This window comes from Streptomyces sp. NPDC030809, assembly GCF_055572195.1.
The window spans coordinates 1-55840 of record NZ_JBVIDV010000038.1 but is presented as its reverse complement, the minus strand read 5'-3'; the positions used below and the strand labels follow the sequence as shown (position 1 = coordinate 55840).

The window sequence follows — 55840 nt, the reverse complement described above, 5'->3', positions numbered from 1 at the left end:
CCGGAGGTTGAGTCCGGCGCGGGGGTTGAGTCCGGCGCACCACGGCCGAGTCCAGCGCCCGGAGGTTGAGTCCGGCGCGGGGGTTGAGTCCGGCGCACCACGGCCGAGTCCAGCGCCCGGAGGTTGAGTCCGGCGCGGGGGTTGAGTCCGGCGGGCGGGCCGGTGGACCTGGCCGACCGCCGCACTCGGCCGACCGCCCGGCTCGGCGGCTCGGTCGTGCCCGGCGGTGGCCGAGAGGGCGGCCGGGTGGGTGGGCGGGGGTCGTAGCCGTACTGGAGGAGGGGGCCCCGGACCGGTGCAGGGGTCTCCCGCTGCGGCCGGCGGTGGGCGGGGACGGGGTTCAGGCGCCCAGGGTTTTGGAGAGCGTGTAGATCAAGAGGCCGGCCAGGGCGCCGACGACCGTGCCGTTGATGCGGATGAACTGGAGGTCGCGGCCGATGTGGGCCTCGATCTTGCGGGAGGTGTGTTCCGCGTCCCAGCCGGCGACCGTGTCCGTGATCAGGGACGTGATCTCGGCCCGGTAGGTCGTCACCACGTAGACGACCGCACCCTCCGTCCAGCCCTCCACCTTCGCCTGGAGCCGCCCGTCCGTGGCCAGCCGGGCGCCCAGGGAGATCAGGGAGGCGCGCACGCGCAGCCGCAGTTCGCTGCGCTCGTCCTCGGCGGCCGAGATGATCATCGACCGGATCGCCGCCCACGCCGAGGCGATCACGTCCTGCACCTCGCCCCGCGCGAGGATCTCCGTCTTCAGGCGCTCCACCCGCGCCCTGGTCTCCGTATCGGACTGGAGGTCCACCGCGAAGTCCGCCAGGAAGCGGTCCACCGCGCCGCGCGCCGGGTGCTGCGGCATGTCGCGCATCTCCGTGACGAAGCGCAGCAGCTCCTTGTAGACCCGCTCGCCCACCTTCCGGTCCACGAACCTCGGGGTCCACCCGGGCGCCCCGCCCTGCACCGCGTCCATGACGGAGTCGCCGTGGGTGACAAGCCAGTCGTGCGCCTTGGCGCACACCAGGTCCACCACCCGCCGGTGCCCGCCGTCCGCGACGATCTTCTCCAGCGCCTTGCCGGCCCCCGGGGCGATCTCCGCGGCCTCCGCCCGCCGCGTGATCGCCTCGCCGACCACCGCCTGCACGTCCGAATCGCGCAGCACCGTCAGCGCACCGCGCAGCGCGGCCGCGAGCTCCGCGGTGACCCGGTCCGCGTGTTCCGGCTCGGCCAGCCACGCGCCGAGCCGCCCGCCGATGCCGAGCGCCCGCAGCCGGGCCCGGACCACGTCCGCGGAGAGGAAGTTCTCCCCCACGAACTCGCCGAGCGAGACCCCGAGCTGGTCCTTCTTCGTCGGGATGATCGCCGTGTGCGGAATGGGCAGGCCCAGGGGGCGGCGGAACAGCGCCGTGACCGCGAACCAGTCGGCGAGCGCACCGACCATGCCAGCCTCCGCCGCGGCCGCGACGTACCCGGCCCAGCCGCCCGCACCGGAATGCTGCGCCCACTTGGCGAGTACGTAGACCAGCGCGACCAGCCCGAGCAGTCCGGTCGCGGTCGCCTTCATCCGGCGCACCCCGCGGCGCTTCTCCTCGTCCGCCGCCGAGTACGCGAAGGCCGCGGCCCGGCCGGAACCCGCGTCTGCACCGTCCTGTGTACGTCCCACCTGTCCTGCCCTTCCCCCCTGTCACGTACCGTTCGTGCCACTGTCGACTGTCGCCTACTTGACCGACTCCCGGGACGCGCCACGAGTTCCCGGCGTCCCCCATTCCGGCGAACCGCCACCGGAGGAGGAACTCCGCCCATGACCGCTCCCCGCACCGGCCGCTCCCCCGCCCGGCGCCGCCGCCCGCTGCCCGGAGCCCTCACCGCGGCCGTCGTCGCGCTCGCGGCCCTCCTCACGGCCGGCTGTTCCGGCGGCGGGACCGGGTCCGGCGACGCGGGCCAGGTCAGGGCCCGGGAGTCCGCCGGGGCCCTCGACGACGGCGGGCCGATACGCCCGCACTGGGTCGGCACCTGGTCGGCCGCACCCGTGGACGCCGAACCGGACACGTACCTGCGCGGCCACGCCGGCCGTACGTTCCGCAACGTCGTGCACACCAGCATCGGCGGCAGCCGGATACGCATCACCCTCTCCAACCTCTTCGGCCGCACCCCCCTGCACATCGGACGCGCCACCGTCGCCCAGGCGGCCGGCACGGACGGCACGGTCTCCGACGCCGTCGGCGGGCGGGGCGCCGGCGGCCGCGGCTTCCGGATGGCCGCGGCCCAGCCCGGCTCCCTCGTACCGCTCACCTTCGGCGGGTCGCGCGAGGTGACGGTCCCGCCGGGGGACGAGGTCACCAGCGACGCGGCCGTACTGAACGTGGCGGCCGACGCCGACCTCCTGGTCAGCACGTACTCCCCCGATACGGCCGAGCCCAGCGGGCCCGTCACCCGGCACCCGGGCGCCCGCCAGACCTCGTACGCGGCCGACGGCGACAGCACGGACGACGAGACGGGCGGCACCTTCACCGAGGAGACCAGGTCCTGGCGGCAACTCGTCGCCGTGGACGTCCTCACCGACCAGGCGCGCGGCGCGGTCGTCGCGTTCGGCGCCTCCATCACGGACGGCATGGCCTCGACGACCGACGCCAACCGCCGATGGCCGGACTTCCTCGCCGACCGCCTCCGCAAGGGGCGCACCCCGCGCCTGGGCGTCCTGAACGCGGGCATCGCCGGCAACCGCCTCCTGCGCGACGGCACCGGGCCGCGGGCCCTGGACCGCTTCGAACGCGACGTGCTCTCGCGCACGGCGGTGCGGGTGGTCGTCATCCAGCTCGGCACCAACGACATCCTCAAGTCCCCCCGCGAGACCGACCCCGACGCCGTCACGAACGCCCTGCGGGAGCTGCGCAAGCGGGCGCACGCCCGGGGGATCCGCGTGGTCGGCACCACGCTCCCGCCGTTCCGCGGCCACAAGGCGTACGCGGCCACCCGCGAGTCCGTACGCCGCAGCGTGAACGCGCGCATCCGGGAGGGCGGCGTCTTCGACGAGCTCGTCGACTTCGACCGGGTCCTGCGCGACCCGGACTCCCCCAGCCGACTGGCCCCGGAGTACGACTCCGGCGACCACCTCCACCCGAACGACGACGGCTACGCGGCGATGGGCCGCACGTTTGACGTGGCCGTGCTGGGGTGACGCGGGGGGTGCGCCTGCCCGTGGCGGGCGGGGCCTTCCTGTCCGGCCGGCCGCCGGTGGGGCTGTCCCCGCGCTCCGCGCGGGGGGTGTTCTCCCACCCGCACCACCCGTACAAGGCATCCAGATGCTGGGGCACTGGTGGTGGGCCGGGGAACGTTGGCGGCTGACCCGCCGTGGTCCCGGTGGGGGTTCGGGCGGCTGGGTGCGGTCCTGCCGAACCGGATTGACGTCAAGCCGGAGACCGGCCTCCGGCCGGGAGTGAAGGTTCGGAGAAAGTGCAGGTCACGGGCCTGTGCCGGTATCTGTCGGCAGCCGCCTGGGGCGTGGTGGCGTGGAGAGTCGAGGGCGGTCGGCTCTCGGCCGCGAACCGGCCGGCGGCCGCCGACCGGCATGGGGCGCGTAGCGATCGGTGGCGGTTTATGTTCGGCCACGAGCCGACGGACAGCCGCCGCCCGGGATCAGGCGTGTAGCGATCGTGGGCGGCCTCTGCCCGGCCACACGCCGGGCGGCTGCCGCGGTCCGGCCTTCGGCGTGTAGCGATCGTGGGCGGGCCTTTCGCCCGTGAGGGCGGGCCCCGGACATGACCCTGCCTGGCTTCCCGGACCCCGCCCGTGGGCATCGCCGTCCCCGTGACCGGCTTTCCCTCCGGGGGGTGCTCGCAAGTCTGGGGACTGACGGCACGGCGGCCGGTGTCAAGGGTGGCCCGAAGGGCCATCGCGCAGCGACGCGACCGAAGGGAGCGCCCTTGACACCGGCCGCCGGGACGGCCGGACCATCAGACATGCGGGCACCCCCCGGAGCCCCCCACAACACCGCCCCACCCACACCCCGCAAGGCCACACCCCGCACCACAAACCCAACCCGCCCCACACGGGACCCCGCACGGTGAGACCCCGCGTCACTCTGGGGGCGGTGGGCAGACGCCGCCCCACAGCAACAAGGCCAGGGGGAAAAGAAGCGCACCAAAGGCGGATCGACCGCACCCGACCCCGCCCCACAAACCCACCCCCGCCGCCACAGACCCGCACGGCCAGACCCCGCGTCACTCTGGGGGCGGTGGGCAGACGCTGCCCCGCAGCAACAAGGTCAGGGGGAAAAAGGAGCGGACCAAAGGCGGATCGACCGCAACCGACCCCGCCCCGCGGACCCAAACCCGCCCGACACGGACCCCGCACGGCCAGACCCGGCCCCACAAACCCACCCCGCCCCACCAACCCACCCCGCCCCGCAAACCCACCCCGCCCCACACGAACCCGCCCCCCCGCACGGCCCGACCCCGCGCAATGCCGGGGATCGGCGGGTCACCCCGTCGCGCCGTCACAACGCCCCTACACCCCCCGCCGCTTCACCTCCACCCCGCCCCACAGGGCGAAGCCCGTCACGATGACGCGTGGGGCGGCCGGGTGGACCCCGGCAGCCGTGTGCGCGGGGAGGGCCCCCGCAGCCCCGTCACCGCCCGGGCGCCCATGACCTCCCGGGTCCTCGTGGCCCCCATGGCCCCCATGGCCCCGCCCCCCGCCCCCCGACGCGCCGAAGCCGCCCATGATGCCGATGCCGCGGATCTGGACGTCTATGCCCGGGGGGACGATGATCTCGATGCCGCCCATGACGGCCACGCAGTTGAGGACCACCTCGTGGGTGGCGAAGCGGGCCTCGCGGAGGTCGATCCTGCCGCCGCCCCAGAACGCGACCGCGTTGAGGCGGGCCGGTACCGTCCAGGCGCCCCTGCGGTCGAAGCCGCCCATGACGGCCACCGCCACGGCGGAATCCGGCTCGCCGCCGATGCGCGCGGGCCAGTCCTCCCCGTACCCGTCCGCACGTTCCGGATGCGTCCCGGCCCCGTCCCCCGGCTTCTTCACCAGCGACAGCGGTTCCGGGCGCGGTTCCGGCCGGTACGCGGGGCGGTCGCCGGGCAGGTCCCGGGTGAGGGGCTCCAGTTCGCCGTACGTACGGGACGCGTACGCCGCGGTCATCCGCTCCTCGAACTCCTCCATGTCGAGACGGCCTTCGGCCACGGCGTCGCGCAAGCGCTCCACCACCCGCTCCCGGTCGGCGTCCGACGCCCGCAGCTCGGGCAGCTCATCACTCATGTCCGCACCCTACGCAGGAAGTTGGCCGCGGCGAACCCATCGGTGTCGGACCGGGCTCACGCCCCCTCCGCGTACATCCGGGCGATCACGTCCTCGATCTCCGGTTCCCGGACCGACAGGTCCACCAGCGGGTACTGCGCCGCCACCGCCGCCACCAGCGGGGCGGCCGAGGCCGCGGCCGGGAAGGCCAGCCACTGCCGGGGGCCCTCCACCTTGACCACGCGGGCGCCCGGGACCTCCACGGGAGGGAGTTCCCGTTCCAGGTCCACGACCAGGGTGCGTTCGCTCTCGCCCGCGGAGTGCAGGCCCGCCAGCGCCCCGTCGTACACCAGCCGTCCGTGGTCGATGACCATCACCCGCTCGCAGAGCTGCTCGATGTCCTGGAGGTCGTGGGTGGTCAGCAGGACGGTCGTGCCGCGCTCGGCGTTCATGTCGCGCAGGAAGCCGCGCACCTTCGCCTTGCTCACCACGTCGAGTCCGATCGTGGGCTCGTCGAGGTAGAGCACCTCGGGGTCGTGGAGCAGTGCGGCCGCGATGTCCCCGCGCATCCGCTGCCCGAGGGAGAGCTGTCGTACGGGTACGTCGAGCAGTTTGCCGAGCTCCAGCAGTTCGACGCAGCGCTCCAGGTTCTCCGCGTAGCGGGCCTGCGGGATGCGGTACATGCGGCGCATCAGCCCGTACGAGTCCTTCAGCGGGAGGTCCCACCACAGGGTGGTGCGCTGTCCGAAGACCACGCCGATGCGCTGGGCGAGGCGGGTCCGCTCGCGGGCGGGGTCGATGCCGGCCACCCGCACCCGGCCGCCGCTGGGGGTGAGGATCCCGGTCAGCATCTTGATGGTGGTGGACTTCCCGGCGCCGTTGGGGCCGATGTAGCCGACCATCTCGCCGCGCGGCACCTCGAAGCTGATGCCGTCGACGGCCCGCACCTGCCGCCGCTCCCGGCGCAGCAGCCCGGTGCGCCTGCGCACGTCGAAGACCTTCTCCACGCCGTCCAGCCGGATCAGCGCATCCATCCCGAACCTCCCCGCCCCGCGGGCGTGTCCGACGGGCAGCGGCTGCCCGTACCCAGTGGCCTGTCCATACCAGTGGCCGCCTCCCGGCACCCGGCACCCGTCTCCCGGCACCCGGCACCCGGCACCCGGCACCGGCACCCGTCTCCCGGCACCCGATGGTCAGCTGCCCGTGCTCCGGTACGACCGCAGCCCCGCCCGCCAGGCCGCGGCGGCCGGTGCCAGGGCCGCCAGGGCCACCAGCGGGCTCAGGAACGCCGTCCACCAGGGCAGCCCGAACGGCTGCGGACGGTCGAGCAGGTAGAGCGCCGGCACCCAGTTGACGAAGGCGAGCGGCACCACGAAGGTCACCCCGCGCACCATCTCCCGCCCGAACACGGTGGGCGGGTACTGGAGCATGGTGGCGCCGCCGTACGTGAACGAGTTCTGCACCTCGGCCGCGTCCCCGGCGACGAACTGGAAGGCGGCGCCGGCCAGGAAGACGGCGGCGAAGATGGCCGTGCCGGCGATCACCATCCACGGCAGCAGGAGCGCCTTGGCCGGGGTCCAGGCCACGTCCGCGGCGGCCGCGCCCCAGGCGGTGACGACCAGGCCCTGGGCCACCCGGCCCAGCCGGCGCAGGGCGAAGCGGTCGGCCGCGACCTGCGCGAAGACGGGTACGGGCCGTACGAGCATGGTGTCGAGCGAGCCGTCGCGGATCCGGGCGCCGACCCGGTCGGTGTTGCCGAGGAGCAGGTCGGCGAGGCCGAGGGCGGCGCCGGCGGAGCCGTAGAGGAGGGCGACCTCGGGGAGGGAGAACCCGCCGAGGGCGTCGATGTGGGTGAACATGATGTAGATGCCGGCGAAGTCGAGTCCGCTGGTCGCGACGCTGCCGAGGAAGGCGAGCGCGAAGGAGGCCCGGTAGGTCATCGTCGAGCGGATCCACATCCCGACGATGAGTGCGTACCCGCGCAGCCCGTCGACGGCCCGCGCCCGGTACCCGTCCCTGGCACCCGCGCCGCCGCCCGCGCCTCCACCCCCACCGCCGCCCGCGCCGCCGGCCCCGGCCGCCACGGCCGACCCGGCAGCCCCGACCACCCCGGCTCCGGACCCGACCGCCCCCGCCACCCCGGCTCCGGACCCGACCGCCACACCCGCGTCCCCGCTCCCCTCACCCACCCTGCACCACCACCTTCCGCGTGGCCCCCGCCTGGAGGACCCGGCCCGCGCCCAGGAGGACCGCGGCCCAGACCGCCTGGAAGGCGAGGGCGGGGGCGGCCGTGCCCGCGCCCGTGTGTTCGCCGAGCAGGACGTCGAGCGGGACCTGGAGCATCGCCGACCACGGGAGCATCCGTACGAGTTCTCCGAAGGCGCCCGGGAACAGGGTCAGCGGCAGCACCACGCCGGAGCAGAACATGGACACGAGCAGGGCCATCATGTTGACCCCGGACCCGTCGAGCAGCCAGAACGCGCACAGCCCGACCAGGTACCGCAGGGCGAAGCCGACGACGAGCCCGAGCCAGACCGAGACGAGGAAGAGCACCCAGCGCAGCGGGTCGGCCGGCAGGGCCAGGTCGAAGAAGAGGGCGCCGGCGACGGTCGGCGGCACCCCGCGGGCGAGCAGCTGGAAGGCGGCCCGGCCGAGGTCGGCCGCGAGCCACCACATCTGGAGGTCGGCGGGCCGGTAGAGGTCTACGGCGATGTCCCCGGTGCGGATCCGTTCCTGCAGCTCCTCCTGGAAGCCGCCGCCGATCAGGGCGCCCGCGGCCAGCAGGGACTGGCTGATCCAGACGAAGGTCAGCGCCTGTGCCTGGTCGTAGCCGCCGAGGTGCGGGCGCTCGTCCCAGAGTGCGATGTACGTGTAGGCCACGATGAAGCCGAAGACCGTGTTGGTGAACACGCCCGCGGCGGTGGCGGCGCCGTAGGTCGCGTACCGCCGGAACCCGCCGGCGGCCACTGCCGCGTACAGGCCGAGCCTCGCGCAGAGCCCGAGCCTCGCGCAGAGCCCGGCCCTCGCGCCCAAGCCCGTCCTCGTGCCCGGCCCGGCCCCCGGGTTCAGCCCGGTCCTGCCCCCGCCCAACCGCCCCTCACCCGCCCTCACATGATCACGAATCGGCGACGATACGGACCTGTTGCCCTTCAAAGGGCAACCAATTCCCCGGACCGTCCGTCTGAACCCGTGCCGCCCGAAAGCCGTCGCTCGCGGATGACCGCCGCGAGGAGCCTCCGAGGACCGGTACCCGTCGAACGGAGCTGCCGACCGCCGACCGGAACCGCCGCCGGAGGCCAAGCGATCAAGCTTAGTGCGGCGGGGGGACCTGCGCGACCGATAAGGGCCGGAGTGGCGCGATACGGTGTTCCACTGGGTACAGATCAGCAAATATCGCCCCACGCGATGAGGACATGGCCGGCCGAGGAGTCCCTGGAGACATGAGCGACAAGTCACCGCAGCAGGGCTGGACCCCACGGGATCCGGACCAGCCCGCCGCCTCGACGGCCGGACCTCGGCAGGCGGGGCCGGACGGGTCGGCGCAGCAGGCGGAAGGGGCCGGGCCGGCCCCGCAGACCAGGCAGGAGAAGAAGGCCGAGAAGGCCCGCATGAAGGCGGAGCGGAAGGCCGAGAAGAAGGCCAGGCGCAAGCGGTCCGGCTGGCGGCGCATCTTCCCCACGTGGCGGATGGTGCTCGGTTTCCTGCTGCTGTGCTGCCTGGCCGTCGGCGGGGCGCTCGTCGCGGGCTACATGCTGGTCGAGATCCCGGCCGCCAACAAGGCCGCGACCGCCCAGAGCAACGTGTACCTCTACTCCGACGGCACCCAGCTCGCCCGCGACGGCGAGGTCAACCGGGTGAGCGTGCCGCTCGCGCAGGTCCCGAAGAACGTCCAGGAGGCCGTCCTGGCCGCCGAGGACCGGGACTTCTACCAGGAGCGCGCGGTCGATCCGAAGGCGATGGTCCGCGCCGCCTGGAACACCCTGACCGGCAAGGGCAAGCAGTCCGGCTCGACGATCACCCAGCAGTACGTGAAGAACTACTACCTGGGCCAGGAGCAGACGGTCGAGCGGAAGGTCAAGGAGTTCTTCATCGCGATCAAGCTGGGCCGCGAGGAGTCCAAGGAGGACATCCTCGAGGGGTACCTGAACACCAGCTTCTTCGGCCGCAACGCGTACGGCATCCAGGCCGCCGCGCAGGCTTACTACGGCAAGGACGTCAGCCGCCTGACGACGGCGGAGGGCGCGTACCTGGCCACCCTGCTGAACTCCCCCAGCGCCTTCGACGTGGTCGCGCACCCGCAGTCCCGCGGGCGGGCCCTGGCCCGCTGGAACTACGTGCTCGACGGCATGGTCAAGCAGAAGTGGCTGGACCAGGCCGAGCGGGCGGCGATGAAGTTCCCCGAGCCGGGCAAGCTGCGCACCTCCGCGGGCATGTCCGGGCAGCGCGGCTACCTGGTCGAGGCGGTCAAGGACTACCTGGTCGGCAACAAGATCATCGACGAGCAGACCCTCGCGGCCGGCGGGTTCAAGATCACCACCACCATCGACAAGCGGCGCCAGAAGGACTTCGTCGACGCGGTGAAGGAGGAGGTGATGGACGAGCTGAACCCGAAGGAGAACAAGGTGGACCGGGTGGTCCGGGTCGGCGGCGCGTCCATCGACCCCGCCACCGGCAAGGTCGTGGCCCTGTACGGCGGCATCGACTACACCAAGCAGTACGTCAACAACGCGACCCGCCGCGACTACCAGGTGGGCTCCACCTTCAAGCCCCTGGTCTTCGCCGCCGCCGTGCAGAACACCGCGCACACCCAGGACGGCCGGGTCATCGCGCCGAACACGATCTACGACGGCGACAACCGGCGGCCCGTGACCGGCTGGAGCGGCGGCTACTACGCGCCCGAGAACGAGGACCAGGTCAGCTACGGCAACATCACCGTCCGCCGGGCCACCGAATCCTCCGTCAACTCGGTGTACGCGCAGATGGCCGTGGACGTGGGTGCCGACAAGATCAAGGAAACGGCGTTCGCCATGGGCATCCCCAAGGACACGCCCAGCATCGGCACCGGTCCGGCCATGGCGCTCGGCACCGCCACCGCGAGCGTGCTCGACATGACCCAGGCGTACGCGACGCTCGCCGCGCACGGCGAGTACACCCCGTACACGCTCGTGGAGAAGATCTCCAAGCGCGGTACCCCGGTGGTCCTGCCCCAGCGCGAGTCCAGTCGGGCGATCAGCCGCGAGGCGGCCGACAGCACGACCTCCATGCTGGTCAGCACGGTCGAGAGCGGCACCGCGCGGGCGGCGCTGGCCTCCGACCACCCGGCGGCCGGCAAGACCGGCACCGGCGAGAAGGACAAGTCGGCGCTGTTCGCCGCGTACACGCCGGACCTGGCCACGGTGGTCTCGATCATGGGCCAGGACCCGGACACGGGCGCGCACGAGGAGCTGTACGGGGCCCTGGGCGAGAGCCGCATCAACGGCGGCGGCTACCCCGGCCGGATCTGGGCGGCCTACACGAAGGCGGCGCTCGCGGACAGCGAGCCGGTCGAGTTCGATCTGGAGACCATGCCCGGCACGTTCCAGCCGCCGCCGGCCGAGCCCTCCCGCACCCGGTCCCCGGGCACCGACGGGGGCACCGACAACGGGGGCCGCACCAACGGCAACGGGAACGGCGGCCGCACCGACGGCGGGAACACGAACGGCAACACCAACGGCGGGAACACCAGGGGCGGCACGACGAACGGCGGGAACACCACCGGCGGCGGCACCACCGGCGGCGGCACCACGGGCGGGAACACCACCGGCGGGAACACCACGGGGGGCGGCACCACCGGCGGCGGCACCACGGGCGGGAACACCACCGGGGGCGGCACGACCGGCGGTGGCACCACCACCGGGGGCGGGACCACGGGAGGCACCACCGGCGGCGATCCGGGCGGCACGGACGGGGCCGCGACCGGCGGCACCGAACCGGGGCCGTAGCGCGGTCCGGATCCCGGCAGCCGGCCGGCCCCGGGGGGTGCTCCCCCGGGGCCGGCCGCACACCGGGGGTCCGGCGTCAGTGCCCCGAGGTCGCCTTCAGGCCGACCACGGCCACCAGCAGCAGGCAGATGAAGAAGATCCGGGCGGCGGTCACCGGCTCGCCGAGCACGACCATGCCGAGGACCGCGGCGCCGGCCGCGCCGATGCCGACCCACACGCCGTAGGCGGTGCCGATGGGCAGGGTCTTGGCGGCGTACGACAGCAGGACCATGCTGGCGACGATGCCCGCGCCGGTGAAGACGCTGGGCCACAGGCGGGTGAAGCCGTCGGTGAACTTCATGCCGATCGACCAGCCGACTTCGAGCAGACCGGCGAGGAGAAGCAGAACCCAGGCCATGACAGGCACCTCCGGGACGAGAGCGGACGGGGTGCGTCGTCTTGTCGTACCCGGTACGGCGCGTCTCGTCGGGGTTCCTCCCCACCGTAGCAAAGGACGCGCAAAGGGGCCGGTGACCTCGGTCACCGGCCCCTCCGGGTCCGCTGCGGGCCGCTGCGGGCCCGCCGCGCGTCCGCTACAGGTACAGCCCCGTGGAGTCCTCCGACCCCTCCAGCCGCTCGGCGGCCACCGCGTGCAGGTCCCGCTCGCGCATCAGCACGTACGCCACGCCCCGGACCTCGACCTCGGCGCGGTCCTCGGGGTCGTACAGCACCCGGTCGCCGGGCTCCACGGTCCGTACGTTCTGCCCGACCGCGACCACCTCGGCCCAGGCCAGCCGCTTGCCGACCGCGGCGGTCGCCGGGATGAGGATGCCGCCGCCGGAGCGCCGCTCCCCCTCGGGGGTGTCGGACCGGACCAGCACGCGATCGTGCAGCATCCGGATGGGCAGCTTGTCGTGGGTGGAATTCTGGCTCACGCGAAGAACCTACCTGGCCGGGGGCCTGCCGTACGCCCGAGGGTCACGTCAGCCGCGCTTGCGCCGCGTCGAGACCGCGAGGAGGCCGACGACGCCGGCCGCGAGCATCACGACGGGCACGATGCGCCCGACGTTCGGGGCGCCGTCCTCGTGCCGGAAGCCGGCCTTGAAGTCGGTGACGGTGCGGTTCACGGCGACGATCACCCGGCCGGCCGTCTCGTCGACGGTCGAAGCCACCCGGGACTTCGCGTCCCCGATGATCGTCTTGGGGTGCATGCGCACGCCGATCTCGTCGAGCGTCTCCGCGAGCTGCTCGCGCCTGCGGACGATGTCCGCCTCGATCTGCGCAGGGGTCCTGACTTCCGACACCGCGCTGCCTCCGTGGGTGGTGTGTGGGCGTAGTCCGACATGGTCAGTCTGTCAGCTTACGCTCGTGTGGTACTGCACCCTTTGCAAAGGAGACTGTGAGACATGAGCGAGCGACTCCAGCCCGGGGACACGGCGCCCGCCTTCACCCTGCCCGACGCGGACGGCAACGAGGTCTCGCTCGCCGCGCACAAGGGCCGCAAGGTCATCGTGTACTTCTACCCGACCGCCATGACCCCCGGCTGCACCAAGCAGGCCTGCGACTTCACGGACAACCTCGCCCTGCTCGCGACCGCCGGGTACGACGTCATCGGCGTCTCGCCGGACAAGCCGGAGAAGCTGGCGAAGTTCCGCGAGAAGGAGGACCTGAAGGTGACGCTGGTCAGCGACCCGGAGAAGAAGGTCCTGGAGGCGTACGGGGCGTACGGCGAGAAGAAGCTGTACGGCAAGACGGTGACGGGCGTGATCCGCTCCACGGTGATCGTCGACGAGGAGGGCAAGGTCGAGCGCGCCCTCTACAACGTGAAGGCCACCGGCCACGTGGCCAAGATCATCAAGGATCTGGGCATCTGACGTCCCGAGCCGGCCGGCGGGGGCCACCTGACGGGACGTGACCCCGCCGGACGGACTCGGCCGTAGACTGGGCCCAGCCCGCCGGACCCGGTGTCCGGTCCGGTCGATTTCCCGCGGTTGTGGTGGAATTGGCAGTCACGCTGGGTTTAGGTCCCAGTGGGGTAAAACCCGTGGGGGTTCGAGTCCCCCCAACCGCATTGCCGCGACGGCCCCGCACGCTCCTGCGTGCGGGGCCGTCGGCGTCCGGCCGGGGCCCGTCAGCCCAGGAGTTCGCGTACCGCCGGGACCAGGGCGCGGAAGGCCTGGCCGCGGTGGGAGATGGCGTTCTTCTCGGCGGGGGTGAGTTCGGCGCAGGTGCGCGTGTCGCCCTCGGGCTGGAGGATCGGGTCGTAGCCGAAGCCGCCGGTGCCGGTGGGCGCGTGGCGCAGGCGGCCGAGGAGGCGGCCCTCGACGACGCGTTCGGTGCCGTCGGGGAGGGCCAGGGCGGCGGCGCAGGCGAAGTGCGCGCCGCGGTGCGCCTCGTCGATGTCCGAGAGCTGGGCGAGCAGCAGGCGGAGGTTGGCCTCGTCGTCGCCGTGGCGGCCGGCCCAGCGGGCGGAGAAGATGCCGGGGGCGCCGCCGAGCACGTCCACGCACAGGCCCGAGTCGTCGGCGACGGCGGGGAGTCCGGTGGCCTGCGCGAGGGCGTGGGCCTTCAGGAGGGCGTTCTCGGCGAAGGTGACGCCGGTCTCCTTGACGTCCGGGATCTCGGGGTACGCGTCCGAGCCGACCAGCTCGTGCGGCAGGCCGGCTTCGGACAGGATGGCGCGGAGCTCGGTGATCTTGCCCGCGTTGCGGGTGGCGAGGATGAGGCGGGTCATGCCCCGATTATCACGGGGAGCAGACCTTGCTCAGTTCGTTCACCCCGTCGGTGATGCCGGAGAGGTCCGGGTTCGCGTTGCCGTCGTCGAGGGACTTGCGGGCGTTCGAGACCCCGGCGCTGATCGAGTCGACGGCCTTGGCGATGTCGGCGTTGTCGCTCTTGTCGCCGATGTCCTTGAGGCTCTTCTCGATCTGGTCGAGGGCGTTCTGCGCGTCCTGCGGGCTGTCCCCGGCGTTGGAGATGGCCTGCTGGAGGTCGTTGGCGGCGTCGCTGACGGCCACGGCGGTGTTGGCGCAGTCCAGTGCGGTGTCGATGGCGGAGCACGCGGTCACGGCCGGCAGGGCGAGCAGGGCGGTGACGGCGAGGGCGGCGGTACGGCGGTGCAGGGCCATGTGGCGGTTTCCCCCCGGGTTCGGATGCGCGGACGGGCGCACGGCTTCGAACCGTGCGCCCGTACCCAGCATGACGCGTGGGGGGCGGCCCCCAGTTCCCGGGGCGGGGTTTCCCCTTGGCCCTCGGGTCCGGGAGTTCCGTCAGAGCTCCAGGGCCTTGCGCTGGATGGCCTCCAGGTCGGCGCAGCCGCCGGCGGCCAGGTCGAGGAGGGCGTTGAGCTCCTTGCGGTCGAAGGGCTCGCCCTCGGCGGTGCCCTGGACCTCGACGAAGCGGCCGTCGCCGGTGCAGACGACGTTCATGTCGGTCTCGGCGCGGACGTCCTCCTCGTAGCAGAGGTCGAGGAGCGGGACCCCGTCGACGATGCCGACGCTGACGGCGGCGACGGTGCCGGTGAGCGGCTTGCGGCCGGCCTTGATCAGCTTCTTGCCCTGGCCCCAGGCGACGGCGTCGGCGAGGGCGACGTAGGCGCCGGTGATGGCGGCGGTACGGGTGCCGCCGTCGGCCTGGAGGACGTCGCAGTCGAGGACGATGGTGTTCTCGCCGAGGGCCTTGTAGTCGATGACCGCGCGCAGGGAGCGGCCGATCAGGCGGGAGATCTCGTGGGTGCGGCCGCCGATCTTGCCGCGGACGGATTCGCGGTCGCCGCGGGTGTTGGTGGAGCGGGGGAGCATCGAGTACTCGGAGGTGACCCAGCCTTCGCCGCTGCCCTTGCGCCAGCGGGGGACGCCTTCGGTGAAGGAGGCGGTGCAGAAGACCTTGGTGTCGCCGAAGGAGATGAGGACGGAGCCCTCTGCGTGCTTGCTCCATCCGCGTTCGATGGTGACCGGGCGGAGCTGGTCGGGCGTGCGGCCGTCGATGCGAGACATGGTCCGAGCGTATCCGCTGCGCGGCACCCGGCGGACCCGTCCCGCCTCTCGGGGCTCCACCCCGAACCCCGCGCCTCGAACTCCCCCGGCCCCAGGGGGCTGGGAGGTACCCCCTGGCGGGGCTGGAATGCGCCCGCGGAGCGGGCCGGAGGGGCTGGGATTGACCCGCGGAGCGGGGGCGTACGCGCAGACCCCGCGCCGGGGTGCGGTGCGGGGTCTGGGCTAGGCGGTGCGCCGCCAAGTGCGCCGCCCGGTTCGGGGGACGGTCACATCATGTCTTCGATCTCGCCGGCGATCGGGTCGGCGTCGGTGCCGATGACGACCTGGATGGCGGTGCCCATCTTGACCACGCCGTGGGCCCCGGCGGCCTTGAGGGCGGCCTCGTCGACGAGGCTGGGGTCGGCGACCTCGGTGCGCAGGCGGGTGATGCAGCCCTCGACCTCTTCGATGTTGTCGATACCGCCGAGCCCGGCGACGATCTTCTCAGCCTTGGTGGCCATGTGTCTTTCCCCTGTCTTCAAGGAACGAGTCTCGGCGGCAGATTGCCGGTCGCGGGGGTCCGCTTTGTCACGTTAACCCACGGTTGGCCCATCTTCGCGAGGCGATGGGCCGGGCTCTGCCGAATGATGACGATCAGCAGCGGTGCGCCCGCGAGGGCGACCGCTCGGACCGTATCCACAACTGGTCTACACCAGTGTGCGGCAACCGCCAAACCTGGTGGCCTCCGGGAGGACGCCGATGAGTGCGAGCAGCGCGGCCGCAGCGCCCCAGCAGAAGTGGTGGAACGGCCTGTTCCAGGGGCTGCAGAAGATGGGCCGCAGCCTCCAGCTGCCCATCGCCGTGCTCCCCGCGGCCGGCATCCTGAACCGGCTGGGCCAGAAGGACGTGTTCGGCGCCGACGGCCTGGACTGGGTCAACGTCGCGAAGGTGATGGCGAGCGCGGGCGGTGCGCTGCTCAACGCCGACCTGGGCCTGCCGCTGCTCTTCTGCATCGGCGTGGCGATCGGCATGGCCAAGAAGGCCGACGGCTCCACCGCGCTGGCCGCCACGGTCGGCTTCCTCGTCTACCGGGCGGTCCTGCGCGCCTTCCCGGAGTCCTGCCCCTCGGGCACGAAGGACGTGGGCGGCGGCTGCCTCGGCGCCGGCGACAGCTTCGCGGAGTACACGTACCAGAACCCGGGGGTGTTCGGCGGCATCGTGATGGGCCTGCTGTCGGCCTGGTTCTGGCAGCGCTACCACCGCGTGAAGCTGGTGGACTGGCTCGGCTTCTTCAACGGCCGCCGGCTGGTGCCGATCATCATGTCCTTCGTGGCGATCGTCTTCGCCGTGCTGTGCCTCGTGGTCTGGCCGCCGGTCGGCGACGGGCTGGAGAGCTTCTCGGACTGGCTGGTGGGGCTCGGGGCCTGGGGTTCCGGGATCTTCGGCCTCGCGAACCGCGCGCTGCTGGTGATCGGCCTGCACCAGTTCCTGAACGTGCCGGTGTGGTTCCAGTTCGGCAGCTACACCACCCCGTCCGGCCAGGTGGTGCACGGGGACATCGCGATGTTCCTCAACGGGGACCCGCAGGCCGGCCAGTTCATGTCCGGGTTCTTCCCGATCATGATGTTCGCACTGCCGGCGGCCGCCCTGGCCATCACGCACTGCGCGAAGCCGCGGCGCCGCAAGGAGGTGGGCGGCCTGATGCTGTCGGTGGCGCTGACCTCGTTCGTCACGGGCATCACGGAGCCGATCGAGTACTCGTTCCTCTTCATCGCGCCGGCGCTGTACGCGGTGCACGCGGTGCTGACGGGCGTGTCCATGGCGGTGACCTGGGCACTCGGGGTACACGACGGCTTCAGCTTCTCCGCGGGCCTGATCGACTACGTCATCAACTGGAGCCTGGCGACGAAGCCGTACCTGATCATCCCGATCGGCCTGGCCTTCGCAGCGGTCTACTACGTGATCTTCCGCTTCGCCATCACGAAGTTCGACCTGAAGACCCCGGGCCGGGAGTCGGACGAGGAGATCGACGAGATGGAGCGCGAGAACACCAAGGCATAAAGGAGTTCCAGCCCCCCGGCGGGGCTTTGGACCCGCGCCCGCAAGGCCCTCGGATCTTTCCGTCCGGGGGCTTTCGGCGTGCCTGGGACGGATTCCGCTTGTCTGTGGCGAAGACTCCTCCGAGCCCGGGCCGGGTCGGAGCGGGGGGCTTTGGACCCGGCCCCTCCGGTGTGGCGTAGACCACAGGAAAACGAAGGTTCCTTATCTAACGCTCACCGTGTTACAACTGGTCTACACCACCCATTGGTGTAGACCACGCACCCCGCTTCTGGGGCCCGTGTACCCCCTTTCCGAGCCGTCGCCGTCTCCCTGCATGTCCTCTGGCGGCGCCTCGCTCCCCGGAGGAAGTTATGACTACGGCTACCGCCGCCACGGCGCCTCCCGCCAAGAAGCGGGGCTCCGGCCTCATCCAGGGTCTGCAGAAGGTCGGCCGCAGCCTTCAGCTGCCGATCGCGGTCCTTCCCGCCGCCGGCATCCTGCTGCGCCTCGGCCAGGCGGACGTGTTCGGCAAGGACGGTCTCGGCTGGGACAAGGTCGCCTCGGTGTTCGCCACCGCCGGTGACGCCGTCTTCGCCAACCTCCCCCTGCTCTTCTGCATCGGCGTGGCCATCGGCTTCGCGAAGAAGGCGGACGGCTCCACCGCGCTCGCGGCCCTTGTCGGCTTCCTCGTCTACAAGAACGTGCTCACCGCGTTCCCGGTGACCGAGGCCGTCGTCAACACCACCGCCAACAAGGGCGTGGACGTCGCCGCGACCTACAACAACCCCGGTGTCCTCGGCGGCATCGTGATGGGTCTGCTCGCCGCCGTGCTGTGGCAGAAGTTCCACCGCACCAAGCTGGTCGACTGGCTCGGCTTCTTCAACGGCCGCCGCCTGGTCCCGATCATCATGGCCTTCGTCGGCGTCCTGGCCGGCGTGTTCTTCGGCCTGGTCTGGGAGCCGATCGGCGAGGTCATCTCCCACTTCGGCGAGTGGATGACCGGCCTCGGCGCCGCGGGTGCCGGTCTCTTCGGCGTCATCAACCGCGGTCTGATCCCGATCGGCATGCACCAGTTCGTCAACACCGTGGCCTGGTTCCAGATCGGCGACTTCACCAACGCCGCCGGCGAGGTCGTGCACGGCGACCTCAACCGCTTCTTCGCCGGTGACTCCAGCGCCGGCCTGTTCATGACCGGCTTCTACCCGATCATGATGTTCGGCCTCCCGGCCGCCGCCCTGGCCATCGCGCACTCCGCCCGCCCGGAGCGCCGCAAGGCCGTCACCGGCATGATGGTCTCGCTCGCCCTCACCTCGTTCGTCACGGGTGTCACCGAGCCCATCGAGTTCTCGTTCATGTTCATCGCGCCGCTGCTGTACGCCATCCACGCCGTGCTCACCGCGGTCTCGATGGCCGTCACCTGGGCCCTGGGCGTCCACGGCGGCTTCACCTTCTCGGCCGGTCTCATCGACCTCGGCCTGAGCTGGAGCAAGTCCACCAAGCCCTGGCTGATCATCCCGATCGGCCTGGTGTTCGCGGCGATCTACTACGTGGTCTTCCGCTTCGCGATCACCAAGTTCAACCTCCCGACGCCGGGCCGCGAGTCCGACGAGGAGCTCGCCGAGATGGAGAAGGCCGAGGCCAAGTAGGACCGGCCCGACCCGCGGCTGCCGCCCCCACGGCAGCCGCCCCGGCAGCACGGAGCCCCCGCATTCCGATCCTCACGGAATGCGGGGGCTTCGGCATGGCCGGGCCGGGTGCCGCGGGCCGCGCGGCGCCCGGACCTCGTACGCGAGGTGCTCAGACCTCGTACACGGCGCCCGCGCGGGCCAGTTCCACCGGACCCGCGTAGACCGCGCGGGCGTCGGCGAGGTTCTGCGCGGCGTCCGTCCACGGCGGGATGTGGGTGAGCAGCAGGCGGCCGGCGCCCGCGGCCCGTGCGCACTCGCCGGCCTCGCGGCCGTTCAGGTGCAGGTCCGGGATGTCCTCCTTGCCGTGCGTGAAGGAGGCCTCGCACAGGAAGAGGTCGGTGCCCTCGGCGAGCGCGTCCAGCGAGGCGCAGGTGCCGGTGTCACCCGAGTAGGTCAGCGCGCGGCCGCCGTGCTCGATCCGGATGCCGTACGCCTCCACCGGGTGGGACACCCGCTCGGTGCGCACCTGGAAGGGGCCGATCTCGAAGCTGCCGGACTTCAGGGTGCGGAAGTCGAAGACCTCGCTCATCGAGCGCTCGTCCGGGACGTCCTCGTAGGCGGTGGTCAGGCGCTGCTCCGTGCCCTCGGGGCCGTACACGGGGATCGTGCCGCAGCGGCCGCCCTCGTGGCGGTAGTAGCGGGCGACGAAGTACGCGCACATGTCGATGCAGTGGTCCGCGTGCAGGTGGCTGAGGAAGATGGCGTCGAGGTCGTACAGACCGCAGTGGCGCTGCAGCTCTCCGAGGGCGCCGTTGCCCATGTCGAGGAGCAGCCGGAAGCCGTCGGCCTCGACGAGGTAGCTCGAGCAGGCCGATTCCGCGGACGGGAACGAACCCGAGCAGCCGACGACGGTGAGCTTCATGGAGCAGGAACCTCCGTGGGCGGATACGGGCGGCGGGGGCCGTGCGTGTGGGCGTGGGGGGCCGTGCGTGCGTCGAGCGTAAGGCGCGCGAGCGGCGGTCGCTCCTCCGCGGCAGGCCGTTGTGGGGGAACTCACCTGCGCAGTCACCCCCCGGGGCGACGGTCCGCACAGGGGTTGCCGTACGGGGGCGCGGCCGCCGTGCCGGGCGGCGGGTGCGCGGTTACCTTCGAGCCATGGACACGTCCTGGTGGCCGGCGCTGGCCGCGCTCGTGGCGCTGGCCGTGGTGGCGCTGGTGGCCGGGCGCCGCGGGCCGGGCGGGCCCGTGCGGCCGGCGGGGCGCCCGGGGCCGGCCGGTCCGGTCCCGCTGCGGGCGGGTCCGCTGCCGCAGCCGATGCCGGGTGAGATCTGGTGGGCCGAGGTGCCGTACGAGGACGGGCCCGGGGCGAAGGACCGGCCCTGCCTGGTGCTCGGAGCGCAGGGGCACGACCGGGTGCGGGTCGTGAAGATCACGAGCAAGTACCACGACGAGCGGCCGGGGGTGATCCCGCTGCCCCCGGGGGTGGTGGGGGACGCGCACGGGCGCCCGAGCTTCCTGGAGACGGACGAGCTGCGGGAGGTCCCGGTGTGGGGGTTCCGGCGGCGGGTGGGCGTGGTGGACCCGGTGGTGTGGGACCAGGTCCGCCATCTGGCGGACTGAGGGATCCGCGGACGCGGACCGGGGCCGGGCCCGAGCCCCGGACGCGGACCGGGGCTGGGCCCGGGGCCGGGCCCGCGGGCTCGCGGCGGGCCGGCCCCGGACGCACGGACGGCCGGCGGGGCGGGTGCCCCGCCGGCCGTCCGGTGCCCGGGTGTGCCGGGCGGGTGCCGGTGGACCGGGCCGGTGCCGGTCAGGCCCAGAGCTGGCCCTGGAGGACCTCGACGGCCTCTTCGGTGGTGGCCGCGGTGTAGACCCCCGTGGAGAGGTACTTCCAGCCGCCGTCGGCGACGACGAACACGATGTCCGCGGTTTCCCCGGCGGCGACGGCCTTGCGGCCCACGCCGATGGCCGCGTGCAGGGCGGCGCCGGTGGAGACCCCCGCGAAGATTCCTTCCTGCTGGAGGAGTTCGCGGGTACGGGCCACCGCGTCGGCCGAGCCCACCGAGAAGCGGGTGGTCAGCACGGAGGCGTCGTACAGCTCGGGCACGAAGCCCTCGTCGAGGTTGCGCAGCCCGTAGACCAGGTCGTCGTAGCGCGGCTCGGCGGCCACGATCTTCACCCCGGGCACCTGCTCGCGCAGGAAGCGGCCGACCCCCATCAGGGTGCCGGTGGTGCCCAGGCCGGCCACGAAGTGGGTGATCGAGGGCAGGTCCGCGAGGATCTCGGGACCGGTGGTGGCGTAGTGCGCGCCCGCGTTGTCCGGGTTCCCGTACTGGTAGAGCATGATCCAGTCCGGGTGCTCGGCGGCGAGCTCCTTGGCCACGCGGACGGCGGTGTTGGAACCGCCGGCCGCCGGCGAAGAGATGATCTCGGCTCCCCACATGGCCAGCAGGTCGCGGCGCTCCTGCGAGGTGTTCTCCGGCATCACGCACACGATCCGGTAGCCCTTGAGCTTCGCGGCCATGGCGAGGGAGATGCCGGTGTTGCCGGAAGTGGGCTCCAGGATGGTGCAGCCGGGCTGCAGGCGGCCGGCCTTCTCGGCCTGCTCGATCATGTGGAGCGCGGGGCGGTCCTTGATCGAGCCGGTCGGGTTGCGGTCCTCCAGCTTGGCCCAGATCCGCACGTCCTCCGAGGGGGACAGGCGCGGGAGCCGGACCAGCGGGGTGTTGCCGACCGCCGCCAGCGGGGAGTCGTACCGCATTACTTGGCGCCCCCGGCCACGGCCGGGAGGATGGTGACGTTGTCGCCGTCGGAGAGCTTGGTGTTGATGCCGTCGAGGAAGCGGACGTCCTCGTCGTTGAGGTAGACGTTGACGAAGCGGCGCAGCTCGCCGCCCTTGGCCTCGTCCACGATGCGCTCGCGGATGCCGGTGTGGCGGGTCTCCAGGTCGGTGAAGAGCTCGCCGAGGGTGGCGCCTTCACCGGTGACGGCCTTGGCGCCGTCGGTGTAGGTGCGGAGGATGGTCGGGATGCTGACCTCGATGGCCATGGCGGGCTCCAGTCGTCGGGAAGGGCGTGGTGCGTAAGGGGCGCGCGGCTCTGGCCCCCCGCGCGACAGGGGGTGGTACGGGTGGTGCTTCCGGCGGGCTCTGCTCAGGCGGCGGCGCAACAGATCGCGCTGGCGAGGCGGCACAGGTCGACGTGCAGCCGCTCCACCAGCGCAGGGCTGCGCGGCGTCTCGATGCTCACGTCGTGGGAAACCATGCGGGCATCGTAACGATTCCCGGTCCGCGGGATGGAGTGTGATCTCGCATTCCGGACGGGATCCGCTCACATCGTGGGCGGCTGGGGCTCAGTACCCCGCCACGACCTGCACTTCTTCCTCGGTGATCACTCCGTCGACGATCCGGTACGAGCGGAACTGGAACTCGCCGAGACCGTCCTTGTCGGCGGTCGAGACGAGGACGTAGTGGGCGCCGGGCTCGTTCGCGTACGTGACGTCGGTGCGCGAGGGGTAGGCCTCGGTCGCGGTGTGCGAGTGGTAGACGATCACGGGCTCCTCGTCCCGGGCGTCCATCTCGCGGTACAGCTTGAGGAGGTCCTTGGAGTCGAACTCGTAGAACGTGGGCGAGCGCGCGGCGTTGAGCATCGGGATGAACCGCTCCGGGCGGCCGGTGCCGGCCGGTCCGGCGACGATGCCGCAGGCCTCGTCGGGGTGGTCCTCGCGGGCGTGCGCGACGATCTGGTCGTACAGGGCCTGGGTGAGGGTCAGCATGACCGACAGGATAAGCAGACGGGCCCTGCCGTACCGAGATCCGGTACGGCAGGGCCCGCATGCTGGACACAGGGCGCTTGCGCGCTGCCCGTGGCCGGGTGCGTCAGCGCTTGGCGAACGCGGCGTTCTCCGGGTTGCGGCTCTTGAGGACGAGGAACGCGACGCCGAGGATCAGGCCCCAGAGGGGGGCGCAGTACAGGGAGACCCGTGCGTCCTGGTCGATGCCCATCATCACGATGACCATGCCGATGAAGGCGAGGGCGAACCAGCTGGTCCACGGGGCGCCGGGGGCGCGGAACGCGGAGGCGGGGAGCTCGCCGCGGTCGGCCTTGGCCCGGTAGCGGATCTGGCAGACCAGGATCATGATCCAGGCCCACATGCCGGAGATGGTGGCGAAGGAGACGACGTAGTCGAAGGCCTTGCCGGGGGCCACGTAGTTGATCCAGACGCCGACGAGCATGAGCGCGGCGGAGAAGGTGGTGCCGACGAGCGGGGTGCCGTTCTTCGTCAGGCGGGTGAAGACCTTGGGCCCCTGGCCGTTGAGCGCGAGGTCGCGCAGCATGCGGCCGGTGGAGTACATGCCCGAGTTGCAGGAGGACAGGGCCGCGGTCAGGACGACGAAGTTGACGATGGCGGCGCCGACGCCGAGGCCCATCTTCTCGAAGGCCGCGACGAAGGGGCTGACGCCCGGCTGGAACTCGGTCCACGGGACCACGGAGAGGATCATGATCAGCGCGCCGACGTAGAAGACGGCGATGCGCCACGGCACGGTGTTGATGGCCTTGGGCAGGGTCTTCTCGGGGTCCTTGGACTCGCCGGCGGTGACGCCGACCAGCTCGACGGCGAGGAAGGCGAACATCACGATCTGCAGGGTCATCAGCGTGCCGCCGATGCCCTTGGGGAAGAAGCCGCCCTCGCTCCACAGGTTGGCGACGGAGGCGGTCTCCGCGGCGTCCGAGAAGCCGATGGTGAGGATGCCGGCGCAGATCAGGATCATGCCGACGATCGCGGTGACCTTGACCATCGAGAACCAGAACTCGAGCTCGCCGAAGAGCTTCACGGAGATCAGGTTCGCGCCGTACAGGATGACCGTGAAGATCAGCGCGTACGCCCACTGCGGGAAGCTGTCATGGGTCCAGAAGGACATGTACTGGGCTGCCGCGGTGACTTCGGTGATGCCGGTGACCACCCAGAACAGCCAGTACGTCCAGCCCGTGACGAACCCCCAGAACGGGCCGGCGAACTCGCGGGCGTACTCCGAGAAGGAGCCCGACACCGGGCGGTACATGAGCAGTTCGCCCAGGGCCCGCATGATGAAGAAGATGACCAGGCCGGCGATGGCGTAGGCCAGGATCAGGCTGGGGCCGGCCTTGCTGATGGCCTTGCCCGCGCCCAGGAAGAGCCCGGTGCCGATGGCTCCGCCGATCGCGATCATCTGGATCTGGCGGGCGCCGAGCGCCCGGTGGTAGCCCTCGCCCGCGGGGTCTTCGCCCGCGGTGTCCCGGCCCTGGTTCTCGACCTGCACAGAGGTCATGTTTGGTGCGCCTTTCTCCACGCCGGCCCGTGCCTTGCGGGGCTGCGGGCCGGGTTCCTCGATCCCCCCGGATACGGATGGAGTTGCACGCCGGCGGTCGGCCGGTTCAAGCGCCGCCGGGTGGACAGGGGTGGTGTCGTCGGCGGTCCGGAAGATTTATCACGGACTTATGGGGATACGGCGGACCGGAAAGTGGCGCAGGGCACAAGAAAAACGGGGCAAATGCCCCGTTGGTCGAAAAATGACCACACAGCGGTGATCTGATCGTTATCCGGATTTGAGCGTCCGCTGAGCGAACAAGATCCCCGAGGGTCCGGAGGCCGTACCTCCGTTACGGCATCAGGGTCTCGACGAGGGTCTCCTGGAGCCCGCCCAGCCACAGGTAGGCCATCACCATCGGCTTGCGCGGATCGGAGTCGGGCAGCCCGAAGAGGTCGCCCGCCTCGTCGTCCTCGGTGATGTCCAGCCGGGAGGCGATGGTCAGCCGCAGGTCGTTCAGGGCTCCCAGCCAGCGCAGCGGCTGCTCCCCCGTCAGCTTCAGCACGGCCCCGCCGTCGCCCCCGGGGGTCAGCGCGTTGAGGCTGTGCACCACGGCGAGGGCGTCCTCGCGCTTGCGGGCGCGCAGGTCGTTCTCGGTGAAGCGGCGGAACTCGGCCGAGCGGGCCCGCTGTTCCTCCGGATCGGCGGCCGGCTCCGCGCCCGGGGCCCGGTAGGCGTCCGGGAACAGGCGGGCCAGCGCAGGGTCGGACGGGGCCTCGGTGGGCCCCTCGGCGAAGAGCGCCGCCAGCGGGTCGGCGTCCGCGTCCGGCTCGTCCCCGGGGCCGATCAGCTCCAGCAGCTGGACCGCCAGGGAGCGCAGGATGGAGATCTCGATCTCGTCGAGCGCGACGGCCGCGCCGCCGCCTTCGAGGCTTTCGAACGTGCCGCCCATCAGATGCGGTCCTGCGACAGGGTCGCCCACAGTCCGTAGCCGTGCATGGCCTGCACGTCGCGCTCCATCTCCTCGCGGGTGCCGCTGGAGACGACCGCCCGTCCCTTGTGGTGGACGTCGAGCATCAGTTTGTGCGCCTTGTCCTTGGAGTAGCCGAAGTACGCCTGGAACACGTACGTCACGTAGCTCATGAGGTTGACCGGGTCGTTGTGCACCAGGGTCACCCAGGGGACATCGGGTTCGGGGACCGCGAAGGCCTCGTCGGCCGGCAGGGTGCGTTCGATCTCAATGGGAGCAACACTCACGCCCCCATGCTGCCACCGCGACGGGCCCGTCGCACAAACGGCCCCCTACATCTCGTCACTCTGACGAAATGTGCGCTAGCATCCGTGGCATGAACCCTGCGGACCTGGGGCTGCCGGTGGACGTGCCGTCGACAGCGCTCTTCACGGACCATTACGAGCTCACGATGCTGCAGGCCGCGCTGGCGAACGGCACGGCCGACCGCCGCTCGGTCTTCGAGGTCTTCACCCGGAGGCTGCCGGAAGGCCGCCGCTACGGCGTCGTGGCCGGCATCGGCCGGGTGCTCGACGCGGTCGAGAACTTCCGCTTCGACGCCGCCGTGCTGGAGTTCCTCCGGGAGCGGCGGATCGTGAACACGCGCACCCTGGACTGGCTCTCCCGGTACCGCTTCTCGGGTGACATCTGGGGCTACCCCGAGGGCGAGGTCTACTTCCCCGGGTCCCCGGTGCTCCGGGTCGAGGGCAGCTTCGCCGAGTGCGTGCTGCTGGAGACCGTGATCCTCTCGATCCTCAACCACGACTCGGCGATCGCCGCGGCCGCCTCCCGGATGGCCTCGGCCGCCGGGGACCGGCCGCTGATCGAGATGGGCGCCCGGCGCACCCACGAGCTCGCCGCCGTCGCCGCCTCGCGCGCCGCCTACGTGGGCGGCTTCACCTCCACCTCGGACCTCGCGGCCGGCTTCCGGTACGGGATCCCCACGGTCGGCACCAGCGCGCACGCCTTCACCCTGCTCCACGACGACGAGCGGGACGCCTTCACCGCGCAGGTGGCCTCGCTGGGCACCGGCACCACCCTGCTCGTGGACACGTACGACGTGGCCGAGGCGGTCCGCACCGCCGTCGAGGTGGCCGGCACCGGGCTCGGCGCCGTCCGCATCGACTCCGGCGACCTGCTGCTCGTCGCGCACCGGGTGCGGCAGCAGCTGGACGAGCTGGGCGCCACCGGCACGAAGATCGTGGTCACCTCGGACCTGGACGAGTACGCCATCGCCTCGCTGGCCGCCGCGCCGGTGGACGCGTACGGAGTGGGCACCCAGCTGGTCACCGGCAGCGGGCACCCGACCTGCTCGATGGTCTACAAGCTGGTGGCCCGGGCCTCGTCCGCGGACCCGAAGGCCCCGCTGACCCCCGTGGCGAAGAAGTCCAGCGGCGGGAAGATCTCGGTCGGCGGCCGCAAGTGGGCCGCGCGGCGGCCGGACGCGGACGGGGTCGCGGAGGCGGAGGTCGTGGGCACGGGGGCCGTGCCGGGGGCCCTCGCACCGCACCAGCTGCTGGTCGAGCTGGTGAAGGGGGGCGAGGTGGTGGCGCGCGAGCCGTTGGAGGCGGCGCGGGACCGGCATGTCGCGGCCCGGGCCCGCCTGCCGCTGTCCGCGACCCAGCTGTCGCGCGGCGAGCCGGTCATCCCGACCGAGTACGCCTGACCCTGCGGGGCCCCTCGGGGGCTCCGCCCGGACCCCCGGTCCGGGGCGCCGGACGGGCTGGAACCCGCCCCCCGGTTCGGGGCGCGGCCGGTGGGGGAGAAGGCCCCGCAGGGGTGGGCAGCCGCCCGCCGACGCCCCGGGACGCACATCCGTCACGGACCACTACCGCCGAAGGACCCGCCATGCACCGCGCACTGATCGTCGTGGACGTCCAGAACGACTTCTGCGAAGGCGGCAGCCTCCCGGTCACGGGCGGCGCCGACGTGGCCGCAGCCATCACCGAGCTGATCGGCCAGGCCACCCCCGGCTACCGGCACGTCGTGGCCACCCGCGACCACCACATCGACCCCGGCCCCCACTTCGCGCACCCGCCCGCCCGGCCCGACTACGAGAGCTCCTGGCCGGTGCACTGCGTGGCGGGCACGGAGGGCGTGGGCTTCCACCCGAACTTCGCCCCCGCCGTCGCCTCGGGGGCCGTCGCCGCCGTGTTCGACAAGGGCGCGCACGCGGCCGCGTACAGCGGTTTCGAGGGCACCGACGAGAACGGCACCGGGCTCGCGGACTGGCTGCGCGAGCGCGGGGTCACCGAGGTGGACGTGGTGGGCATCGCCACCGACCACTGCGTACGGGCCACCGCCCTGGACGCGGCCCGCGAGGGCTTCGTCACGCACGTGCTGCTGGACCTGACGGCCGGAGTGGCCGCGCACACCACCGAGCGCGCCCTGGAGGAGCTCCGGACGGCCGGGGTGCGGCTGTCGGGCACCCCGGTGGTCGCGGGCGGCTGAGCCGCCGCCACGGCCGCCCCCGGCGGCGCCGGGTCCCGCCGGGGCCCCGCGGGGCCCGCGGGCCTCACGTGCCCGGCAGGAGGGCGCGTATCGGGTGCCAGAGCTCGGCCGCCGTGTCGGGGGCACCGCGCCACAGGAGGCCGTCCGGGTGGTGCAGGACGGCCGTCACCTCGTCCGGGGTCGGCGGGTGGGCGTTCCCCCGCAGGTAGACGGCGCGCATGCCGAGGTTCCGCAGCCTGGTCAGGGCGCGGGCCCGGTTCGCGGCGTGGACGAGCACGCGGACGTGCCGGCCGTCCCCGCAGGGCCTGGGCAGGGTCAGGGCGACCACCACGCTGCCGTTGGGCAGCTTGACGAAACCTCCGCCGGGCATCGGTTCATCTCCCCCGTGAGATGGAGTGTCAATAAGAATCCCGTACGACGCATCTAAACGCGATCGGCCGCCGCCCGCTAGAGGGCGACGGCCGATCATGCTCTGACCTGCGGTTTTGGCCTGAGATTACTTCGAGGGGGAAACCTTCACCGTGATGTAGGAGCCGTCCTTGGGCTGCTCCACGATCGAGATGCGGGTGTTGGTGTCAGCGGTCTTGACGCTGCCCGTCGGGTTCTCCGCGTAGTAGTACTTGCCGGTGTGGTCGTCGAAGTACTTGACGCCCTTCTTCGACGTGATGCTCAGCGGCTGGTCGGCCTTGTGCAGCGTGAACGCGTCGGTCGCGTACAGGCTGAACGGGGCGTCGAACGGCTGGATCTTGTTGCGCAGCAGGGTGCCGTCGGTCCACTTCAGCGGCTTGGCGTGGGCGTCGATCGGAAGGATCAGGCCCTGGCCCGGGTGGGCGCTGACGTTGTTGTCCTTCTGGGAGGTGTCCCAGAGCCACATCAGCAGACCGGTCTGGTACGGGTAGTGCTCGACCCAGTCGGGACGGGTGCCGGAGAAGCCGAAGTTGTACGGGCCGACCTTGAGGGTCTTGTCGTACGAGACGTACTGGCGGTTCTCGGCCAGGTAGTACTGGGCGTAGGCCTTGGTGAAGCCCTCACCGATGGTGGAGAAGCCCTTGGCGGTCCAGCCGTTGGCACCGTTCTCGCCGCCGTCGGAGAACAGCGTGGCGCCGTCCGCCGTGACCTTGATCGCGTCGGCGGTGAAGCCCTTGCCGCCCGCGCCGCCGTCCGTCTGGTAGCGGAAGCGGACGTCGACCTTCTTGCCGGCGTAGGCGTCCAGCGGGAAGTTCAGCTGCTTCCAGGCGCCGGAGGCACCGGTGAGCGAGGCGTTGCCCGCGGCGTCGACCGGGAGGGCCGTGCCGTCGGCGGTGCCGGGGAGGACGGTCCAGTGGGCGCCGCCGTCGGTGGACACCTCGGTGTAGAGGTAGTCGTAGCCGGACTCGATGTCCCACCAGCCCTTGAGGGACAGCGCGGCGGAGGACTTGCCGGTCAGGTCCACGGAGCGGGTCAGGGTGTTCTTGAGGTCGTCACCCATGTTGCTCCACCACTGCTTCGCACCCTCGGCGGGCTTGACGACGGTGGTGGTGACCTTCTTCTTCGGCAGCTTGACGACGAGCGCCTGCTTGTTCTTGGTGTTGTACTCCGACACACCGAGCTTGTGCGTGGACTTCGTCGCGGCCTTGGCCGTGTCGTAGTTCAGCCAGCCGAGCTGCAGCTTGTCCCAGGCGGTCATGTCGCCGGGGAAGTCGCCTATGGAGTCCTTGCCCTTGCCGAGCCAGGAGCCGGCGGACATCAGGGACCAGAAGCCGACCGAGTTCTCGGCGCGGCCGGACGTGTCGTACAGGTCCGGGAGGCCGAGGTCGTGGCCGTACTCGTGGGCGAAGACACCGAGGCCGCCGTTCTCGGGCTGCATGGTGTAGTCGCCGACCCAGATGCCGGTCTTGCCGATCTGGGTGCCGCCGGCCTTGTTGTTCGCCGGGCCGGTCTGGCCCGCGTCGGTGCCGTAGGCGTACCAGCGGTGGGCCCACAGGGCGTTGGTGGTCTGCGCGCCGCCGCCGGCCGACTCGTCCTCGCCCGCGTGGACGATCTGGAAGTGGTCGATGTAGCCGTCGGGCTCGTTGAAGTTGCCGTCGCCGTCGAAGTCGTAACGGTCCCAGAGGTCGTACTTCGCGAGCTGCGCCTTGATCTGCGCGTCGGTCTTGCCGGCCTTCTTCTGGGCCTTGACCCACGCGGTGACGCCGTCGCGGACGGTGTCCCAGACGTTGTTGCAGTTGGTGTCGCCGCAGTAGTTCGAGCCGTAACGGGCCTCGTTGTACGGGACCTTGACCCAGTCGGCCACCTCGCCGTCGACCGAGTAGCGGCCCGAGGAGGTCTTCTCGTAGTAGGACTTCAGCGAGCCGGAGCCCTTGCCGAAGTACAGGTCCTGGAAGTAGTCCCGGTTGAAGTCGGCGCGCCAGTTGGTGCTGTTGTCCTTGGTGCGGTCCGGCTTCGGGATGGTGTTCTTGGCCGGGCCGGGGGTGCCGCCGTACTTGACGACGGGCGGCTGCGGGCCGGACGGGCCGTCCGGGTCGAACATGGTCGAGTTGTCGACCTTGTTGCCGAACTCGACGAGGATCGTGAAGATCTTGTCGGTCTTCTCGCGGCCGAGCTCGACGTACTTCTTGTCGTCGAGCTGGACGACCTTGGAGGCGCCGCGCTGCTGGACGCGGGTCTTGCCCTCCAGGACCTGCTGCAGGGCGGCCTCGCGGGCCTGCTCCTGCTGCTTGCTGAACGGGCCGTCGAGCTCGTCCGAGTGGGCCTTGGAGGCCGACGGGTCGTGGCGGTCCACGACCGGGGCGGCCACGGCGGTGTTGCTCGCGGACGCCATGGTGTAGACGGAAGCGGTGGCCGCGCAGGCCGCCATGGTCACCGTGATGGCGGCGAAACGGATGGCTCGCCGACGCGGCGAGGTGTTGCTGCTCACTTGATGTTGTTCCCCTCCCGCGGCCGCCAGGACGGACCGGGAGTCAGGGGTTCCGGGGCAGCGCGCGTCTCAAGTGACGACATTTGACCGGAGTCGCGCGAGAAAAGACAGACCTTGACTTGACCCCGTCAAGTGCACTATGCGGTCAACGAGTTCCGCATTTCGGACACCCGGCGAAGGAGGGGACGAAGCATATGCCAGGGAGCGGAATCGACACATCCGGAATCGGTACATCTATGACCGGAACAGGCGCGTCCGCGACCTGCGGCGGCGCGGGACATGACTCCGTGCGCCCCCCGTGCACCGGCACCGTGGGTTAGGTCACGCTTACCGCCGGTCCCCCGCGGGCATCCCCGTCGTAGAGTCGGTTGCAGCGCGATCCGAGGGGGAGACCGCGAGCGGGCGGCTCCCCGACCATGCCTTGAGGACGGATACCGCCATGCCGCGTCCGACTGCCGCACAGCTCGCCTACGGGTCCGCCACCGTCATCGTCTCCACGATGGCCATGCTGCTGCTCTCGCAGACACGTTCCGGCATCGGGGTCGCCGTCATCGCCGCGGCCGCCCTCCTCCTCGGCCTCCTCGTCGCCGTCACGGCCGCCGTGCCCAAGCGGGCGGCGGCCCGCCGGGCCCGGGCCGGCAGCCCGGCGCCCGCCTCCGGGGCGGAGGCGGGCGCGGGTGCGGCTGCGGCGGGCCCGGAGGCCGCGGCGGCTGCGGAGGCGGGCGCGACCGGGCAGGTGCCGGCGGCCAAGTGACCTGAGCGGCCCGCCGGATGACCGCGGGCCGGCTCAGACGACCGTGACCACCACGGTCTTGCCCACCTTGTCGTGCAGGCCCTGCCGGTACGGCTTGTCACTGAGGATCGTCACGATCAGCACGAGCTCCCAGAGGCAGGGGCAGCAGAGCAGGGCCGGCAGCCACAGCACGGCCGCCCGGGACAGCGCCGCGTTGCTCGTCGGCACGCTGCCGTCGTTCAGCATCGCGACCCGCAGGCCCATCAGCTTCTTGCCCAGGGTCTGGCCGTTCTTCTTCGTGAAGAACCAGTCGTAGCCGACGTACGCCGCGATGCCGATCAGCGTCCAGAGCAGGCCGCCGCCGCTGTAGGCCTTGGTGAAGACCTCGGTGGCGTCCTCGCCCTTGTCGGTCTCCACGACCCAGCGGTTGCGGCTCGTGCCCCACTGGAGCAGGCCGAGCGGGATCCCGATGATCAGCGCGTCCACGATGCGCGCGAGGAGCCGCTTGCCGAAGTCGGCGAGCGGCGGCATGCCGGCGAGCGGGTCCGGGGCCCCGTAGCCGCCGCCGTACGGATCGGAGCCGTACGGGGGCGGCGGGGGCGGGTAGCCGCCGCCCGGCCCGCCGGAGCCCCCGTAGGGGGAACCCGAGCCCGGAGGCGGGTAGCCGCCCGCACCTCCGTACGGGGAGCCCGAGCCGGGGGGCGGCGTCGAAGGCGGCTGCTGCGGCTCCTCACCGGGAGGCCTCTTGCGGAACGGGTCGTCCTCGGGGGGCTGGCCCGGCGGCGGCTGATCGGTGCTCATGGCCGTAGTCGAACCCGGCCCCCGGGACCCCGCAACGGGACGGGCTCCGTACGGGGGACGGGCGGCCGGGAAACCCGCTCGGCGGGGGACCCGCGGGCGGGCCGGACCGGCTCAGCGGGCGACGAACGTACCGGCCGCCTTGTCGTGCCAGCACTGCCGCCAGGGCCGGTCCACCAGGCACCACAGAATGTTCAGCACCCCGATGCCCAGGGCGCCGAGCAGCCCGTACACCAGCCAGCGGCCGAGTGCCGCGCCGAACGAGGGCCGGCTGCCCGACTCCATGCGCACCACGCGCACCCCGAACAGCTTCTTGCCGAGGGTGCGGCCCCAGCGGGCGGTGGGCAGCACCTCGTAGAGGAGGCCGAAGACGAGGAGGGCGCCGAGGACCACGGCGAGGTAGCCGCCGGTGGTGCCGTCGACGAGCCAGACGGTCACGGTCTCCCCGGCGAGCTTCGCGGCGTCGATCTTCGCCTCGATGTGCTCCGTTGCCTTCGCCACGAACGGCACCGTGACGGCGGTGGCCACGGCCCCGGTGACCAGCGCGTCGACCAGCCGCGCACCGAGGCGGCGGCCGAGCCCGGCGGGGCGGGGCACCTCGTCGGCGAGGCGGCGGAACAGCTCGTCGCTCGGGGGCTTCCAGGGGGTGGCGGCGGGCACGTCCGCGGCGGCGGAGGCGTCGGCGGCGGGCCTGGCCGGGGGCGCGGTCCGGTCGGGTACGGGCTGCCGGGCGGGGGCCGGGGCGGCGGACTCGGCGGGGGCGGACGGGGTCGGGGCCGGGGCCGGGGCGGACGGGGCCGGGGCCGCCGGGGGTTCGGTGTGGGCCGGGGACTTGACGGAGAGGATGCCGGCGGAGGCGGCGGAGGCGGCCGCCGGGACGGGGGCGGGCTCCTTCGCGGGGGCGGGGATCAGGGAGCCGGCGGACCCGGCGGAGCGGGACTCGGCGGAGCGGGACTCGGCAGAGCGGGACTCGACCGGGGTGCGGTCCTCGGGGATCCGGTCTTCGGGAATCCGGTCGGCGGGGGTGCGGTCCGCCGCGGTGCGGTCCGCGGGGCCGGGGTCCGCCGGGACGCTGCCCCAGGACACCTTGCGATCGCGATCTCCGCCGAAGCCGGACTGCTGCGAGGCGTCGGCCAGCCAGGCGGCTGCCGCGGCCTCCTTCCTCTCCTCTTCCGGGGCCGCGTCCTCCTGCGGGAGCTCGTCGAAGAAGACGGGTCCGGTCTCGTCGGCGACGGCCACGGGGGCCGGGGCGGGAGCCGGAACCGGAACCGGAGCGGGGGCCGGGGCCGGGGGCTGGCTCCGGTACCCCTCGGGCGCCGGGCGGCTCGTACCGGGAACCCAGGCCGCGCCGTTCCAGTACCGGACGAAGCCGGGGATGGAGGGGTCGGGGTAGTACCCCTCCCGGGCCGCGTGCTCGCCGTCACCTGGAGAGGCAGTCAATGTCCCAACTCCGATCGTCCGCTCGTGCCCGTTTGTGCAAGGAGGACCATAGCCAAGAACCCGGGTCCGGCAGGACCGGGAACGGCAGAAAGACCGCCTTCGAGCGAAGCGGGAACGGTACCGCGCTGACCGTCGGGTTCCGGTCATCCGAACGGTTTTGCGCCAACCCTGGATTTTCTTCCGGAACCCGCGTCACAGTCGGCGGGGGCCGCGCTCTCTCCGGGTACGAGCGCATCCGCACCCCGCGGTGCACCGAGGAGAGGAACCCCCATGGCCCACACGGTCGTCGAACGCGAGCTGGAGCTGAAGCTGGTGCTTTCGCCCGAGCGCAGCATCCCCGTACCCGCCCGGCTGGTCTACCGGGTGGACGACCCGTACGCCGTCCACGTGGTCTTCCACGTGGGCTCGAACATGCCGGTCAACTGGACGTTCGCGCGGGAACTGCTGGTCGAGGGGGTGTTCCGGCCGAGCGGGCACGGGGACGTGCGGATCTGGCCCACGAAGGTGGACGGGCGCAGCGTCATCTGCATGGCGCTGAGCTCACCCGACGGGGACGCGCTGCTGGAGGCGCCGTCCGCGTCCGTGTCGGCCTGGCTGGAACGCACGCTGCGCGTGGTCCCGCCGGGCACGGAGACGGAGCGCCTCGGCCTGGACGCGGCCCTCGCCGCCCTCCTGACCCCCACCCCGGCCGACGACCTCTGGCTCCGCGACCCCTGGCCCTCCGACGAGTCCCCGGAATCCGACCTGTGACCGCCCCCGGCCCCGCGGTACGGCCCTCAGCTACACACCTTGCGGTACTCGATGCCGCGCGGGACGTACTGCTTCCACTCGTCCTCGGTCAGGTCCCGCCCGCCGACCCGCCTGCAGATCTTCTCGATGAGGGTGGCGGGGTCCGTTTCGATCGAGCGGAGGGGGCGCTCCAGATCGAGGACCCGCAGGACCTTCTCGTCGAAGGCGACACCGCGTGCCGTGCCCCCGCTCAAGGCGATCGGTTCGCCGAGGGCCAACCGGGCCTTCAGGTCCCAGAACTGGACGGCCTCCCCCTCGATCAAACCCGCCAGGAGGCGGCCGTCCGGCGAGAAGGACAGGTCCACCACGGACTGGCCGTACCGGCTGCCGCCCTTGCTGAGGGCCGTGCTCGGAAGCGCCCCGAGCTGGTGGGCACCCGCGCCGTCCCAGAGCTCCGTCAAGCCGTTGTCCTTGGAGATGGCGAGCATGCTGCCGTCAGGGGAGAAGGCGAGGGTCTCGGTGGCGACCGTCCCGAAGGCGTTGCGGCGCACCTTGCCGGTGGTCAGATCGACGGCCTCTCCGGCCGAGGTGGCGAGCAGTCGGTTGTCCGGGCTGATGGCGAAGCCACCGCGCACGGTTTCGACACTGTGCAGCCGCTTGCCCGAAGCGACGTCCCACACCTGCAGGGTGCCGGGGTGCGCGATGAAGGTCCCGTTGCCCTCGGACTGCTCGCTGCTGACGAAGGCCGCCACGAGCCTGCCGTCGGGCGACAGGGACACGGGGGCGATCCAGTACCCTCCCGGCTGCTGCCGGAAGAGCTCCTTGCGCGTGGCCGTGTCCCAGACCACGAGGGCGGAGCCGTCAACGAAAGCCAGCCGACTGCCGTCCCGCGAGAGGGCGGACCGTCCGGGCCCGTCCCCTGGTTCGCCGTCCCTCTGCGGGACCCCGTCCCCGAGCAGCCTGCCCGTGCGCAGATCGAACAGCTGCTGCCGCGTGGCCAGTTGCTGGACCATCCCCACCCGGCCGTCAGACGAAAGGGTCCCGTAGCGGGCGTCCCCGCTCAGCGCCGCCGGTAGACGGTCCGCGCGCGCGGGCAGGTCCACCGATTCCACCGTGGTCGTCTCGGTGCGATGGAAGACCAGCCGGTGCGCGTTCTCGTCGACGGCGGCGACCACACGGTCCTCCACGAGCTTGTTGCGCACCTGGCGCGCATGGTAGGTGAAGAGGGCCTGGGCTCCGTCGGTGGCCGGATACACCTCGATGGCACCCGTGTCGGAGTCGAAGCCGTACAGGTAGCGGCCCTCGCTGCTGAACGCGAGGTCGTCCGTGGTCGCCGTGAGGCTTCCCTGGTACGAGCCGTCCGCAACGGTCCAGAAGAAGTAGCGCTGGGACTCCCCCGTGGCCGCCAGGCGCTTGCCGTCCGGGCTGAACACGAGGCCGTCGCCTCCGTGGCCGCACTTGGGCTGGTCCACGCCCGTCGGGGTTGCCAGTGGTGTGCTGACGCGCCCCTGCTCGCTGAAGCGCCACACCCGGACCGGGCCGCCCGCCTGGCAGGTGGCCGCCATGCGCCCGTCCGGGGAGACGGCCACGGACTCGTTCAGGGGGCCTTGGACCACCAGCTTGCCGTCGGAGGCCCGGAGGATTCCGTACCGGTAGTCCTGGGCCAAGTCGCCGCTGCGGCGCTCGGTGATGACCAGCCCGTTGCCGGTCACCTGTACGGGTTCGTACCCCTCGGGCGCCTTCAGCGGCCCGCCCACCGGCTTCAGCGTCGCTGCCTCCAGGACCTGCATGCGGTCCCTGCTGACCCCCAGCAGCAGGCGTCCGTCCTGGCTTATGGCCCTGATGAAGAGGTCCGCCAGTCCGGTCTTGCCCTTGGAGGACACCAGCATCCGGCCGGCGCGGACGTCCCAGATCTGGGTCTCGCCCTCCTCACCGAGTACGAGGATGCGGCCGTCGCCGGACAGCCGCCGGTACGAGTTCTGCTTACCGCCCGTCCCTGCCGGGAGCTGGAGCATGTCCGCCTCCGGCTGGCTCACCGCGCCCAGCAGGGCCGCACGGGAGTCCTCCGTTTCCGCGATGCGCCAGGACGCGACGCCCAGGAGCATCGCGGCCTTCGGGTCGGCGGCGCGGAGGCTCGTGGCGGCCTGGGCCGTGGTGCGGGCGGCGGCGCGGGCCTGTTCGCGGGCTGCGGCCCGGGACTGCTGGTAGGCGAGGCCGCCGGCCAGGAGGGCGACGACCAGGAGGACGCCGAGGCCGCCGAGCAGCTGGCGGCGGCGGCGGGCGGTGCGGGTGGCGGAGACCTGGCCAGCCGCCAGGAAGGCGAGTTCCAGCGGGTTCGGCCGGATGTGCGGAGCGGCGGTCGCGGACCAGTCGAGCGCCGCACGCAGGGCGGTGCCCTGCTGGAGGTCCTCGGGGCGGCGCCCGTGCCGTTCCCATTCGCGGGCCGCGTGCCCGAGCCGGTGGCGCAGGGCGAGCGCGGCCCGGTCGGCCTCGGTCCAGGCGCGCAGCCGGGTCCAGGCCCGGATCAGGGCGGCGGAGACCGGGCGTATGGAGTGGTCCTCGGCGACGATGAGCGCCCCGGCCGCCGCGAGCGCGGTGATCGCGGCGTGGCCTTCGCGCCGCTCGGCGTCGGTGCGGCCGCCGTAGACCTCCTCGTACGCGGCGGTCCGTACGGTGTCCTGGCTGCCGTCGGGGTCCTCGCCGGGGACGACCAGGCGCAGGAGGAGTTCGTGGGCGGCCTGCTGGGCGGGCAGGGACAGCGCGGCGTAGGCGGATTCGGCGCGTTCGCCGAGGCCCGGGAGGGCGGCTTCGGGGCGGGGGTCGGCGGCCCGCCGGGCACCGGCTTCGAGGAGGGCGCGGCGCGGGTCGGCCGCGGCGGGGGTCTCGCCGACGAGGCCGAGGAGGAGTTCGGTCGCGCTGGGGCGGAGCTCCGGCTCCTTGGCGAGGGCGGCCGCGACCAGGGGCCGCAGCGGGGCGGGCAGGGCGGACAGGTCGGGGTCGATCGCGGCGGTGCGGTGGGCGACCTGCCCGATGTTGTCCCCGCGGAACGGCTCGTCGCCGGAGGCCGCGTACAGGACGAGGGCGCCCCAGGCGAAGATGTCGGAGGCGGCGGTGGCGCGCTGCCCGCCGAGGACTTCGGGGGCCATGTAGCCGAGGGTGCCCATGATGGCGCCGGTGTCGGTCAGGGACATGTCGGCGGCGCGGGCGATGCCGAAGTCGATGACGCGCGGGCCGTCGGGGCCGAGGAGGACGTTGCCGGGCTTGAGGTCGCGGTGGACGACCTTGGCCTGGTGGATCGCGGCGAGCGCGGTGGCGACTCCGGCCGCGAGCCGGGTGACGGCTTCGGCGGCGAAGGTGCCGTGTTCGCGGACGGCGGCGGCGAGGGTGGGGCCGGGGATGTACTCGCTGACGATGTACGGGGCGTCGGAGCCGAGGTCGGCGTCGAGGATGCGGGCGGTGCAGAAGGGGGCGACGGCGCGGGCGGCGTCCACCTCCTTGGCGAAGCGGGAGCGCACGAACTGCTCGGCGTCGCGGTGCAGGGCCTTGACGGCGACCCGGCCGCCGGTGGTGTCGTAGGCCTCGTAGACGACGCCCTGGCCGCCGGCGCCGAGCCGGGCCGCCAGCCAGTAGCCGCCGAGCCGCTCCGGATCGTCCGGATGCAGCATGCTGCCCATCGTGTGCTCCCCCGTGTGTGTCCGGTTCCGGGCGGCAGGCCGCCCGGAACGTGTCCATGCGGGAGCGTAGACGATCCGTCAGGAAGCGTGCCGGTGAAGCAGGTTCAGAGGACCTTGCCGGGGTTGAGGAGTCCGAGCGGGTCGAAGGCGTGCTTGACGGCCCGCTGCATCTCCACGCCGACGGGCCCGAGTTCGCGGGCGAGCCAGTCCTTCTTCAGGACTCCGACGCCGTGTTCGCCGGTGATGGTGCCGCCGAGCGCGAGCCCGAGGGACATGATCTCGTCGAACGAGGCGCGGGCGCGGGCGGTTTCGTCCTCGTCTGCGGGGTCGAAGCAGACGACGGGGTGGGTGTTGCCGTCGCCGGCGTGGGCGCAGACCCCGATGGTGAGCCGGTGGCGGCGGGCGATGTCGGTGGTGCCTTCGAGCATGTCGGCGAGCCGGGTGCGGGGCACGCACACGTCGTCGATCATCGTGGCGGGCCGGAGGGTCTCCAGGGCGGTGAGGGACATCCGGCGGGCCTGGAGGAGGAGTTCGGACTCGGCCTCGTCCTCGGCGGGGACGACCTGGGTGGCTCCGGCGGCGGTGCACAGCTTGCCGACGGCGGCGAGGTCGGCGGCGGCGTCGGGGGTGTCGAAGGCGGCGAGGAGCAGGGCCTCGGTGGTCTCGGGCAGGCCCATGCGGCCGAGCCGGTTGACGGCCCGGACGGTGGTGCGGTCCATGAGCTCCAGCAGGGAGGGGGTGTACCCGGCGGCCATGACGGCGCAGACCGCTTCGCAGGCGGCCGCGGCGGAGGGGAACTCGGCGGCGAGGGCGAGCTGCCGGGGCGGGGCGGGCCGCAGGGCGAGGACGGCGCGCACGACGATGCCGAGGCTGCCCTCGGAGCCGACGAAGAGGCGGGTGAGGTCGTATCCGGCGACCCCCTTGGCGGTGCGGCGGCCGGTGCGCAGCAGGCGGCCGTCGGCGAGGACCGCGTCGAGGCCGAGCACGTACTCGGCGGTGACCCCGTACTTGACGCAGCACAGGCCGCCGGAGGCGGTGCCGATGTTCCCGCCGATGGTGCACTGCTCCCAGCTGGAGGGGTCGGGCGGGTAGTACAGGCCGCGTTCGGCGACGGCGCGGGAGAGGACGGCGTTGACCACGCCGGGTTCGACGACGGCGATGCGGTCGACCTCGTCGATTTCGAGGATCTTGTCCATCTTGACGAGGGAGAGGACGATGCAGCCGTCGGTGGCGTTGGCCCCGCCGGACAGGCCGGTGCGGGCGCCCTGCGGGACCACGGGGACGCGCAGGGCGGTGGCGGTGCGCATGACGTGCTGCACCTGGGCGACGGTGCGGGGCAGGACCACGGCGGCGGGGCTGCCGGCGGCGCAGAAGCTCGCCATGTCGGTGCGGTAGGAGTCGGTGATCCGGGGGTCGGTGAGGACGGCGGCCGGGGGCAGTGCGTCGGGTCCTTCGAGGAGCCGGGCCCGGAGTTCCCCGTCCCGGAGGTGCTGCACCTGGGTTTCATCCTTGGGAGCCATGGGGTCAGCCTGGCACCCGGGGCCGTTGGTGTGAACCCGGCCGCGAACCCCTCCGGGCACCCGGGAAGACTCTTCATATTGACGCACAGTAAGCGCATGGACATGGAGTCGCAGCAGCCGCCCGTCACGTTCTCCGCGCGGCGTACGGCGGTGACCGCCGCCGTGGCCGTGGTCCTGATCGCGGGTGCGCTCGTCATCAGGCCCGCCCGGCCGCACGCGGACGATCCGCGGCCGCCGCAGCCGGAGCAGCGGGCGATGGTCTCGGTCGGGATGGGGGCCCCGGCCGCCGCGCCGGACGTGAACGCCCTGATCGCGGACCGTGCCGGGTGGGTGCGGAAGCATCCTGCGGACGACGGCGCCTGGGCGGTGCTGGGATCGGCGTACCTGGAGCAGGCGCGCCGGACCGCGGACGCGGGCCACTTCCCGAAGGCGGAGGCGGCGCTGAAGCGCTCGCTGGAGCTGCGGCCTGCGGAGAAGGGCAACTTCGACGCGATGGTGGGGATGGGCGCGCTGGCCAATGCCCGCCGGGACTTCGCGACCGGCCGCCGGTGGGGGGAGCTGGTGCGGGCGCAGTCGCCGCGCTCGTGGACGGCGTACCCGGTGCTGGTCGACGCGTATGCGGGGCTGGGCGCGTACAAGCCGGCGGAGGCGGCGATGGAGCGGCTGATGGCGCTGCGCGGCGGGCTGCCGGGGTACCTGCGCGCCTCGCAGGTGTACCGGGACCGGGGCTGGCGGGAGGACGCGGCGGCCGCGATGGAGCATGCCCGGGCGGCGGCGCGGACTCCGGCGGAGAAGGCGTACTGCATGTACCGGCTGGCGGAGCTGTCGTGGGAGCGGGGGGAGACCCAGGAGGCGCTGAAGTCGTACGAGGCGGCGCTCGCGACCGATCCCTCGCAGGGGCTGGCGCTGGCCGGGCGGGCCCGGGTGCTGGCGGCGCTGGACCGGACGGGCGAGTCGGTGCGGGACTACCGGGCGGCCCTGGAGGAACTGCCGTCCCCGCAGCTGGCGCTGGAGCTGGGCGAGCTGCTGGAGTCGCAGGGCCGCGGCGAGGAGGCGCAGCGGGCGTACGGGCTGCTGCGGGCGCAGCTGACGCGGCAGGGCTCGTTCGGGGTGCGCGACGAGGTGGTGGCGGGGCTGTACGAGGCGGACCACGGGGATCCGCTGGTGGCGGTGCAGCGGCTGCGGGCGGAGTGGACGCGGAGCAAGAGCATGCAGGTGGCGGATGCGCTGGGGTGGGCGCTGTTCCGGTCCGGGGAGCCGGTCGAGGCGCTCTGGTACGCGAAGAAGGCGACGGATCCGGGGGTGCGGAGTGCGGAGTTCGCGTACCACCGGGCGGTGATCGAACGGGACCTGGGCGATACTGCGGCGGCGCGGCGGCACCTCCAGGAGGCGCTGCGGACGAACCCCCGGTTCTCGCCGCTGCGGGCGCCGCGGGCGAAGGAGGCGTTGCAGGCGCTCGCGGAGCTGCCTGCGGGCGGGCCGGAGAACATGCAGCCGGCCGAGCCGTGGACCCCGCCGGTGCTGCCGAAGCCGGTGGTCCGGTCCGAGGACCGGAAGCCGAAGGCCCCGTCGGGGCGGGGGGCGTCCGGGTCGGGGTCCGGGTCCGGGTCGGGAGCGCGGTCGGGGCCGGTCGTCGGAGCGGGCCGGGCGGGGCAGGCGGCCGGGGAGCGGTCGGGCGCCGCGGGTTCCGGCGGGCGGCGCTCCGGGGCGGCCGGGCCGGGGGCGGGCGGGACTGCGCGCACGGACGCGGCTGCGGGTACGGACGCGGCTGCCGGTACGGGATCGGGCTCGGGCAGGGGTGCGCGGGCCGGGCAGGCGGGTCCGCGGGCGGCTGAGCCGGCACCCAAGCCGGAGCGGGCTCCGGCCACCCCCCTCAAGCGGCCGGAACGCGCTCCGGAACCCAACGGAACCCGCTGAGAAGGTCCCGGCCCAGCCGGAGCGGGCTGGGCCGGGAGGCCCCGTGGCGGCGGGGCGGCCCGGAGCGGGGCCGCGGCCGCACCGCTGCGGGGCGAGGCCCCCGTCCGGCCGGACGGCTCCGGAGGTCCGGCCGGGCGGGGGCGGTGCGTGGACGGCCCGGGGCCGGGCGCGACACGGGCCCCGCTCCGCGTTCCCGCGGGGCGGGGCCGGTCGTGCGTACCGACGGGGGCCGAGGAGGCCGGCCGAAGGGGGCCGGCGAAGCGGGTCAGAGGTTGCCGCGCTTCTCCTGCTCGCGCTCGATCGCCTCGAAGAGGGCCTTGAAGTTGCCCTTGCCGAAGCCCATCGAGCCGTGGCGCTCGATGATCTCGAAGAAGACGGTCGGGCGGTCCTGGACCGGCTTGGTGAAGATCTGGAGCAGGTAGCCGTCCTCGTCGCGGTCGGCCAGGATCTTCAGCTCGCGCAGGGTCTCGACCGGCACGCGGGTGTCGCCGACCCACTCGCCGAGGGTGTCGTAGTAGGAGTCCGGGGCGGTGAGGAACTCCACGCCCGCGGCGCGCATCGTGCGGACCGTGGAGACGATGTCGTTCGAGGCGAGCGCGATGTGCTGGACGCCGGCGCCGTTGTAGAACTCCAGGTACTCGTCGATCTGGGACTTCTTCTTGGCGATGGCCGGCTCGTTGATCGGGAACTTCACCTTGAGGGTGCCGTCCGCGACGACCTTCGACATCAGGGCCGAGTACTCGGTCGCGATGTCGTCGCCCACGAACTCCTTCATGTTCGTGAAGCCCATGACCTTGTTGTAGAAGCCGACCCACTCGTTCATGCGGCCGAGCTCGACGTTGCCGACGCAGTGGTCGATCGCCTGGAAGGTGCGCTTGGCCGGGGGCTCGACGATCGGGGCGGCGGGGACGTAGCCGGGCAGGTAGACGCCGGTGTAGCCCTTGCGCTCCACGAGGGTGTGGCGGGTCTGGCCGTAGGTGGCGATGGTGGCGAGGACGACGGTGCCGTGCTCGTCGGAGACCTCGTGCGGCTCCTCCAGGCCGCGCGCGCCCTGCTCGACGGCGTACGCGTAGGCGGCGCGGGCGTCCGGCACCTCGATGGCGAGGTCGTAGACGCCGTCGCCGTGCTCGGCGACGTGCTCGGCGAGGAAGCGGCCGTGGTCGGTCGTCGCCTTGATGACCGAGGTCAGGACGAAGCGCGCCGAGCCGTTGGTCAGGACGTAGCTGGCGGTCTCGCGGTTGCCGTGCTCGGGACCGGAGTAGGCGACCAGCTTCATGCCGAACGCGGTGGAGTAGTAGTGCGCGGCCTGCTTCGCATTGCCGACCGCGAAGACCACCGCGTCCATGCCCTTCACCGGGAACGGGTCCGCCTCGCGCGCGGTGGTCGGGGTGGTGTGATCCAGCGTCTCAGTCATGGACGCAGATTCGCTCCGATCCACAAGGTGCGCAATAGTTTCCTCATTCGCTGGTCAACCTGTACAGCACAATGCGAGGATCAAGGGAAGTTCTGTACAGGATGACCACCCCTGGAGGCCTGATGGGCATCGACCCGCTGGACGGCAGGCTCATCGTGCTGCTCGCCCGCGAGCCGCGCATAGGCGTACTGGAGGCCTCGCGCCGCCTGGGGGTGGCCCGGGGCACGGTGCAGGCCCGCCTGGACCGGCTCCAGTCCAACGGGGTGATCCGCGGTTTCGGGCCGCAGGTGGACCCGGCGGCCCTGGGTTATCCGGTCACCGCCTTCGCCACCCTGGAGATCAAGCAGGGGCAGGGCTCGGACGTACGGGCCCACCTGGCCACGGTCCCCGAGGTACTGGAGCTGCACACCACCACCGGGCACGGGGACATGCTGTGCCGCCTGGTGGCGCGCTCCAACGCCGACCTCCAGCGGGTGATCGACCGGGTCGTCGGCTTCGAGGGCATCGTGCGCGCCTCGACCGCGATCGTGATGGAGAACCCGGTGCCGCTGCGGATCATCCCGCTGGTGGAGCAGGCCGCGGCGGACCACGAGGACTGACCCCGCGGCGCGCGCCGCCGCCGGGAACCGGCCACGTACGGGCCGCGTAGGGGCCACGTACGGGCCGCGTACGGGCCGCGTACGGGCCGCGCGCAAAGGAATCCTTGCAAAAACCCCGTTGCAAAGGCTCCTTTGCATGCCTACGGTCGCCCCATGGCCGAATCCCCGGACACACCCGCCGTCCGCACCCTCGACGCCCGCACCCTGCGCGGGCTCGCGCACCCGCTGCGGATCCGCCTGCTCGGCGCCCTGCGCCACGACGGCCCCGCCACCGCCTCCCAACTGGCCGCCCGCCTGGGCGAGTCGAGCGGGGCCACCAGCTACCACCTGCGCCAACTCGCCGCGCACGGGTTCGTCGAGGACGCCCCGGAGCGCGGCAAGGGCCGGGAGCGCTGGTGGCGGGCGGCCCACGAGGGCACCCGCTTCGACCCGCGGCTCCACGAGGACCCGGACCCGGAGGTGCGCGGCGCCGCGGACCTCTTCTTCCACGAGATCGCCACGGTGCACACCCAGGAGCTGGCGACCTGGCTCGGCAACGCGCACTCCTGGCCGCCGGAGTGGCGGCGGGCCTCGGACATGAGCGACTTCACCCTCCGCCTCACCCCCGAGCGCAGCCACGAGCTGATCCTGAAGATGCACGAGTTGATCAGCAGCTACAAGGACGAGGAGCCCGCGGACCGGGCCGGCGAACCCGAGGGCACCGCCGCGGTCCGCTTCCACCTGCACGCCTTCCCGCGTCCGACCGCCTGAGGGGACCAGCCACCGTGATCCGCCAGGGGGGAACCGCGGCCGCCGAGGCTGCCGCACGAGGGCCGTTCGCGGCCATCCTGACCGCCAACACCATTTCCATAGCGGGCAGTTCGCTCACGCTCATCGGGGTTCCGTGGTTCGTGCTCCAGACCACGGGCAGTGCGGCCCGGGCCGGGGTCGTCGCCTTCTGCGCGACCCTGCCGGTGGTGGTGTCCGCACTGGCCGGCGGACCCGTCATCGACCGGCTCGGGCGGCGGCGGGTCTCCGTCGCCTCCGACCTGGTCTGCGGCCTGTCGGTCGGTGCGATCCCGCTGCTGCACTACGCCGGGCTGCTGGAGTTCTGGATGCTGTGCGCGCTGATGGCGGTCGGCGGGCTCGTCCACACCCCGGGACTGACTGCGCGCAACGTGATGCTCCCGGACCTCGCGGAGCACGCCGGGACCTCGCTCGCCCGGGCGTCCAGCCTGTACGACGCTGTGTCGCGCGGGGCACGGATGATCGGGGCCGCGGTGGCCGGCGTACTGATCGGGGTGCTCGGGGCCGAGGCCGTGCTGCTGGTGGACGCGGCCACCTTCGCGGTGTCCGCGGCGCTGGTCGCGGGCGGGGTGCGCGGGATCGCCGCGGCCGAGCCCCGGCCGGGTGCGGCCGCCGCCTCCCCGGCCGCGTACCGGGCCGAGCTGCGCGAGGGGTACGCCTTCCTGCTGCGCACCCGGCTGCTGCTGGGCGTCACGGTGATGGTGATGCTGACCAACGGCATGGACCAGGCCTGGAACTCGGTCCTGCTCCCGGTGCACGCCGGGGAGGAACTCGGCGGCTCCGCCGAACTCGGCCTGCTCGTGGCCCTGTTCGGCGGCTGCGCACTGCTGGGGGCGCTGCTCTACGGGGCCGTCGGGGAGCGGTTCCCGCGCCGGGCGCTGTTCGCGGCGGCCTTCCTGGTGTGCGGGCCCGCCCGCTGGGTGGTGGCGGCCTGCACCGACACCACCCTGCCGCTGGCGGTGACCATGGCGCTGTCCGGGCTCGGCGCCGGGATGCTCAACCCGATCCTGTCGGTGACCTTCTACGAGCTGGTGCCCGAGGCCCTGCGCAGCCGGGTGGCCGGGGTGTCCACGGCGGGCTGCGAGCTGACCATGCCGCTGGGCGGGCTCGCGGCGGGCCTGCTGGTCGAGGGGGTCGGCCTGACCGCGGCCCTGCTGGTCTTCGGCGCCGGCTACCTGCTCACCACCCTGGCGCCGCTGGTGTTCCCGGCCTGGCGCACGATGGACACCCTCGCCGCGGCGAAGCGGGCGCCGGTCGCGGGGGCCGGGGCGCGGGCCGGTACCGCGGCGGCCGACTCCTCCGCGGGCTAGGCGGCGCCGGGGCTCTCAGCAGCTGGGGACCTTGCCGCCCTTGTTCAGGGCGCGCAGTGCGGAGACGGCGCCGTCCAGGGTCGTGACGGGGATCAGCCGCAGCCCGGCCGGCAGGTCGGACTCGGCGTCGGTGCACTCCGCCTTCGGTACGAGGAAGACGGTGGCCCCGTCCCGGCGGGCGGCCTGGGTCTTCAGGGCCACTCCCCCGACCGCGCCGACCTCCCCGTCCGGGGTGATCGTGCCGGTGCCGGCGATCGTACGGCCGCCGGTGAGGTCGCCGCCGCTGCCGTCGCCGTCGAGCTTGTCCACGACGCCCAGGGAGAAGAGGAGTCCGGCGCTCGGCCCGCCGACGTCGGCGAGCTCCAGGTCCACCTTCACCTTCGCCGGGTCCTTGTGCAGGAACGCGAGGGCGGCCTCGGCGGCGGAGGACTGGGACTTGGCCATTTCCGCCAGATTGTGCTTCTCGATCTCCTTGTCGGTTTCACCCGAGGGGTAGACCGACTCCTTCGGCAGCACGGCCCGGTCGGTGCGGAACCAGCTGTCGACCAGCTCGCCCAGCCGCACGTCGGTGGACGGGCCGGTGGCGAGGATCGTGGTCATGCGCAGCTGGCCGCTCGTCTTGCGGACGGGGGCGCCGGTGACGGTGATGACGGGCTTGCCCTGCCGCTCGCCGAGCACGTCCGCCGTCAGACCGGGCCGGGCCAGCGCGAACGGCAGCGGGGCGAGGGCCGCGGCGGCGAACAGCGCGAGCACGGGCGCGGCGCAGAGCGCGAGGGCCGCGGGACGGGGCAGACGTGTGAGGCGTGAGAGCACCCGGCCAATCTAGCTGGCCGGGTGCCGCCCACGAGTCCGGCACCGGGCCGCGCGGGTCCGGCGCCGGGGCAGCACGGAGTCCCGCACCGGCACGGCCGAGAGTCCGACACGGGCGCGGTGCGGGTCCGGCACCGGTCCGGGTCCGCGTCCGGCACCGGTGCGGCGCCGGTCCGGCGCCGGGTGCGCGGTCGCTCAGCGCAGGGCGTCGGCGACCTCGCGGGCGGCGTCGACCACGCGCGGCCCGACCCGCTCCGGCACGGCGTCCGCGAGCATGACCACGCCCACGCTGCCCTCCAGGCCCGAGATCCCGACGAGGGGGGCGGCGGCTCCGCTGGCGCCCGCCTCCAGTTCGCCGTGGGTGAGCGTGTAGCCCGGCTCCGTCAGGGAGCCCTGGCGGGCGGCCAGGATGGCCCGCCCGGCCGCCCCGCGGTCCAGCGCGTGCCGGAAGCCGGCCCGGTAGGCCACGTGGTAGTCGGTCCAGGTCGGCTCGACGACGGCGACCGCGAGGGCCTCCGTGCCGTCCACGAGGGTCAGGTGGGCGGTCGCACCTATGTCCTCGGCGAGCGAGCGCAGGGCCGGCAGCGCGGCCTCGCGTACGAGCGGGTGGACCTGCCGGCCCAGCCGCAGCACGCCGAGGCCCACGCGGGCCCGGCCGCCGAGGTCCCGGCGGACGAGTGCGTGCTGCTCCAGCGTGGCCAGCAGGCGGTAGACCACGGTCCGGTTGACGCCGAGCCGGTTCGAGAGCTCGGTGACGGTCAGGCCGTGGTCGGTGTCGGCAAGCAGTTTGAGGACGCGCAGTCCCCGGTCGAGCGTCTGGGAGGTTTCCGCGGTCACGACGCCTCTCCCTCTTTCGGTGAGCGGCGGGGGGCTCTCACGGGGGAAGCGCTGCCGGTCCCATCGGCGACGCACGGAGAGGCCGCCGGTAAGGCCAAATGCCCGGCTGCGCTCCGCGGCGGCGCTGCCACGGGGCGTTTCGTTGCGGGGAATGTAGCGACCGGGTCCCGCTGAGCGGAAGCCCTCGTCCAGAATCCGGGCGCCAGCGAGCAATTTGCGCCGCTTCGGGACCAAGGTCTGTAGCTCTCGGGTCCTTTCCCGCCCACGAGTCCTTTACCGGTTCATTACTGTGTAGGTGTTCGAAAGCGGCACCGGTCAACGGTGTTCGGAAAGGGAGCGAATCCCTTTCGGCGGTTTCGGAGGAGGCTCCAGCCGCGGCGGCACCCGGTCCCCGGACGAACCTCCCGCCGCAGCCGGCCCCGGCCCCCGGTCCCGGCCCCCGGTCCCGGCCCGCCGCCCCCGTACTCCCGTCCCCGCGGGAAACGAGCGGGGCCCGTGCGTTCCTCCGCACGGGCCCCGCTTCCCCACCGGGGACGGTCTCACCGGGTCACCGCATCCGGGTGGCCCACTCCTGCACCTTCTTGATGCGCTCGCGCAGCTGCCCCGCCGTGGCCTCGGCGCTCGGCGGCCCGCCGCACACCCGGCGCAGCTCGGTGTGGATCACCCCGTGCGGCTTGCCGCTCTGGTGGACGTACGCGCCGACCATCGTGTTCAGCGACTTGCGCAGCTCCAGCAGCTCCTTGTGGGACACCACCGGCCGCCGCTCGGCGGGCAGCTCCAGCAGGTCGGCCTCGGCGTCGGGCTTGCGCCGGCTGTGCGCGATCTGCCGGGACTGGCGCTTCTGCAGGAGCAGCTGCACCTGGTCGGGCTCCAGCAGGCCCGGGATGCCCAGGTAGTCCTGCTCCTCCTCGCTCCCCGGGTGCGCCTGCATGCCGAACTCGGCGCCGTCGTAGAGGACCCGGTCGAAGACGGCGTCGGACTCCAGGGCCTCGAAGGACATCTGCTCGTCCTCGCCGGTGTCCTCGTCCTCCTGCCGGTTCGCCTCCTCCATCTCCTTCTCGGATTCGGCGTACGGGTCCTCCTCGCCCTGCTTCTTCGGCTTGTCGAGGACGTGGTCGCGCTCGACCTCCATCTCGTTCGCGAAGCCGAGGAGGTACGGGATCGTGGGCAGGAAGACCGAGGCCGTCTCGCCGCGCCGGCGGGAACGCACGAAGCGCCCGACGGCCTGCGCGAAGAAGAGCGGGGTGGAGATCGTGGTGGCGTAGACGCCGACCGCGAGCCGGGGCACGTCGACGCCCTCGGACACCATGCGCACGGCGACCATCCAGCGGTCCTGGTTCCCGCTGAAGGTGTCGATGTGCTTGGAGGCGCCGGCGTCGTCGGAGAGCACCAGCGTGGCCTTGGTGCCGGTGATCTCCCGGATCAGCTTCGCGTAGGCGCGCGCCGAGTCCTGGTCGGAGGCGATGACCAGGCCGCCCGCGTCGGGAATGCCCTTGCGGACCTCGGTCAGCCGCTGGTCGGCGGCGCGCAGCACGTTCGGCATCCAGTCGCCGCGCGGGTCGAGGGCGGTCCGCCAGGCCTGGGAGATGGCGTCCTTCGTCATGGGTTCGCCGAGCCGGGCGGCGATTTCGTCGCCCGCTTTGGTCCGCCAGCGCATATTGCCGCTGTAGGACAGAAAAATAACCGGACGAACCACCCCATCGCCGAGAGCATTCCCATAGCCGTAGGTGTAATCGGCGGAGGATCTCCGGATTCCGTCATTCCCTTCCTCGTACGTGACGAAAGGGATGGGATTCGTGTCGGAGCGGAAAGGGGTGCCGGTGAGGGCGAGCCGGCGGGTGGCCGGATCGAAGGCCTCCAGACAGGCCTCGCCCCAGGACTTGGAGTCGCCGGCGTGGTGGATCTCGTCGAGGATCACGAGGGTCTTGCGCTGCTCGCAGCGGTTGCGGTGCAGCATCGGGCGCACGCCGACACCGGCGTACGTGACGGCCACCCCGTGGTACTCCCGGCTCAGCGGCCCGGCCGAGTACTCCGGGTCCAGCCGGATGCCTATCCGGGCGGCGGCCTCGGCCCACTGCTTCTTCAGGTGCTCGGTGGGCGCGACGACGGTCACCTGCTGCACGACGTGGTGGTGCAGCAGCCAGGAGGCGAGGGTCAGCGCGAAGGTGGTCTTGCCGGCGCCGGGGGTGGCGACGGCGAGGAAGTCCCGGGGCTGGGTCTGGATGTACTTGTCCAGGGCCCCCTGCTGCCAGGCTCGCAGCTTGCTGGCGGTACCCCACGGCGCACGGCCGGGGAAGGCGGGTGAGAGGTGGTGGGAGGCAGTAGTGGTCACGGTCTCCGGCTCGGGTCTCTCGGCGCACAGGGCCGACCGGTACGGGCAGCACGGACCGGCCCGGGCGACACGGGCAGTCGTACGTAGGACAACCGGGCCACCTTACCGGGGTCCGCCCGCCCACTCCGGCCGGACGGGGCCGTGACCTCGGGGGGTGCGGCGAGGGTCACATCGACTTCGCCGCACTCCGGCGGAAACGTCGGCGGGCGCCCGCCCTCAGCCCGCGAAGAGCGGGAGCCGCGTCGCGATCTTCGGCGCGTCGAGCGCGCCCTGGCACACGTCGAGCACGAATTGCTCGGCCTCGTCCACGTCGAAATCGACTGCCAGCGGGTGGCCGTTCATATGCAGAAAGACCCAGGTTGCGTACCAGGCGATGCGCTTGTTCCCGTCGACGAGACCGTGGTTGCGAGCGAGCGACTCCATGAGGGCGGCCGCCTTGTGCCACACGTCCGGGTAGGCGTCCTGCCCGAAAACACTGCTCTGCGGGCGCAGCAGGGCCGATTCGAGCAGGCCGTAGTCGCGCACATCCTCGGTCCCGAGCCGCTTGGCCAGGTTCAGCAGCTCGGGAAGCGTGAGGTAATGCATCAGGCGAGCCTCCGGTTCAGCTCCTCACTGACCTTCAGCACATGCTCTGCTGCCTCGTTGAAGAGACGGGCGTGCTCGTTTACCGCCCGGATGACGGCGTCGTGAGCGAAGGACTGCATGCTCCGCCCCTCTGCCTCCGCGCGCTGCCGCAAGGCGTCCAGTTCTTCGTCGGTGAATCGCACGTTGAGTCCTGCCATGACTCGACGGTACCGCGTGGTACCACGTGGTGTCACGCGGCTTTGGGCAGGACGCGGGTCGACACCCAGGCCCCGGCCAGCGCCACCGCGGCCATCGGGACGAAGACCGCGACGAAGGCCCCCGGGTGGGAGGCACCGGCCGCGGCGACCGCGTGCCCGTCCCCCACCGCCCCGCCCCCCAGCGCGGCGAAGGCCGCGCCGCCGCCGGCCAGCAGGACCACGTTCGCGAGGGCGTCGGAGATCTGGAGGGCGGCCGAGTTCGCGCCCGCCTCCTCCGGCGGGGACAGCTTGAGCAGCAGCACGCTCGTGGAGGTCACCGCCAGGCCCATGCCGAAGCAGCCCAGCGCCCAGGCCACCGCGACCACCCACACCGGCACGGCCTCGACCAGCACGGTCGGCACGACCGCGATGGAGGCCGCCACCAGCACCATCCCGCCCGCCATCATCCGCTCCCGGTACGGGTCCAGCCGCGGCCGGGCCTGCACCCAGGAGCCGAAGGCCCAGGTGGCGCCGGCCCCCGCCAGGCTGAGCCCGGCGAAGGTCGGGCTCAGCCCGCGCTGGGTGACCAGCATCAGCGGGATGAAGCTCTCGGCGGCGATGAACGCACCCCCCGCGAGCCCGCGCAGCAGCACCACGGACGGCAGCCCGCGGGCGGCCCGGTAGGTGCCGCGCGGCATCAGGCCGCGGCCGCCGGTCACGGCGGGCACCAGCAGCACGAACCCGGCGAGGATCGGCACGAGCGAGAGCCAGCGCAGGTCCTGGGCTCCGTACTGGATCAGCGCGGCCCCCAGCGCGATGCCGAGCGCGAGCCGGATCCGGCGGCGGTCGAACGGCACCGGCGGGGCCTCCGGGTCGGCGGGGCCGGAAGCGGTACGGCGGATCGCGGGCAGGGCGATGGCCAGCGGGGGCACGACGAGCACGGGGATGCCGACGAACACCCAGCGCCAGCCGATGTGCTCGGTGACCGAGCCCGCCACGAGCGGGCCCACGACGGAGGGGACGACCCAGCTGGCGGCGAAGGCGGCCATGATCGCGGGGCGCAGGCGTTCGTCGTAGGCCCGGCTGACGACCACGTACAGGGCGACGATCACGAGCCCGCCCCCGAAGCCCTGGACCGCGCGGCCGAGCACGAACAGCCACATCGTAACGGCCGTCCCGGAGAGCAGCAGCCCGGCCCCGAAGCAGGCTATGCCGACGGCGAGCGGCCGCAGCGGGCCCTGCCGGTCGGACCACTGCCCGGCGAGCACCATGCCGAAGAGGCTGGTGGTGAAGTACGCGGAGAAGGCGAAGGCGTACAGCCCGACCCCGTCGAGCTCGCGGGCGGCGACGGGCATGGCGGTGCCGATGGCGGTGGCCTCGAAGGCGATGAGGAAGACCACGGTGATGATGCCGATGCTGAGCACGCGGTGCGCGGGCCCGAGGATGCCGCCCTGGGCGGGCCCGGCGGGGGCGGCCGCGAGAGCGGTGCTCTCCGCGGCCTCCGCGGTCTTCGAGGCCGTCGAGGTCTTCGCGGACCCTGCGGACTCGGCGGACTCGGCGTCGGGGGTGCGTTTGAGGGCGGTCATCGCCCCAGCGTAAGGGCCGTGCGGCGGCTGAGCCCCTGTCGTGCGGCGGATCTTCCCCGGCCGGTGGCCGTAGGGCGGAGGACGTAGGACCGGGCGGCTTTGTGAACGGGACATGGCGGTCCCATTGCAGCCGCCCCTTTCCCCTTCCGGCCCGGAAACCGCCCCCGTAACTTCATCCGTGTCGAAGCACACGGCCGTGCCCGAGTGGTTTAGGGACCAGCCTGCAAAGCTGGGGACACCGGTTCGAATCCGGTCACGGCCTCCAAGCACTTATCCCCTAGTGCCCGGAAACCCGCGGCCTGGGGCCCGAAACGAGACGCAGCACGGGCTTGTTCGGCAAGCCGGCGCCGTCTGCGCAACCGAGTTCGGCTGCAACAGCGACGGACGCCGCGTGGGCGAGGATCAGGTGGGCCTCGCGCAGGGCTTTGGCGTCGCCGGCGGGGGACGATGTGTTCTCCACTTGCGTCAGTAGCACCACGGGCTTCCCTGATTCAGATGGCAAGCGGCTGCTATTGCAATCAAAGAAGAGGAAGGCTCGCTTCGGGTTGGTCAGCGCATTGCGGCCCAAGGCGTACTGGAACGTCGAGGGCTCGTTGCTCGGACCATCGGGAGGTCCCCCTTCCACCGCCGAGACGGCGACATCGAGATCGCTGGTCGAACCACCGAGATAGACGCTGCACATCGGGTAGCTGTCCGGCCAGGTCGAACCTGTGAAATGTCCTTCGATCAGGTCGTGCACTGCCTGGGGAACGCTCTGCCTCTCGATGGAGTGCGTGGGGGGGCGGCCTCCGAGCGCAACATCCAGAGCCTTCCTGGTGTGACCGGCGAAAAGGCCATGACAGAGCTTGCCAGCTGCTGGCATCGAGGGAGGGCCGCCGGAGTTCTTCACATCCTGCGCGCATCCCAGGAGAAGAAGACCCGCAGCTACCGCACTGCACACCCATTGGCCCACTCGAGCACCCTGCACGACTAGCCTCTTACTCATCCGTCTCGGGGGAATGCCCCTGCTGTTGCTGCAGCAGGCTGCCCATGGCGTAGCCCGTGTTCCAGTCCGTCTTGAGATCCTGAGCAAGGTCGTCCACTACTTGGATCTGGTGAGTGTCACGAAACGCTACGAGGGGGCCTTTTGCTGTCTCCCTGCCCGCCCTGAAGATCTCCTCGCGCTGGGCATGAATCCGGTCTTCGACCTCTTCTTGATGCTCCTGCTGTTCCGCGTAAACCCAGTTCCCGACCACCTGGCTAGCCACCTGTTCCATGGCTCCACCACCCGTATCCACGGCGAGGGGAACGAGAATCGCGGCGGCTCCAGCGACTGGGGCCGTCACCGGAAGGAAGGCCATTCCGGCCCCCACCGCTGCCGTCGCCCCAAATTCAACCCAGGCCGCACGCTTCTCCATCTCCCGGTTGTACTCCTCGTCAGCCTTGATCGTTGTTTCGGTTAGCTGGTCGGCGCGCGCTTGGTCGAGCAGTCCATGCACCTGGGAACCGGTGCGCACCGCCTCCCGGACGGCGCCTTCCTTGATGTGCCCGTGGGAATCGACCTGCGCCTCCATGACGGACGCCGTGTAGACACGTTCCGCCACGGACACGGTGGCGTACGCGTCGGGATGTTGTCCCAGCGCGCTGAGGAACTTCCGGGCTCCGTCCTCGTCCAGCTTTGCGTGTCCCCGCTCGTCCGACGGCTCGAACGGACTGCCGGGCTCCCTGTCGTTCAGGGCCCAGTTGATGTCGTCGATATAGCCCGCGCCCATCCGGCCAAGGCTGTCTGCCAGGACCTCCTGGCGCTTGAGCAGCCCGGGGTCGCCCCCGTACTTCTCCACGACCTGCTCCATCACGGCCGCACCGGTGTCGGTGCGCAGCAACCGTGGGTGGGGGTCGTCCCACGCGTGGCCCAGTGTTGCCGCCTCCAGGGCGTGTCCCAGCGCGTCCGGCATGTGGTGCCGGGTCTCGGTCCAGTCCTCCGGGTTCGGGCTTTCCGTGTCCGGGAAGGACGCGTACTTCTCGTTCGTGAAGTAGTCCAGGTACGTCGCGATCGGCCGCCCCTGCGCGTCCTTGCCCAGGTCCGGTGCCGCGGAGCGGACCGTCCCGTCGGCGGCGTACGCGTGCAGCGGGCGTTCCGGGTCGAAGAACTCCGCGGCCGCCTCCGGGCTGTGCCCCAGCGCCTCCAGGAAGCTGTTCACCGGGTCGTACCCGGAGCCGTTCAGCCCGGACGGGTTCAGGAGGTTGCGGGCCCAGCCGTTGACCTGCCGGGACTGCGCGAAGAAGTCCGGCTGCTGCGCCTGCACCTGCACCGCGTGCTCCGCGATCGGCACCAGGAACCGCGCGTCGTACTCCCCGTACCGCATGACCCCGCCGAGCAGCTGGTACCCGAAGGGCGGGTTCGTGTCCCACCGCGCCAGCGGGATCCGCTCCGTGCCGAGCCGCCGCAGCTCCCGCGCGAAGGACTCCGGCAGGTGCGTCCGGTGGTCGGGGTCCGTCGCGGTGGCCAGGGTGAAGCCCAGGTTGCGCTGGAGTTCCCGTACGTCGGCCAGCCGTTGCGCATCCGGCTCCCCGTACCGGTCGTACGTGTCCGTCGCGAGCTGCCCGAAGAACTCCAGGGCCCCGCGGGCGCCGAGCGCCGTGTAGAAGGCGGTCGCGAAGACGGGCGCCGCGCGGTTGTCGTGCAGCAGCTCGTTGAGCTGCATCAGCTCCGCGTGCGTGAGCGCGCGCCCCTTCGCGGCGAGCGCAGCCGCCCGGTGGGCCTCCTCCGCGTCGAGGCTGTCGAACCTCGGCCGCGTGAACTGGCGTCCGTCCGCGCTCACATCGGCCCGCAGGGCCCGGGAGAGCGCCTGGTCGGCGTCGTCGCAGGTCTCGACGATCGCCTTGATGCGGCGCTCCAGTTCGGCGACCGCCGCGGCCTCCCGGCGGAGCAGCTCCGCGTAGCCGGGGTCGTGGCGCGCGTCGGTCCGTACGGCGGCCAGCGGGTTCCTGGCGCGGACCCGGCCGGTGCCGGTGTCCACGACCAGCCGGGCGGCGGGCGCGTCCGTCTCCACAATGCGCTTCAGCTGGTCCTGGGCGGTCTTGAAGGCCGCGTGGCCCTGTTCGAGGAGCCGGCGGATGCCGCGGGCGGCGGCGGCCGCATCGTCGAACTCCTTCGCCGCCTTCGCGATGAACGGCTTCGTGACGTCCGCGTTGACCCCGCGCCAGTCGGCCGCGTTCGCCTTGGCCAGCATGCCGTGCCGGCTGTCGGCGGCCAGCCGCTCCAGCCGGGACGCCATGCGGCCCCAGTCGGTGACGGCGTCGTGGAGGGCGGCGAGCTTGAGCTCGTAGACGTGCGCGAACCTCAGCATCGTCACCGTCACCGTCACCGTGGTCGTGGTCGTGGTCGTGGTCGTGGTCGTGGTCGTCAGGTCAGGTCAGGTCAGGTACGTGTCGATCTGCGCGGTGGAGAGGCGGGCGATGATGTCCGCCTCCTCGCGGGCGTGGGAGGCGGCCGTGTGGTCGAGGTGGTTGGAGATGTTCGCGCAGGCGTCGAGGAGGGTGCGCAGCTGGGTGTTCCACCGGTCGTGGACGGTGAGGAGGGCGGGACCGCTGCGGAAGTGGGTGTGGGAGAGGGCGATCGCCGCGTCGAAGGTGGCGGGGCGGGCGTGGTCGCCGTCGCGGGTGAGGCGCTGGTAGAGGGCGTGGGCGGCGCTGCCGACGGTGCCGAGGGCGTCGGAGTCGACGCTGAGGTCGGGGGCGCCGGGGGATGCGGCCCGGCCGCCTGCCGGGGCCGTGCCCCGGGCCGCGGCGGCGTTCCGTGCGCTGGACCACTCCTGCTCGAAGGACACGTGTCCCTCTCCCTCCCGCCGACACCGCCTCGCCCGGTGCGGGCACGCTACCGGGGGCGCCGACGCCCCCCTGCCCAACCGTCCCGCCCTGACCGGGCCCCACCCGCCGCACACACGGGTCCCGAGCCCCCGACCCTCTCCCCGACGGCACCCGCACGAGTGACCCCGCGGCCCGCCCCACGCCACCCTCCGCCCCCCGTTATGTTTTTGGCGGTCCTGCAATGGGGCCGCTGGCCTCCGGGCTCGGTATGACTGTGTCCCCTCTGTCGAAGGCATGACCTGGGGGGTGGTGTCGCCGGGTTCGT

Annotated in this window: 49 protein-coding genes, 2 tRNA genes, 1 pseudogene and 1 riboswitch; of the genes and pseudogenes, 16 read left to right on the top strand and 36 right to left on the bottom strand. The window is 72.4% G+C overall.

All coding sequences use genetic code 11. The features are described from left to right. Window positions 1-340: 340 nt before the first annotated feature. A complete protein-coding gene (locus tag ACZ407_RS33535) occupies window positions 341-1651 on the bottom strand; it encodes a DUF445 domain-containing protein (protein ID WP_468135043.1) in 1311 nt (436 codons plus the stop codon). Window positions 1652-1789: 138 nt separating this feature from the next. On the opposite strand from ACZ407_RS33535, the gene ACZ407_RS33530 reads away from it, so the two are divergent. Continuing rightward, on the top strand, window positions 1790-3166 hold the full coding sequence (locus ACZ407_RS33530) for an SGNH/GDSL hydrolase family protein (protein WP_468135041.1): 1377 nt from the start codon (window positions 1790-1792) through the stop codon (window positions 3164-3166). A 1328-nt stretch (window positions 3167-4494) separates the two neighbouring features. Here the strand turns inward: ACZ407_RS33530 and ACZ407_RS33525 are convergent. From ACZ407_RS33525 to ACZ407_RS33510, 4 genes are all read right to left on the bottom strand, one after another. Further along, the gene (locus tag ACZ407_RS33525) at window positions 4495-5256 is read right to left on the bottom strand and encodes a DUF1707 SHOCT-like domain-containing protein (protein WP_468135039.1); all 762 of its coding nucleotides are present in this window, start codon (window positions 5254-5256) and stop codon (window positions 4495-4497) included. Between the two features lie 56 nt (window positions 5257-5312). After that, window positions 5313-6269: an ABC transporter ATP-binding protein gene (locus ACZ407_RS33520; RefSeq protein WP_468135037.1), complete on the bottom strand. Its 957-nt coding sequence runs from the start codon at window positions 6267-6269 to the stop codon at window positions 5313-5315. A 159-nt stretch (window positions 6270-6428) separates the two neighbouring features. Continuing rightward, the gene (locus tag ACZ407_RS33515; RefSeq protein WP_468135053.1) at window positions 6429-7343 is read right to left on the bottom strand and encodes an ABC transporter permease; all 915 of its coding nucleotides are present in this window, start codon (window positions 7341-7343) and stop codon (window positions 6429-6431) included. A gap of 73 nt (window positions 7344-7416) precedes the next feature. Next, entirely contained in the window at window positions 7417-8268 is an 852-nt protein-coding gene (locus ACZ407_RS33510; protein ID WP_468135035.1) for an ABC transporter permease, read from the bottom strand. Window positions 8269-8675: 407 nt separating this feature from the next. Between ACZ407_RS33510 and ACZ407_RS33505 the strand changes: the two genes are divergently transcribed. After that, entirely contained in the window at window positions 8676-11216 is a 2541-nt protein-coding gene (locus tag ACZ407_RS33505) for a transglycosylase domain-containing protein (protein WP_468135033.1), read from the top strand. A 76-nt stretch (window positions 11217-11292) separates the two neighbouring features. On the opposite strand, the gene ACZ407_RS33500 is transcribed toward ACZ407_RS33505, so the two are convergent. The 3 genes from ACZ407_RS33500 to ACZ407_RS33490 form a co-directional block, all read right to left on the bottom strand. Then, window positions 11293-11613: a DMT family transporter gene (locus tag ACZ407_RS33500; protein ID WP_468135031.1), complete on the bottom strand. Its 321-nt coding sequence runs from the start codon at window positions 11611-11613 to the stop codon at window positions 11293-11295. A 30-nt stretch (window positions 11614-11643) separates the two neighbouring features. Further along, window positions 11644-11715, bottom strand: a riboswitch (guanidine-III (ykkC-III) riboswitch). Window positions 11716-11788: 73 nt separating this feature from the next. Next, complete coding sequence (locus tag ACZ407_RS33495; RefSeq protein WP_468135051.1) at window positions 11789-12091, bottom strand: GroES family chaperonin; 303 nt, start codon at window positions 12089-12091, stop codon at window positions 11789-11791. Between the two features lie 87 nt (window positions 12092-12178). Beyond that, a complete protein-coding gene (locus tag ACZ407_RS33490; RefSeq protein ID WP_468135029.1) occupies window positions 12179-12499 on the bottom strand; it encodes a DUF3618 domain-containing protein in 321 nt (106 codons plus the stop codon). 102 nt (window positions 12500-12601) lie between these two features. On the opposite strand from ACZ407_RS33490, the gene bcp reads away from it, so the two are divergent. Next, a complete protein-coding gene (bcp, locus tag ACZ407_RS33485; RefSeq protein ID WP_468135027.1) occupies window positions 12602-13069 on the top strand; it encodes a thioredoxin-dependent thiol peroxidase in 468 nt (155 codons plus the stop codon). Between the two features lie 113 nt (window positions 13070-13182). After that, window positions 13183-13266: transfer RNA gene (locus tag ACZ407_RS33480), tRNA-Leu, on the top strand. A 60-nt stretch (window positions 13267-13326) separates the two neighbouring features. On the opposite strand, the gene rdgB is transcribed toward ACZ407_RS33480, so the two are convergent. From rdgB to ACZ407_RS33460, 4 genes and pseudogenes are all read right to left on the bottom strand, one after another. Continuing rightward, window positions 13327-13929, bottom strand: a complete 603-nt coding sequence (gene rdgB / locus ACZ407_RS33475) for an RdgB/HAM1 family non-canonical purine NTP pyrophosphatase (protein ID WP_468135025.1) — start codon at window positions 13927-13929, stop codon at window positions 13327-13329. A 10-nt stretch (window positions 13930-13939) separates the two neighbouring features. Next, window positions 13940-14323: a hypothetical protein gene (locus ACZ407_RS33470; RefSeq protein WP_468135023.1), complete on the bottom strand. Its 384-nt coding sequence runs from the start codon at window positions 14321-14323 to the stop codon at window positions 13940-13942. Between the two features lie 141 nt (window positions 14324-14464). Beyond that, complete coding sequence (gene rph, locus ACZ407_RS33465; protein WP_468135021.1) at window positions 14465-15190, bottom strand: ribonuclease PH; 726 nt, start codon at window positions 15188-15190, stop codon at window positions 14465-14467. A gap of 266 nt (window positions 15191-15456) precedes the next feature. Then, window positions 15457-15729: pseudogene (locus ACZ407_RS33460) on the bottom strand (PTS sugar transporter subunit IIB); the annotation flags it as partial. A gap of 199 nt (window positions 15730-15928) precedes the next feature. On the opposite strand from ACZ407_RS33460, the gene ACZ407_RS33455 reads away from it, so the two are divergent. Together ACZ407_RS33455 and ACZ407_RS33450 are read left to right on the top strand one after the other, a co-directional pair. Next, window positions 15929-17230, top strand: coding sequence for a PTS transporter subunit EIIC (locus ACZ407_RS33455; RefSeq protein WP_468135019.1), 1302 nt, complete (start codon window positions 15929-15931; stop codon window positions 17228-17230). Between the two features lie 350 nt (window positions 17231-17580). Continuing rightward, window positions 17581-18855, top strand: a complete 1275-nt coding sequence (locus tag ACZ407_RS33450; RefSeq protein WP_468135017.1) for a PTS transporter subunit EIIC — start codon at window positions 17581-17583, stop codon at window positions 18853-18855. Window positions 18856-19006: 151 nt separating this feature from the next. Here ACZ407_RS33450 and ACZ407_RS33445 read toward each other — a convergent pair whose 3' ends face one another. Beyond that, window positions 19007-19759, bottom strand: a complete 753-nt coding sequence (locus ACZ407_RS33445) for an MBL fold metallo-hydrolase (protein WP_468135015.1) — start codon at window positions 19757-19759, stop codon at window positions 19007-19009. A 233-nt stretch (window positions 19760-19992) separates the two neighbouring features. On the opposite strand from ACZ407_RS33445, the gene ACZ407_RS33440 reads away from it, so the two are divergent. Further along, entirely contained in the window at window positions 19993-20457 is a 465-nt protein-coding gene (locus tag ACZ407_RS33440) for a type II toxin-antitoxin system PemK/MazF family toxin (protein ID WP_468135013.1), read from the top strand. 190 nt (window positions 20458-20647) lie between these two features. On the opposite strand, the gene ACZ407_RS33435 is transcribed toward ACZ407_RS33440, so the two are convergent. From ACZ407_RS33435 to clpS, 7 genes are all read right to left on the bottom strand, one after another. Beyond that, window positions 20648-21598: a PLP-dependent cysteine synthase family protein gene (locus tag ACZ407_RS33435; RefSeq protein ID WP_468135011.1), complete on the bottom strand. Its 951-nt coding sequence runs from the start codon at window positions 21596-21598 to the stop codon at window positions 20648-20650. Then, window positions 21598-21885, bottom strand: a complete 288-nt coding sequence (locus ACZ407_RS33430) for a MoaD/ThiS family protein (RefSeq protein ID WP_468135009.1) — start codon at window positions 21883-21885, stop codon at window positions 21598-21600. Before ACZ407_RS33430 ends, ACZ407_RS33435 begins: the two co-directional genes overlap by 1 nt. 104 nt (window positions 21886-21989) lie before the next feature. Further along, window positions 21990-22100: a putative leader peptide gene (locus ACZ407_RS33425; RefSeq protein WP_468135007.1), complete on the bottom strand. Its 111-nt coding sequence runs from the start codon at window positions 22098-22100 to the stop codon at window positions 21990-21992. Between the two features lie 88 nt (window positions 22101-22188). Continuing rightward, window positions 22189-22611: a M67 family metallopeptidase gene (locus ACZ407_RS33420; RefSeq protein ID WP_468135005.1), complete on the bottom strand. Its 423-nt coding sequence runs from the start codon at window positions 22609-22611 to the stop codon at window positions 22189-22191. 103 nt (window positions 22612-22714) lie between these two features. Further along, the gene (locus ACZ407_RS33415) at window positions 22715-24145 is read right to left on the bottom strand and encodes an amino acid permease (protein ID WP_468135003.1); all 1431 of its coding nucleotides are present in this window, start codon (window positions 24143-24145) and stop codon (window positions 22715-22717) included. A 331-nt stretch (window positions 24146-24476) separates the two neighbouring features. Further along, entirely contained in the window at window positions 24477-25076 is a 600-nt protein-coding gene (locus tag ACZ407_RS33410) for a DUF2017 domain-containing protein (protein WP_468135001.1), read from the bottom strand. Further along, a complete protein-coding gene (gene clpS / locus ACZ407_RS33405) occupies window positions 25076-25381 on the bottom strand; it encodes an ATP-dependent Clp protease adapter ClpS (protein ID WP_468134999.1) in 306 nt (101 codons plus the stop codon). Before clpS ends, ACZ407_RS33410 begins: the two co-directional genes overlap by 1 nt. A gap of 89 nt (window positions 25382-25470) precedes the next feature. On the opposite strand from clpS, the gene ACZ407_RS33400 reads away from it, so the two are divergent. Next, window positions 25471-26799, top strand: a complete 1329-nt coding sequence (locus tag ACZ407_RS33400) for a nicotinate phosphoribosyltransferase (RefSeq protein WP_468134997.1) — start codon at window positions 25471-25473, stop codon at window positions 26797-26799. Between the two features lie 182 nt (window positions 26800-26981). Continuing rightward, the gene (locus ACZ407_RS33395) at window positions 26982-27584 is read left to right on the top strand and encodes a nicotinamidase (RefSeq protein ID WP_468134995.1); all 603 of its coding nucleotides are present in this window, start codon (window positions 26982-26984) and stop codon (window positions 27582-27584) included. A 64-nt stretch (window positions 27585-27648) separates the two neighbouring features. Here the strand turns inward: ACZ407_RS33395 and ACZ407_RS33390 are convergent, their stop codons facing one another. Together ACZ407_RS33390 and ACZ407_RS33385 are read right to left on the bottom strand one after the other, a co-directional pair. Then, a complete protein-coding gene (locus ACZ407_RS33390) occupies window positions 27649-27954 on the bottom strand; it encodes a hypothetical protein (RefSeq protein WP_468134993.1) in 306 nt (101 codons plus the stop codon). 126 nt (window positions 27955-28080) lie between these two features. After that, window positions 28081-30420 (bottom strand): immune inhibitor A domain-containing protein, encoded by a 2340-nt coding sequence (locus ACZ407_RS33385; protein WP_468135049.1) that lies wholly within the window; start codon window positions 30418-30420, stop codon window positions 28081-28083. Window positions 30421-30919: 499 nt separating this feature from the next. Between ACZ407_RS33385 and ACZ407_RS33380 the strand changes: the two genes are divergently transcribed. Next, on the top strand, window positions 30920-31234 hold the full coding sequence (locus tag ACZ407_RS33380) for a hypothetical protein (RefSeq protein WP_468134992.1): 315 nt from the start codon (window positions 30920-30922) through the stop codon (window positions 31232-31234). Between the two features lie 33 nt (window positions 31235-31267). On the opposite strand, the gene ACZ407_RS33375 is transcribed toward ACZ407_RS33380, so the two are convergent. Further along, window positions 31268-32014 carry an RDD family protein gene (locus ACZ407_RS33375; RefSeq protein WP_468134990.1) on the bottom strand — a complete coding sequence of 249 codons (747 nt, stop codon included), beginning with the start codon at window positions 32012-32014 and terminating at the stop codon, window positions 31268-31270. Window positions 32015-32125: 111 nt separating this feature from the next. After that, window positions 32126-33451 carry an RDD family protein gene (locus ACZ407_RS33370; protein ID WP_468134988.1) on the bottom strand — a complete coding sequence of 442 codons (1326 nt, stop codon included), beginning with the start codon at window positions 33449-33451 and terminating at the stop codon, window positions 32126-32128. A gap of 270 nt (window positions 33452-33721) precedes the next feature. Here ACZ407_RS33370 and ACZ407_RS33365 point away from each other — a divergent pair, with 270 nt between their 5' ends. After that, on the top strand, window positions 33722-34201 hold the full coding sequence (locus ACZ407_RS33365) for an SsgA family sporulation/cell division regulator (RefSeq protein ID WP_468134986.1): 480 nt from the start codon (window positions 33722-33724) through the stop codon (window positions 34199-34201). Window positions 34202-34227: 26 nt separating this feature from the next. Here the strand turns inward: ACZ407_RS33365 and ACZ407_RS33360 are convergent, their stop codons facing one another. Beyond that, a complete protein-coding gene (locus ACZ407_RS33360) occupies window positions 34228-37854 on the bottom strand; it encodes a protein kinase domain-containing protein (protein WP_468134984.1) in 3627 nt (1208 codons plus the stop codon). A 104-nt stretch (window positions 37855-37958) separates the two neighbouring features. Continuing rightward, complete coding sequence (locus tag ACZ407_RS33355) at window positions 37959-39374, bottom strand: FAD-binding oxidoreductase (protein WP_468134982.1); 1416 nt, start codon at window positions 39372-39374, stop codon at window positions 37959-37961. A gap of 96 nt (window positions 39375-39470) precedes the next feature. On the opposite strand from ACZ407_RS33355, the gene ACZ407_RS33350 reads away from it, so the two are divergent. Next, a complete protein-coding gene (locus ACZ407_RS33350) occupies window positions 39471-41291 on the top strand; it encodes a tetratricopeptide repeat protein (RefSeq protein ID WP_468134980.1) in 1821 nt (606 codons plus the stop codon). 265 nt (window positions 41292-41556) lie between these two features. Here ACZ407_RS33350 and hppD read toward each other — a convergent pair whose 3' ends face one another. Then, complete coding sequence (gene hppD / locus ACZ407_RS33345) at window positions 41557-42705, bottom strand: 4-hydroxyphenylpyruvate dioxygenase (protein ID WP_468134978.1); 1149 nt, start codon at window positions 42703-42705, stop codon at window positions 41557-41559. Window positions 42706-42827: 122 nt separating this feature from the next. On the opposite strand from hppD, the gene ACZ407_RS33340 reads away from it, so the two are divergent. The 3 genes from ACZ407_RS33340 (at window position 42828) to ACZ407_RS33330 (ending at window position 45400) form a co-directional block, all read left to right on the top strand. Next, window positions 42828-43304, top strand: coding sequence for an Lrp/AsnC family transcriptional regulator (locus ACZ407_RS33340; protein ID WP_468135047.1), 477 nt, complete (start codon window positions 42828-42830; stop codon window positions 43302-43304). A 153-nt stretch (window positions 43305-43457) separates the two neighbouring features. Beyond that, window positions 43458-44054 (top strand): ArsR/SmtB family transcription factor, encoded by a 597-nt coding sequence (locus tag ACZ407_RS33335; protein WP_468134976.1) that lies wholly within the window; start codon window positions 43458-43460, stop codon window positions 44052-44054. A gap of 14 nt (window positions 44055-44068) precedes the next feature. Continuing rightward, the gene (locus ACZ407_RS33330; protein WP_468134974.1) at window positions 44069-45400 is read left to right on the top strand and encodes an MFS transporter; all 1332 of its coding nucleotides are present in this window, start codon (window positions 44069-44071) and stop codon (window positions 45398-45400) included. A 15-nt stretch (window positions 45401-45415) separates the two neighbouring features. Here the strand turns inward: ACZ407_RS33330 and ACZ407_RS33325 are convergent, their stop codons facing one another. From ACZ407_RS33325 to ACZ407_RS33300, 6 genes are all read right to left on the bottom strand, one after another. Next, the gene (locus ACZ407_RS33325; protein ID WP_468134972.1) at window positions 45416-46213 is read right to left on the bottom strand and encodes a S16 family serine protease; all 798 of its coding nucleotides are present in this window, start codon (window positions 46211-46213) and stop codon (window positions 45416-45418) included. 192 nt (window positions 46214-46405) lie between these two features. Then, window positions 46406-47047 (bottom strand): IclR family transcriptional regulator, encoded by a 642-nt coding sequence (locus ACZ407_RS33320; RefSeq protein WP_468134970.1) that lies wholly within the window; start codon window positions 47045-47047, stop codon window positions 46406-46408. A 547-nt stretch (window positions 47048-47594) separates the two neighbouring features. Further along, a complete protein-coding gene (locus tag ACZ407_RS33315; protein WP_468134968.1) occupies window positions 47595-49379 on the bottom strand; it encodes a DEAD/DEAH box helicase in 1785 nt (594 codons plus the stop codon). Window positions 49380-49595: 216 nt separating this feature from the next. Continuing rightward, the gene (locus ACZ407_RS33310) at window positions 49596-49964 is read right to left on the bottom strand and encodes a type II toxin-antitoxin system death-on-curing family toxin (protein ID WP_468134966.1); all 369 of its coding nucleotides are present in this window, start codon (window positions 49962-49964) and stop codon (window positions 49596-49598) included. Next, window positions 49964-50161 carry an Arc family DNA-binding protein gene (locus ACZ407_RS33305; protein WP_468134964.1) on the bottom strand — a complete coding sequence of 66 codons (198 nt, stop codon included), beginning with the start codon at window positions 50159-50161 and terminating at the stop codon, window positions 49964-49966. The genes ACZ407_RS33310 and ACZ407_RS33305 overlap by 1 nt, the downstream gene beginning before the upstream one ends. 32 nt (window positions 50162-50193) lie before the next feature. Further along, window positions 50194-51726 carry an MFS transporter gene (locus ACZ407_RS33300; protein ID WP_468134962.1) on the bottom strand — a complete coding sequence of 511 codons (1533 nt, stop codon included), beginning with the start codon at window positions 51724-51726 and terminating at the stop codon, window positions 50194-50196. Window positions 51727-51918: 192 nt separating this feature from the next. Here ACZ407_RS33300 and ACZ407_RS33295 point away from each other — a divergent pair. Beyond that, window positions 51919-51991: transfer RNA gene (locus ACZ407_RS33295), tRNA-Cys, on the top strand. Window positions 51992-52003: 12 nt separating this feature from the next. Here ACZ407_RS33295 and ACZ407_RS33290 read toward each other — a convergent pair. The 3 genes from ACZ407_RS33290 to ACZ407_RS33280 all read right to left on the bottom strand — a co-directional run bounded on the left by ACZ407_RS33290 (window position 52004) and on the right by ACZ407_RS33280 (window position 55535). Next, a complete protein-coding gene (locus ACZ407_RS33290; RefSeq protein WP_468134960.1) occupies window positions 52004-52465 on the bottom strand; it encodes a hypothetical protein in 462 nt (153 codons plus the stop codon). A gap of 238 nt (window positions 52466-52703) precedes the next feature. Then, a complete protein-coding gene (locus tag ACZ407_RS33285; RefSeq protein ID WP_468135045.1) occupies window positions 52704-55055 on the bottom strand; it encodes a hypothetical protein in 2352 nt (783 codons plus the stop codon). A 66-nt stretch (window positions 55056-55121) separates the two neighbouring features. Next, window positions 55122-55535, bottom strand: a complete 414-nt coding sequence (locus tag ACZ407_RS33280) for a hypothetical protein (RefSeq protein ID WP_468134958.1) — start codon at window positions 55533-55535, stop codon at window positions 55122-55124. Between the last annotated feature and the right edge of the window lie 305 nt (window positions 55536-55840).

What these genes read in the sequence shown, in the direction of transcription:
- ACZ407_RS33530 (WP_468135041.1), top strand. Translation starts at nt 1,790, where the DNA reads ATGACCGCTCCCCGCACCGGCCGCTCCCCCGCCCGGCGCCGCCGCCCG.
- ACZ407_RS33525 (WP_468135039.1), bottom strand. Translation starts at nt 5,256, where the DNA reads ATGAGTGATGAGCTGCCCGAGCTGCGGGCGTCGGACGCCGACCGGGAG.
- ACZ407_RS33520 (WP_468135037.1), bottom strand. Translation starts at nt 6,269, where the DNA reads ATGGATGCGCTGATCCGGCTGGACGGCGTGGAGAAGGTCTTCGACGTG.
- ACZ407_RS33505 (WP_468135033.1), top strand. Translation starts at nt 8,676, where the DNA reads ATGAGCGACAAGTCACCGCAGCAGGGCTGGACCCCACGGGATCCGGAC.
- ACZ407_RS33500 (WP_468135031.1), bottom strand. Translation starts at nt 11,613, where the DNA reads ATGGCCTGGGTTCTGCTTCTCCTCGCCGGTCTGCTCGAAGTCGGCTGG.
- ACZ407_RS33495 (WP_468135051.1), bottom strand. Translation starts at nt 12,091, where the DNA reads ATGCTGCACGATCGCGTGCTGGTCCGGTCCGACACCCCCGAGGGGGAG.
- bcp (WP_468135027.1), top strand. Translation starts at nt 12,602, where the DNA reads ATGAGCGAGCGACTCCAGCCCGGGGACACGGCGCCCGCCTTCACCCTG.
- rdgB (WP_468135025.1), bottom strand. Translation starts at nt 13,929, where the DNA reads ATGACCCGCCTCATCCTCGCCACCCGCAACGCGGGCAAGATCACCGAG.
- ACZ407_RS33470 (WP_468135023.1), bottom strand. Translation starts at nt 14,323, where the DNA reads ATGGCCCTGCACCGCCGTACCGCCGCCCTCGCCGTCACCGCCCTGCTC.
- rph (WP_468135021.1), bottom strand. Translation starts at nt 15,190, where the DNA reads ATGTCTCGCATCGACGGCCGCACGCCCGACCAGCTCCGCCCGGTCACC.
- ACZ407_RS33455 (WP_468135019.1), top strand. Translation starts at nt 15,929, where the DNA reads ATGAGTGCGAGCAGCGCGGCCGCAGCGCCCCAGCAGAAGTGGTGGAAC.
- ACZ407_RS33450 (WP_468135017.1), top strand. Translation starts at nt 17,581, where the DNA reads ATGACTACGGCTACCGCCGCCACGGCGCCTCCCGCCAAGAAGCGGGGC.
- ACZ407_RS33445 (WP_468135015.1), bottom strand. Translation starts at nt 19,759, where the DNA reads ATGAAGCTCACCGTCGTCGGCTGCTCGGGTTCGTTCCCGTCCGCGGAA.
- ACZ407_RS33440 (WP_468135013.1), top strand. Translation starts at nt 19,993, where the DNA reads ATGGACACGTCCTGGTGGCCGGCGCTGGCCGCGCTCGTGGCGCTGGCC.
- ACZ407_RS33435 (WP_468135011.1), bottom strand. Translation starts at nt 21,598, where the DNA reads ATGCGGTACGACTCCCCGCTGGCGGCGGTCGGCAACACCCCGCTGGTC.
- ACZ407_RS33430 (WP_468135009.1), bottom strand. Translation starts at nt 21,885, where the DNA reads ATGGCCATCGAGGTCAGCATCCCGACCATCCTCCGCACCTACACCGAC.
- ACZ407_RS33425 (WP_468135007.1), bottom strand. Translation starts at nt 22,100, where the DNA reads ATGGTTTCCCACGACGTGAGCATCGAGACGCCGCGCAGCCCTGCGCTG.
- ACZ407_RS33420 (WP_468135005.1), bottom strand. Translation starts at nt 22,611, where the DNA reads ATGCTGACCCTCACCCAGGCCCTGTACGACCAGATCGTCGCGCACGCC.
- ACZ407_RS33415 (WP_468135003.1), bottom strand. Translation starts at nt 24,145, where the DNA reads ATGACCTCTGTGCAGGTCGAGAACCAGGGCCGGGACACCGCGGGCGAA.
- ACZ407_RS33410 (WP_468135001.1), bottom strand. Translation starts at nt 25,076, where the DNA reads ATGGGCGGCACGTTCGAAAGCCTCGAAGGCGGCGGCGCGGCCGTCGCG.
- ACZ407_RS33400 (WP_468134997.1), top strand. Translation starts at nt 25,471, where the DNA reads ATGAACCCTGCGGACCTGGGGCTGCCGGTGGACGTGCCGTCGACAGCG.
- ACZ407_RS33395 (WP_468134995.1), top strand. Translation starts at nt 26,982, where the DNA reads ATGCACCGCGCACTGATCGTCGTGGACGTCCAGAACGACTTCTGCGAA.
- ACZ407_RS33390 (WP_468134993.1), bottom strand. Translation starts at nt 27,954, where the DNA reads ATGCCCGGCGGAGGTTTCGTCAAGCTGCCCAACGGCAGCGTGGTGGTC.
- ACZ407_RS33385 (WP_468135049.1), bottom strand. Translation starts at nt 30,420, where the DNA reads ATGGCGGCCTGCGCGGCCACCGCTTCCGTCTACACCATGGCGTCCGCG.
- ACZ407_RS33380 (WP_468134992.1), top strand. Translation starts at nt 30,920, where the DNA reads ATGCCGCGTCCGACTGCCGCACAGCTCGCCTACGGGTCCGCCACCGTC.
- ACZ407_RS33375 (WP_468134990.1), bottom strand. Translation starts at nt 32,014, where the DNA reads ATGAGCACCGATCAGCCGCCGCCGGGCCAGCCCCCCGAGGACGACCCG.
- ACZ407_RS33365 (WP_468134986.1), top strand. Translation starts at nt 33,722, where the DNA reads ATGGCCCACACGGTCGTCGAACGCGAGCTGGAGCTGAAGCTGGTGCTT.
- ACZ407_RS33360 (WP_468134984.1), bottom strand. Translation starts at nt 37,854, where the DNA reads ATGGGCAGCATGCTGCATCCGGACGATCCGGAGCGGCTCGGCGGCTAC.
- ACZ407_RS33355 (WP_468134982.1), bottom strand. Translation starts at nt 39,374, where the DNA reads ATGGCTCCCAAGGATGAAACCCAGGTGCAGCACCTCCGGGACGGGGAA.
- ACZ407_RS33350 (WP_468134980.1), top strand. Translation starts at nt 39,471, where the DNA reads ATGGACATGGAGTCGCAGCAGCCGCCCGTCACGTTCTCCGCGCGGCGT.
- hppD (WP_468134978.1), bottom strand. Translation starts at nt 42,705, where the DNA reads ATGACTGAGACGCTGGATCACACCACCCCGACCACCGCGCGCGAGGCG.
- ACZ407_RS33340 (WP_468135047.1), top strand. Translation starts at nt 42,828, where the DNA reads ATGGGCATCGACCCGCTGGACGGCAGGCTCATCGTGCTGCTCGCCCGC.
- ACZ407_RS33335 (WP_468134976.1), top strand. Translation starts at nt 43,458, where the DNA reads ATGGCCGAATCCCCGGACACACCCGCCGTCCGCACCCTCGACGCCCGC.
- ACZ407_RS33310 (WP_468134966.1), bottom strand. Translation starts at nt 49,964, where the DNA reads ATGCATTACCTCACGCTTCCCGAGCTGCTGAACCTGGCCAAGCGGCTC.
- ACZ407_RS33305 (WP_468134964.1), bottom strand. Translation starts at nt 50,161, where the DNA reads ATGGCAGGACTCAACGTGCGATTCACCGACGAAGAACTGGACGCCTTG.
- ACZ407_RS33300 (WP_468134962.1), bottom strand. Translation starts at nt 51,726, where the DNA reads ATGACCGCCCTCAAACGCACCCCCGACGCCGAGTCCGCCGAGTCCGCA.
- ACZ407_RS33285 (WP_468135045.1), bottom strand. Translation starts at nt 55,055, where the DNA reads ATGCTGAGGTTCGCGCACGTCTACGAGCTCAAGCTCGCCGCCCTCCAC.